Origin of the sequence: Levilinea saccharolytica (assembly GCF_001306035.1) — a bacterium.
Taxonomy (GTDB): domain Bacteria; phylum Chloroflexota; class Anaerolineae; order Anaerolineales; family Anaerolineaceae; genus Levilinea; species Levilinea saccharolytica.
This window is the reverse complement of sequence record NZ_LGCM01000045.1, coordinates 115,048-160,531: the sequence shown is the minus strand read 5'-3', so window position 1 is coordinate 160,531 and position 45,484 is coordinate 115,048. Positions and strand designations below refer to the sequence as shown.

37 protein-coding genes (1 of these 37 cut by a window edge) are annotated in these 45,484 nt (G+C 63.7%); 25 read left to right on the top strand and 12 right to left on the bottom strand.

Annotated features, from left to right (window positions below; genetic code table 11):
• Window positions 1–176: 176 nt before the first annotated feature.
• Both ADN01_RS13525 and ADN01_RS13520 read left to right on the top strand, forming a co-directional pair.
• Entirely contained in the window at window positions 177–821 is a 645-nt protein-coding gene (locus tag ADN01_RS13525) for a hypothetical protein (RefSeq protein ID WP_075071199.1), read from the top strand.
• Window positions 822–902: 81 nt separating this feature from the next.
• Window positions 903–1,361 carry a ClbS/DfsB family four-helix bundle protein gene (locus ADN01_RS13520; RefSeq protein WP_062417406.1) on the top strand — a complete coding sequence of 153 codons (459 nt, stop codon included), beginning with the start codon at window positions 903–905 and terminating at the stop codon, window positions 1,359–1,361.
• 105 nt (window positions 1,362–1,466) lie between these two features.
• Here ADN01_RS13520 and glyS read toward each other — a convergent pair whose 3' ends face one another.
• Window positions 1,467–4,469: a glycine--tRNA ligase subunit beta gene (glyS, locus tag ADN01_RS13515; protein WP_062417405.1), complete on the bottom strand. Its 3,003-nt coding sequence runs from the start codon at window positions 4,467–4,469 to the stop codon at window positions 1,467–1,469.
• Window positions 4,470–5,600: 1,131 nt separating this feature from the next.
• On the opposite strand from glyS, the gene ADN01_RS13510 reads away from it, so the two are divergent.
• The 9 genes from ADN01_RS13510 (at window position 5,601) to ADN01_RS13465 (ending at window position 20,790) form a co-directional block, all read left to right on the top strand.
• Complete coding sequence (locus ADN01_RS13510; RefSeq protein ID WP_160318427.1) at window positions 5,601–8,471, top strand: immune inhibitor A domain-containing protein; 2,871 nt, start codon at window positions 5,601–5,603, stop codon at window positions 8,469–8,471.
• 199 nt (window positions 8,472–8,670) lie between these two features.
• Window positions 8,671–9,510, top strand: a complete 840-nt coding sequence (locus ADN01_RS18835; protein ID WP_082389734.1) for an SH3 domain-containing protein — start codon at window positions 8,671–8,673, stop codon at window positions 9,508–9,510.
• Window positions 9,511–10,277: 767 nt separating this feature from the next.
• Entirely contained in the window at window positions 10,278–11,315 is a 1,038-nt protein-coding gene (locus ADN01_RS13495; protein ID WP_062417403.1) for a LacI family DNA-binding transcriptional regulator, read from the top strand.
• A 99-nt stretch (window positions 11,316–11,414) separates the two neighbouring features.
• The gene (locus ADN01_RS13490) at window positions 11,415–13,946 is read left to right on the top strand and encodes an ABC transporter substrate-binding protein (RefSeq protein ID WP_075071198.1); all 2,532 of its coding nucleotides are present in this window, start codon (window positions 11,415–11,417) and stop codon (window positions 13,944–13,946) included.
• Between the two features lie 152 nt (window positions 13,947–14,098).
• Window positions 14,099–15,013 (top strand): carbohydrate ABC transporter permease, encoded by a 915-nt coding sequence (locus tag ADN01_RS13485; RefSeq protein WP_201778683.1) that lies wholly within the window; start codon window positions 14,099–14,101, stop codon window positions 15,011–15,013.
• Window positions 15,010–16,224, top strand: coding sequence for a carbohydrate ABC transporter permease (locus tag ADN01_RS13480; protein ID WP_062417400.1), 1,215 nt, complete (start codon window positions 15,010–15,012; stop codon window positions 16,222–16,224). The genes ADN01_RS13485 and ADN01_RS13480 overlap by 4 nt, the downstream gene beginning before the upstream one ends.
• Before the next feature lie 118 nt (window positions 16,225–16,342).
• On the top strand, window positions 16,343–17,953 hold the full coding sequence (gene treS, locus ADN01_RS13475; protein WP_062417399.1) for a maltose alpha-D-glucosyltransferase: 1,611 nt from the start codon (window positions 16,343–16,345) through the stop codon (window positions 17,951–17,953).
• A gap of 132 nt (window positions 17,954–18,085) precedes the next feature.
• Entirely contained in the window at window positions 18,086–19,984 is a 1,899-nt protein-coding gene (locus ADN01_RS13470) for a CASTOR/POLLUX-related putative ion channel (RefSeq protein ID WP_062417398.1), read from the top strand.
• A gap of 38 nt (window positions 19,985–20,022) precedes the next feature.
• Window positions 20,023–20,790 carry a nucleoside phosphorylase gene (locus tag ADN01_RS13465; protein ID WP_062417397.1) on the top strand — a complete coding sequence of 256 codons (768 nt, stop codon included), beginning with the start codon at window positions 20,023–20,025 and terminating at the stop codon, window positions 20,788–20,790.
• A gap of 69 nt (window positions 20,791–20,859) precedes the next feature.
• Here ADN01_RS13465 and lipA read toward each other — a convergent pair whose 3' ends face one another.
• Window positions 20,860–21,816, bottom strand: coding sequence for a lipoyl synthase (lipA, locus tag ADN01_RS13460; protein ID WP_062417396.1), 957 nt, complete (start codon window positions 21,814–21,816; stop codon window positions 20,860–20,862).
• A gap of 118 nt (window positions 21,817–21,934) precedes the next feature.
• On the opposite strand from lipA, the gene rsmI reads away from it, so the two are divergent.
• Both rsmI and ADN01_RS13450 read left to right on the top strand, forming a co-directional pair.
• Complete coding sequence (gene rsmI, locus ADN01_RS13455; protein WP_075071191.1) at window positions 21,935–22,690, top strand: 16S rRNA (cytidine(1402)-2'-O)-methyltransferase; 756 nt, start codon at window positions 21,935–21,937, stop codon at window positions 22,688–22,690.
• Between the two features lie 7 nt (window positions 22,691–22,697).
• The gene (locus tag ADN01_RS13450; protein WP_062417395.1) at window positions 22,698–23,420 is read left to right on the top strand and encodes an RsmE family RNA methyltransferase; all 723 of its coding nucleotides are present in this window, start codon (window positions 22,698–22,700) and stop codon (window positions 23,418–23,420) included.
• Window positions 23,421–23,427: 7 nt separating this feature from the next.
• Here ADN01_RS13450 and ADN01_RS13445 read toward each other — a convergent pair whose 3' ends face one another.
• The 9 genes from ADN01_RS13445 to ADN01_RS13405 form a co-directional block, all read right to left on the bottom strand.
• Entirely contained in the window at window positions 23,428–25,869 is a 2,442-nt protein-coding gene (locus ADN01_RS13445) for a DNA translocase FtsK (protein WP_062417394.1), read from the bottom strand.
• A gap of 10 nt (window positions 25,870–25,879) precedes the next feature.
• Complete coding sequence (locus tag ADN01_RS13440; RefSeq protein WP_062417393.1) at window positions 25,880–26,980, bottom strand: site-specific DNA-methyltransferase; 1,101 nt, start codon at window positions 26,978–26,980, stop codon at window positions 25,880–25,882.
• 72 nt (window positions 26,981–27,052) lie between these two features.
• Complete coding sequence (locus ADN01_RS13435) at window positions 27,053–27,577, bottom strand: NUDIX hydrolase (protein ID WP_075071192.1); 525 nt, start codon at window positions 27,575–27,577, stop codon at window positions 27,053–27,055.
• Window positions 27,578–27,580: 3 nt separating this feature from the next.
• The gene (locus ADN01_RS13430; RefSeq protein ID WP_062417391.1) at window positions 27,581–28,555 is read right to left on the bottom strand and encodes an anti-sigma factor family protein; all 975 of its coding nucleotides are present in this window, start codon (window positions 28,553–28,555) and stop codon (window positions 27,581–27,583) included.
• Window positions 28,552–29,214 carry an RNA polymerase sigma factor gene (locus tag ADN01_RS13425; protein WP_201778684.1) on the bottom strand — a complete coding sequence of 221 codons (663 nt, stop codon included), beginning with the start codon at window positions 29,212–29,214 and terminating at the stop codon, window positions 28,552–28,554. Before ADN01_RS13425 ends, ADN01_RS13430 begins: the two co-directional genes overlap by 4 nt.
• On the bottom strand, window positions 29,166–29,561 hold the full coding sequence (locus ADN01_RS13420) for a DUF3054 domain-containing protein (protein ID WP_082142651.1): 396 nt from the start codon (window positions 29,559–29,561) through the stop codon (window positions 29,166–29,168). Before ADN01_RS13420 ends, ADN01_RS13425 begins: the two co-directional genes overlap by 49 nt.
• Window positions 29,562–29,596: 35 nt before the next feature.
• Window positions 29,597–30,292 carry an aspartate/glutamate racemase family protein gene (locus ADN01_RS13415; protein ID WP_062417388.1) on the bottom strand — a complete coding sequence of 232 codons (696 nt, stop codon included), beginning with the start codon at window positions 30,290–30,292 and terminating at the stop codon, window positions 29,597–29,599.
• Between the two features lie 17 nt (window positions 30,293–30,309).
• Window positions 30,310–33,111 carry a molybdopterin-dependent oxidoreductase gene (locus ADN01_RS13410; RefSeq protein WP_062417387.1) on the bottom strand — a complete coding sequence of 934 codons (2,802 nt, stop codon included), beginning with the start codon at window positions 33,109–33,111 and terminating at the stop codon, window positions 30,310–30,312.
• A gap of 108 nt (window positions 33,112–33,219) precedes the next feature.
• The gene (locus tag ADN01_RS13405) at window positions 33,220–34,587 is read right to left on the bottom strand and encodes a cryptochrome/photolyase family protein (protein WP_062417386.1); all 1,368 of its coding nucleotides are present in this window, start codon (window positions 34,585–34,587) and stop codon (window positions 33,220–33,222) included.
• 393 nt (window positions 34,588–34,980) lie between these two features.
• On the opposite strand from ADN01_RS13405, the gene menC reads away from it, so the two are divergent.
• The 3 genes from menC to ADN01_RS13390 are packed head-to-tail and all read left to right on the top strand — an operon-like array spanning window position 34,981 to window position 38,037.
• On the top strand, window positions 34,981–36,087 hold the full coding sequence (gene menC / locus ADN01_RS13400) for an o-succinylbenzoate synthase (protein ID WP_062417385.1): 1,107 nt from the start codon (window positions 34,981–34,983) through the stop codon (window positions 36,085–36,087).
• Window positions 36,084–36,920, top strand: a complete 837-nt coding sequence (locus ADN01_RS13395) for a GNAT family N-acetyltransferase (RefSeq protein WP_062417384.1) — start codon at window positions 36,084–36,086, stop codon at window positions 36,918–36,920. The genes menC and ADN01_RS13395 overlap by 4 nt, the downstream gene beginning before the upstream one ends.
• The gene (locus ADN01_RS13390) at window positions 36,901–38,037 is read left to right on the top strand and encodes a M20 family metallopeptidase (RefSeq protein WP_062417383.1); all 1,137 of its coding nucleotides are present in this window, start codon (window positions 36,901–36,903) and stop codon (window positions 38,035–38,037) included. The genes ADN01_RS13395 and ADN01_RS13390 overlap by 20 nt, the downstream gene beginning before the upstream one ends.
• 104 nt (window positions 38,038–38,141) lie before the next feature.
• On the opposite strand, the gene ADN01_RS13385 is transcribed toward ADN01_RS13390, so the two are convergent.
• On the bottom strand, window positions 38,142–39,296 hold the full coding sequence (locus tag ADN01_RS13385; RefSeq protein WP_075071193.1) for a DUF3048 domain-containing protein: 1,155 nt from the start codon (window positions 39,294–39,296) through the stop codon (window positions 38,142–38,144).
• Window positions 39,297–39,390: 94 nt separating this feature from the next.
• On the opposite strand from ADN01_RS13385, the gene ADN01_RS13380 reads away from it, so the two are divergent.
• The 9 genes from ADN01_RS13380 to ADN01_RS13340 all read left to right on the top strand — a co-directional run.
• Window positions 39,391–40,212 carry a DUF2085 domain-containing protein gene (locus ADN01_RS13380; protein WP_062417379.1) on the top strand — a complete coding sequence of 274 codons (822 nt, stop codon included), beginning with the start codon at window positions 39,391–39,393 and terminating at the stop codon, window positions 40,210–40,212.
• A gap of 21 nt (window positions 40,213–40,233) precedes the next feature.
• On the top strand, window positions 40,234–40,803 hold the full coding sequence (locus ADN01_RS13375) for a DUF4126 domain-containing protein (protein ID WP_062417378.1): 570 nt from the start codon (window positions 40,234–40,236) through the stop codon (window positions 40,801–40,803).
• A 33-nt stretch (window positions 40,804–40,836) separates the two neighbouring features.
• Window positions 40,837–41,202, top strand: coding sequence for a DUF4190 domain-containing protein (locus tag ADN01_RS13370; RefSeq protein ID WP_062417377.1), 366 nt, complete (start codon window positions 40,837–40,839; stop codon window positions 41,200–41,202).
• An 8-nt stretch (window positions 41,203–41,210) separates the two neighbouring features.
• Window positions 41,211–41,624: a hypothetical protein gene (locus tag ADN01_RS13365; RefSeq protein ID WP_062417376.1), complete on the top strand. Its 414-nt coding sequence runs from the start codon at window positions 41,211–41,213 to the stop codon at window positions 41,622–41,624.
• Between the two features lie 87 nt (window positions 41,625–41,711).
• The gene (locus ADN01_RS13360) at window positions 41,712–42,896 is read left to right on the top strand and encodes a DegT/DnrJ/EryC1/StrS family aminotransferase (RefSeq protein ID WP_062417375.1); all 1,185 of its coding nucleotides are present in this window, start codon (window positions 41,712–41,714) and stop codon (window positions 42,894–42,896) included.
• Window positions 42,897–42,907: 11 nt separating this feature from the next.
• Window positions 42,908–43,810 (top strand): PH domain-containing protein, encoded by a 903-nt coding sequence (locus tag ADN01_RS13355; RefSeq protein WP_062417374.1) that lies wholly within the window; start codon window positions 42,908–42,910, stop codon window positions 43,808–43,810.
• 129 nt (window positions 43,811–43,939) lie between these two features.
• The gene (locus tag ADN01_RS13350) at window positions 43,940–44,437 is read left to right on the top strand and encodes a hypothetical protein (protein ID WP_062417373.1); all 498 of its coding nucleotides are present in this window, start codon (window positions 43,940–43,942) and stop codon (window positions 44,435–44,437) included.
• A gap of 103 nt (window positions 44,438–44,540) precedes the next feature.
• Window positions 44,541–45,371 (top strand): DUF92 domain-containing protein, encoded by an 831-nt coding sequence (locus tag ADN01_RS13345; protein ID WP_062417372.1) that lies wholly within the window; start codon window positions 44,541–44,543, stop codon window positions 45,369–45,371.
• Window positions 45,372–45,395: 24 nt separating this feature from the next.
• Window positions 45,396–45,484: the 5' portion of an MFS transporter gene (locus ADN01_RS13340; RefSeq protein ID WP_062417371.1), read on the top strand. It continues 1,156 nt past the right edge of the window; 89 of the gene's 1,245 nt are visible here — the first part of the coding sequence; it begins with the start codon at window positions 45,396–45,398; its stop codon lies beyond the right edge, outside the window.

Below are 45,484 nucleotides of genomic sequence, written 5' to 3'. Positions count from 1 at the left end.
GCCCAGGGCGCACACCACGATGATGCCGATGCCAAAGCCTCGTCGGTTCATGTTCTGAAAGTTAGCCACCCGGCTGAAAACGTTGTCCGCGGTGGGGGTCACCGTCAACGTGGCGGTGAGCGACGGTTCAGCCCCGCCCCACTCCCCCACCGCCCCCGCCCCTGCCGGAAGCCGCTGTGCAGAGCGCCGAAAAGCTCTATCAGTTGGGCAACCGCCCGGCTGCCATCCGCGATATCGTCAGCCGCAGCCACAAACTGACCCCCGAGCAATTGGACCGCCTGATGGCCCCCTATGAGACCCGCGAAACCCAGCGCCGCTCCCGCGCCTCGCGCAGCCTGATCATCGGCCTGGTAGCGGTGGTGCTGGTGTTGGCCTGCGTCATCGGCGGCTCGTTCGTCCTGCGCAGCCTGCTGGCCGTCCCGGGGCAAATCACTGATGCCGTCGAAGGCACCGCGCCCGCCAATACCCTGCCGCGCGAAAGCCTGCCTCCCCAATTGCAGACCCTGGTGCCCTCCGGCACCGAGTTGCTCCTGCCGCCCACCCCCGCCGTGCAGACTCTGCCCACCGGCGAGGCCCCCGTCTCCAGCGGCTGCCCGCGCACATCCGAAGACGCCGCGGCTCTCTTTGGCGGGCCTGCCCAGCGCTGGACCTCCAACAACAACGGCTGGGTCATCATCGGCACCGACCCCATTTCGGTGTATGTGCCGGAGAAAATGACCGCCGGGTATGTGGTGGTCGGCACCAGTATGGAAATGCGCTCCATCGCCGGGCCGGCTCGTCTGGAAAATGTGTACATGGTGGCCATCAACTGCACCTATTAAATCGTTCAACCCTTGCAGCACCAGTTGATTTACGCCGGTGCTTCGCCTTCCTGTTTCGATCATCCATGTGAGGACTCACCCATGAAATCACGCTCCGATCTAATCGCCAGTTTGCAGGACTCTCGCCGCCAGATGATGACCCTCCTGGATCAGGTGGACCTGAACCGCAAGGTGTACCCCCTGTGGACCATCCGCGAAATCCTGGCGCACATCTGCGGTTGGGATGACAGCCTGATCGCGATGGCTGCCTCGCTGAAGGCCCAGGATGTGCCCGCCACGCCCGCCATGCGCGGCGTGGATGTGTACAACGCCGAGACCGTGGCCACCCGTGAGGGGTTGGATTACGACCATATCTACCGCGAGTATGTCGAAACTCGCGCCAAGCTGATTGAACTGCTGAAGGAAATTCCTGACGAACTGCTCTTCCAGCCCTCCACCCTGCCCTGGGGTGCGGCGGGCAGCATGGCTGACGCGGTGGAAATTTTCAGCGAGCATGAGATCGAACACGCCGGGGATGTGAAAAAGCTGATGGCGGGGTAGGATGTGCCGCCCGCATTAAAAAGACGTTCCCCTACACCCCAGTAGAAACAAAACCGCCCCGCGAACTTGCACGGGGCGGTTGAAATATCCCAATCCAACCGGTGTCTAGAAGCCTTCCAGAGGCGAAAGGTCCGCCGCCCCCGCGGGCAAAGCCGCCACCCGCTGCAGCAGCCCCAAGCGGTTGGCGCGCACCTGCGGCTCCTCGGCCATCACCAGCACGGCCTCGAAGAAGCGGTTAATCACCGGCATGAGCGGCACAAAGGCCTGCAGCACATCCTCCACCGACCCGGCCCGGCGCGGCGCGGCCTCGGCCGCCTGCAGTGCCTGCCACAGCTCGGTTTCTGCTTCTTCGCAGAAGGCCTGCGGATCAATGCTGAAGCGCTCTTTCTGATCGCGGGTAATGCGCACGCAGCGCGAATAGGTGGGCAGAATGCTGGCCCAATCCGGGCGCTGCACCCAGGCCGTCAGCTCCTTCACCCCGCGCAAACAGCCCGCCGGGTTGCGCTTCTGCTCGGCCAACACCGCGTCCACCACATCAAAGCGGTAGCCCTGCTCCAGCAGCATGCCGCGCAGGCGGGCCACAATGAATTCCAGGCACTCGCCCTGCCCCTGCGGGCTGAGCGGAATGGGCAAAAATTCCGCCGCCAGGCGCAGCCCCTCTTCCAGGTCAAAATCCAGATCCCAATCCATCAGCATCTGCGCCAGCCCCAGGGCCGCGCGCCGCTGGGCAAAGGGGTCCTTGGTGCCGCTGGGGGCCAGCCCAGCCGCAAACAGACCCGCCAGGCTGTCCAGCCGGTCGGCCAACCCCACCACCAGCCCCGGCAGGCCGCGCGGCGAAGCGTCGCCCGTGAAGCGCGGCAGGTAATGTTCGTAAATGGCCTGGGCCACAGCTTCGGGCTCCTGGTCGTGGCGGGCGTAAAAGCGCCCCATCACCCCTTGCAGCGAGGTCATCTCCACCACCATGTGCGAAACCAGATCGGCCTTGCACAGGGCCGCGGCGCGCTGGGCAGCGGCGGCGTCGGCAGGCTGCAGATGCAGCTGCCCGGCCAGGCGTTCCACGATGCGCCCGATACGCTCGCTCTTGTCGAACATGGAGCCCAGTTTAAACTGGAAGGTGAGCGTCTTCAGGCGCGGGCGCAGATCTTCCAGACGGCCTTTCAAATCTTCTTCGATGAAGAAATGCGCGTCCGCAAAGCGCGCGCGGATCACCTGGGCGTTGCCGTCGGCCACCACATCCACATGCTGACCGTCCCCATTGCGCACTGCGATGAAATAGGGCAGCAGGCTGCCGTCCGCCTTGCGCACCGGGAAGTAGCGCTGATGCTTCTTCATCACCGAAACCAAGACCTCCTGCGGCAGGCTGAGGTGCGATTCTTCAAACGAACCGCGCAGAGCCGTGGGAGCTTCCACCAGGGCGGTGACCTCGTCCAACAAGTCTTCGTCCACCTGTTCCACCCCGCCCGCCTCGCGCATCAGCTGCCCCACCTGCGCAGCGATGGCCGCCCGGCGCTCCGCCGGGTCTAAGAGAATGCCCTGGGCCGCCAAAACCGGCAGATAGGCCTGCGGATTGGCAATTTCCATCTCGGCGGGAGTGTGGAAGCGCAGCCCGCGCGTCACCCGGCCGCTTTGCAGCCCGGCGTAGGTGAAGGGAACCACGCTGCCGCCCAGCAAAGCCAGCAGCCAGCGCAGCGGGCGCGAAAAGGCCACATTGCTGGCGTTCCAGCGCATGACCTTATCAAAGCGAATATCGGCCACCAGTTTGGGCAGCGCCTCGGCCAGCACCTCCAGGGCCGGGCGGCCGGGTTCAAACACGCGCGCCACAGCGTAAGTTCCGCCGTCCATCTCGCGCACTTCCAGCGCCGACACATCCAGCCCCTTGCCGCGCGCAAAACCGGCCGCGGCGGGGGTGGGCTGTCCCTGCGCGTCAAAGGCGCGGCTGGCGGGCGGGCCTTTATGCACCACCTCGCGGTCGGGCTGGCGTTCGGCCACCTGCGCCGCCATCACCACCAGGCGGCGGGGCGTGCCCCACACCTTGACCTCACCGTGAGTCAGGCGCAGATCGTCCAAAAGGGCCGGCACGCGCGCGCGCAGCTGCTCTAAAGCCCCGTGCAGATCCGCCGCGGGCAGTTCTTCGCTGCCGATCTCCAGCAGGAAATCCGCCGGGCCAGCCGGGTGCGCCTGGGGGGCGGCCGCCGCCGGGGCGGACGGCTGCGTTTGGGCGGCGGGCTCATCCACCAGCCAGGGATATCCCATGCTTTGCCGTTGGGCGGCGTAGGCCTCGGCCACACGCCGCGCCAGGTCGCGCATGCGCGAGAAGAAGGCCTGGCGTTCGGTCACGCCGATGGCCCCGCGCGTATCCAGGATGTTAAATGTGTGCGAGCATTTTAAGACGTAATCGTGGGCCGGCAGCACCAGACCCTGCGCCAGGGCCTGTTCACATTCGGCCTCGAACAGGGCGAACATCTGCCGCAGGCGTTCCACGTCGGCCACTTCGAAGTAATACTGGCTGTGTTCGCGTTCCCCCTGCAAATGCACATCCCCATAGGTGCGCTGCCCGTTCCAGCGGATGTCGCGGAAGTTGCGCACGTTTTGCAGGGCCATGGCGATGCGTTCCAACCCGTAGGTGATCTCCACCGCCACCGGGTCCACGGGCATGCCGCCCGCCTGCTGGAAATAAGTGAACTGGGTGATCTCCTGGCCGTCCAGCCAGACTTCCCAGCCCAGGCCCCAGGCGCCCAAAGCGGGGGATTCCCAGTTGTCTTCCACAAAACGGATGTCGTGCTGACGCGGGTCAATCCCCAGGGCCTCCAGGGATTTGAGGTACAGTTCCTGGGGGTTGCCCGGATCGGGCTTCAGGATCACCTGAAATTGGGTGTGCTGCTGCAGGCGGTTGGGGTTTTCGCCGTAGCGCCCGTCATCCGGCCGCACCGAAGGTTCCACATAGGCCACGTTCCACGGCTCCGGGCCGATGACGCGCAGGTAGGTGGCGGGGTTATAAGTTCCGGCGCCCACCTGGGTGTAATACGGCTGCCAGATTAAACAGCCCTGCGCGTTCCAGTACTGCTGCAGGGTGAGGATGATCGATTGAAAATCGAGAGGTTGAGACATGGCCGAGGCTCCTGGGGCTAAAGATCGGCTTTGATTATACCAGAGCATTGGGTGCAGGGGCGGGCAGCGGCGGTAGGGTGCATTCAGCTTCATCGAATGCACCGCTTAGACAGGGATTCGTTTAATTGCTTTCTTGGCGTTCTTTGCGCCTTGGCGGTGAAGAAACGTGTCTTTGAACCGCGGAGACGCCAAGGACGCAAAGGTGGGTGGGGTTCGTTGCCTCGTTTTCTTGGCGTTCTTTGCGCCTTGGCGGTGAAACGTGTCTTTGAACCGCGGAGGCGCCAAGGACGCAAAGGTGGGTGGGGTTCGTTGCCTCGTTTTCTTGGCACCCTTTGCGCCTTGGCGGTGAAACGTGTCTTTGAACCGCAGAGACGCCAAGGACGCAAAGGTGGGTGGGGTTCGTTGCCTCGTTTTCTTGGCACCCTTTGCGCCTTGGCGGTGAAACGTGTCTTTGAACCGCGGAGGCGCCAAGGACGCAAAGCAGAACTGGGGGAAAACGCTCGGTTCATCGAACGCACCTTTTGATTTTGCCCTGCTGGTGCGTCGGGGACGCCACCCTACCGGTTCCACCCCGAAAGGTAGAGATCGCCGCGCCCTCGAAGTGCGAGGGCACGCCGCTTCGCGGCTCGCGATGACATGGTTGGCGTAGAGATCGCCGCGCCCTCGAAGTGCGAGGCACGGGCAAAAAACGCCGCCCAAGCCGCCGGTTTTCGGTTGCCGCGGTGACAGGTTTAGCAGGGGTGCGAACGTGCCCGTACGACCACCATCGTCCCCCCTTTCAGCACCTGTTCCGCGGGCATCAAAAGTATTGCTTTTTTAGATTTTCGGTGCTAAGATTAATTCACATTAATCTGTTCGTAATCCATCTGTCCTCATATTTAACGGTAATTTCATAACGCCGCGAGCCTAACACGAGAAACAGCAACGCAAGCGCTGGTTATAGAAGCTCAGGCACAGCCCGCCTTTGGGTTGTGATCCTCTTGCTTTCAAATGGGGGATGCAAGCATGGGTAGCATGCTATTTACTAAGAGGAGGTGACCCTGGTAATAAGCGTAATCCGCACAGATGTTCCGTTGTAGACAGGCTTCTCGACCGAGAACCACGAACCTTATTTACCCAATGGAGGGAAACATGCTTCGTAAGTTGTTTTATGTCGTTATGATCGCAGCGCTGGTCATTGGCCTGCCTGCCGTCATGCCCGAACCTGCGGCCGTCAAGGCCATCGGCGCGCAAGAAATCGCCGGCATTCACCTGGTTCCGCCCCGCGGCGATCAGATGAAGCAAATCATCGAAAAAGAAGAAGCTCGCGTTGGTGGTGACACTGACAAAGCCAAAGAGAATGTCATCAAGGCCTTCTCCAAAAAATCGGACACCTGGGTCAACCCCGAGATGGCCGAGCGCGCCCTGCAGTACGAAGCCGGCGTGAACAGCCAGATCGACTCCCAGGGCGGCATCCTCAAAGGCAAAGTCCAAAAAGTCTCCGTCAAAATCCTGGCCATGGCTGTGCAATTCACCGATGAGAATGAACAAATTGATGTGGAACGCGCGATAGACCACGACAATGACCCCGACACCCCTAAAATATGCGTGAGGTTCGATGAAATCCACTCCGGCCCCCAGCAGGGCGAAATCGAAGAGCCCGTCGGCCCGGATGATGTGGAAGAAGGCATGCCCTACGACAACAACACCGTGTGGTACACCCCCGCTCAGACCGCCAGCATGAAGTTCTACGAAAGCATGATCTTCGGCTACAAGGGCGCTGGTCGTGTCCGCATGGACCTGATTGACCCCCGCGACGGCAAGCCCGGCATCAACCTGAAGGGCGTCACTGTTCAGGATTACTACGACAAAGTCGCTGGCAAGGGCAACGTCAAACTCTCCGGTAAGGTCGTGGGCTGGATCCAATCCGACCACTCCGAAGCCTTCTACGGCGCCGACAACTGCGCTGAGGAACACGCGGGCGGCACCTGGGCGGATCTGGATGACAACCCCGATACCCCCAAGACGCGCGTCTATCCCGCCCACCTGGTCAAGGAAAGCGTTGAGAAATACAACGCCACCTTCGCCACCCCCGCGGCTGCCTGGAAGTTCTGGAAGCAATATGACGCCAACAAAGACGGCCTGGTGGACACCTTCTGGATGATCCATGCCGGTATGGGCCAGGAAGCTGGCGGCGGCGCCCAGGGCGACGACTCCATCTGGTCGCACTCCTCGGATGTGCGCTATTACCTGCCCGAAGCTCTCTACGCCTACGAAGATGATCCCGCCAACCCCAATGACTGGTCCATCCAGGTTGGCCCCTACACCTTCCAGCCCGAAAACGCTGAAGTGGGCGTCTTCTCGGAAGAGTTCGGCCACAACGTCTTTGGCCTCCCCGATCTGTACGTGACCGACGGCGCCCAGGGCTCCATCGCTTTCTGGAGCATCATGGAATCGGGCGCCTGGGGTGGTTGGCTGGGCGGTACCCAGCCTTTGGGTATGCCCCTGTGGTTCCGCATGATCGCGGACTGCGGCGGCGTGGCCTGCAACTGGGACAAACCCCTCTTCAACCGGATGTATGCGGATCCTGAAGAGAAAACCACCATCGCTGCTCTCGAAGGCGCCCCGCGCGGTGCCATCAAGGGCGCGCGTATTAACCTGCCCCGCATGTGGGAGACCATCCCCAACCCGGTCGGCACCGGCATCGCCATTCATTCTGGCGCTGGCCGCGATATGACCGACGTGACCATGGATTTCACCTTTGACGTACCGGCCGCCCCCGCCACCAACATCCTCACCATCCCCAGCAATTACGACATCGAAGAGGATTGGGACTACGGCTATGTCATGATCAAAGACAACAGCGACCCGGCCAACCCGTTCGTCTCTTTGAACGACCTGGACGGCATCCTCACCGACAGCAACCCCAACGGCAACCTCGACCCCGGGGCCTACGGCCTGACCGGCTCGGGCAGGGCTGACCTGCAATTTGACCTGGCGGCGTATGCGGGCAAGAACGTGACCCTGCGCCTGCGCTACGAAACCGATGCGGCTGTTTCGCAGAACGGTTGGTTCGTGGACGACATCATGCTCGACACCGAAGTCCTGGCCGACTTCGACACCGTCGGCACGCTGGATGAGTGGACCAACTCCGATCCGGGTTGGATGACAGTCCCCACCACCAAATCCTACAGCCAGTATTACCTGGTGGAACTGCGCAACAACGGCCGCTATGACGGCAGCGCCCGCACGGCCTATGTCACGACCCATGAAGAGACCATGATCGACCCCGACGGCGACGGCACCTATGACACCCCCGCTGACATCTGGATGGTGGACCGCGTGCCCTACAACATCCCTGCGGCGCTGATCTACTACCGCAACACCAAGTACGGCAGCACCTACGCCCAGCGCGGTTATTACGGCGACCTGCCCTCCTACGGCCCCAAATACCAGCTGCTGCTGGTGGACGTGAACGAAGAAGCCGTGCGCGCCTTTGACCCGGCTGCGCCTGTGCAGAACTTCGACAGCTGGCTCTTCTCCTTCAACGCCCGCGTGGGTTCCTATGACGCCGGCCTGACCATGCAGCCGGTGGAAGGCTTTGAAATCAGCCGAGCGAAGTATATTGCAGACTACGATGAAAATGGTAAGCCGATATACGCGTATGTGGAGAATTTGGAGTATCCTGGCAAGCCCGCCACGACCGTCTTCGACGACCGCCAGGGCTACTACCCCGGCTTCTTTTATGCCGACGGCCGCTGGTATTTAAGCAACCGCGACGGCTCCGCGGTGATCCCCGCGGTGGATATGTACTCCACCCGCGTCACCGACTTCGACGGCAATCCCTTGACAGCGAAGTACGGCTCGACGCTTCTATCGATACTGCCGCATTACTTCGGCAGCGGCAACCCCGGCGACGAAGGTCAGCAGTACGGTGTGATGATCGAGCTGTTGGGCGTCAACAAGCCCGGCAACAAGGCCATCATCAAGATGTGGAACTCCACCTACGGGATGGAGAACTAGTCTTCGCTTGAGCTTTGTACAGTAAGGCAGCGGCGGCCAGGCATCTGGCCGCCGCTTTTTTGTGCCCGCGCCCCATCCATTTTTGCGGTTTCAAGCTGCATTCCACGGGGAAAATGCCGCTGCGGGGCCGCGCTGGGCCTCAAGCTCTTGTATAATGGAATCGTGCAATTCTGATCTCAGCCCGCCGGGAAGACCCTTCATGAAACCTGCCTGGATCCTCATCGCCATCTGTCTATGCGCCTGTCTGGCGGCCTGCGGCCCCGACCCCCAGTCTCTGCCCGCCACCGAAACAGCCATCGCGGCGCGCATCTACGCCACCCTGACCGCCTCGGCCCCCACCATCACCCCCGAGGCCACCATCACCCCGCCCCCGCCGCCCAGCCCCACCCCCACCTCCAGCCCCACGCCGCTGCCCCAGGGACAGGTGCAGGCCAGCGTGCTCAATCTGCGCGCCGGGCCGGGCACGCAGTATGAATCCCTGCTCAGCTTGCAGCGCGGCATGTTGGTGGACCTGGCCGGGCAGTATAACCAGTGTGAGTGGATCAAAATCCGCGTGGAGGGACAGCAGGAAGGCTGGGTGAAGGGGGGCGACGGTTTCCTCACCTTCCCGCTGGCCTGCGCCAACCTGCCCTCCGGCACTTTCCGCCCCCTCAACGGCAGCCTGCTGGCTGATACGCGCACCCGCCCGGGCATGGGTTTTTTGTCACTGCAAAACCAGACCTCAGCCGATGCCCTGGTGTTCCTCAATGAGGATTCGGGAACGCCCCAACTGGCCTTTTATGTGCGCAGCATGGAGACCTTTGACCTGAGCGGCATCCCTAACGGCAGCTATCAGGTGTTTGTAGCCCGCGGGACGGAGTGGAATGGGGATGCGCGCGCCTTTGAGCGCCTGGAAGAGACCCTGCGCATGCAGGAGAAGCTGGTGTTCAAGAGCGCGGCCGGGCAGGCCAGCCTGTGGACGCTGATCCTGCGCACCCTGGCGGGCAGCACCGAAAACGCCCTGCCCATTTCGCCTGCCGAGTTCCCGCCCCTGCCGTAAGGATGTCATCGCGAGGCCCCGCCGTTTGGGGCCGTGGCGATCTCTTCTCGGAATGGGACGAGGGCACGCCCTCGAAGGACGAGGGTACGCCCTCGAAGTACGAGGGCACGGGCAAACCGCGCCCGTGCCCCTACACGTGCAATTCCGGTTTAGGTTTTCCCATCTGCGAAATCTGCGCAATCTGCGTCATCTGCGGAAAAATTCGTAGCGAGGGCACGGGCACACCTCGCCCGTGCCCCTACACGTGCGATTCCGGGTTAGGTTTTTCCCATCTGCGCAATCTGCGTCATCTGCGGATCATTCTTTCTGCGTCTTCCGCGGATCATTCCCGCCCGTGCCCCTACACACGCGGTTCCAGGTTAGGTTTTCCCATCTGCGAAATCTGCGCAATCTGCGGATAAGGGTTCGTTCCGGTTTTTTGGTTTTTATCTGCGAAATCTGCGTCATCTGCGGATACATTATGAGGGCACGCCCTCGAAGCGCGAGGGCACGGGCACACCGCGCCCGTGCCCCTACATGTGCAATTCCGGTTTAGGTTTTCTCATTTGTGTAATCTGCGCAATCTGCGGATAAATTCGTAGTGCGAGGGCACGGGCAAACCGCGCCCGTGCCCCTACACGTGCAATTCCGGTTTAGGTTTTTCCCATCTGCGCAATCTGCGCAATTTGCGGATAAATGACGACTCAAAACTCCCTCTTGACTCTCGCTTTAAAACTTGCTATATTATTAACACGCGTTACTAACGCGCGTTATCCAGGAGCCTATCCATGACCGCAGCCAAACGCATCACCAGCAAAGACGTTGCCCAACGGGCCGGGGTCTCTCGCACCACCGTCTCCTTTGTGCTAAACAACGTGGACGGCGTGCAAATCAGCCCCGAAACCCGCCAGCGCGTCCTGCAGGCCGCCGCCGAATTGAATTACATCCCCGACGCCTCCGCCCAATCCCTGGCCTCCGGCCGCGCCCACGCCCTGGGCCTGGTCATGTCGCGCCACCCCCGCCAGATCGCCTCCGATGCCTTCCTCTCGCAGATGCTCGACAATCTCGTGCGTGAGGCCAACCGCTGCGGCATGCGCATCTTGCTGGAGGTGCTGGACGAAAACAGCCCCGCGGAGCGCTTCCTGAACCTGATCCGCTCCAAGCGCATGGACGGCATCCTCTATTCCGGGCCGCGCTTCGACGACACCGCCCTGGAGATCATCCACAAACACAAATTCCCCACCGTGCTCATGGGCCAATTCCCCGGCGCGCCCTTCTGCTGGGTCGACGTGGACAGCCGCGCCGCCGCCAAACGCGCCACCGAGCACCTTATCCGCCTGGGTCACCAGCGCGTGGGCTGCATCACCAACGCCATGCCCACCTACACCGCCTCCATGCAGCGCCTATCGGGTTATCAAGACGCCCTCAGCGAAGCGGGCATCCCCCTCAACGACCGCCTGGTGCGCTTTGGCGATTTCGACCTCGAATCCGGCTATCACCAGATGACCAGCCTGCTGCAGGAAGCCGAACGCCCCACCGCCGTTTTCGTGGCCAGCGACGTGCTGGCTGCCGGAGCGCTGGCCGCCGCCCGTCAGGCCGGGCTGAATATCCCCCGCGATCTGGCCCTGGTCGGCTTTGATGATATCCCCCTGGCGCGCTACCTGGATCCGCCCCTCACCACCGTGCACCTGCCGGTCACCGCGCTGGTGAGCGCGGCCACCGAAATGCTCTTTCAGTTGATTGAAGGCCAACAGCCCGAACCGGCCAATATGCTGTTGGACACCCATCTGGTCATTCGCCGCTCCTGCGGTCTGAACGCTCAATAAAACTTTAGTCGCAGCCAATTTTAGCTTCACCGCAACAGCGTCCGATTGATGCAACCGGTCGTCCGGATTTACGTTCTCTATTTCAAGGAGGAACCCCCCATGAGTAAGCGTTTTGTTTCCTGGCTGAGCCTGGTGATGGTATTGGCGATCGCCCTGGGCGCATGCACGCCTGCCGCCACCCCGGCCCCCACTCAGCCCCCGGCTGAGCCGCCCGCCGCCCAGCCCCCCGCCGCCCCGTCTGCCCCTGCGGTTGACTGCATGGGCGCCAAGGCTGGCGACAAAGTCACCGTCATGTACCAGTGGTCCGGCGGTGAAGAAGAAAAAATCAACACCATCTTCAAGCCCCTGGTAGACGCCTGCGGCATTGAGATCGTGGCCGAATCCACCCGCGACGCGGCTGTGCTGGACACCAAAGCCAAGTCCACCCCGCCGGATGTCCTCTTCTGGCCCTCCACCGCCCCCCTCAATCTCTACGGCGCGCAGCTGAAAGACCTGGCCTCCCTGGGCGCTTCTGCGGACAACTACGCCAAGTTCTGGCAGGACCTGGGCTCCATGGACGGCAAATGGCTGGCCGTGCCCGTCAAGGCCGACATCAAGTCCATCGTCTGGTACTCCCCCGTCCAGTTTGAAGCCTTCGGCTACACGCCTCCCGCTACCTTTGAAGAGCTTGAAGCCCTGGTGGAGAAAATGATCGCTGACGGCAACATCCCCTGGTCGATGGGCATGGAATCCGGCGCAGCCACCGGTTGGACCGGCTCCGACTTCATCCAGGACATCCTCCTCGCCCAGCAAGGCCCGCAGTACGTCATGGATCTCATCTCCGGCAAGGTCGCCTATAACGACGCCGGGGTGGTCAAGGCCTACGAAACCTACGCCAAATGGGCCGCTTCCGACAAGCACACCGTCGGCGGCGCCACCGGCACTGTCTCTACCCCCTTCCTGGATGCCATCTACAAGGTCTTCGCCGATCCCGCCGAGGCCATGATGGTCAAGCAGTCCGGTTTCGCCGGCGGTGAGGTGGCCAAGAAGTTCCCCACCCTTGAATACGGCACCGACTACGATTTCTTCCCCTTCCCCGGCGCCAAGGGTATGCAGGGCGGGGCCGACTACATGATGGCCTTCTCGGACTCCCCGGCTGCTAAGGCTCTGGTGGGCTACCTCACCGGTGCCGCGGGCGCTGAGACCTGGGCCTCTGTCGGCTTTGACCTCTCCCCCAACAAGCTGGCCGACGGCAAGTACACCGACGCCCAACTCACCAAGAAGGCCGCTGCCCTCTCCGCCGCCGCGGGTTTCACCCCCGACCTGGGCGACACCATCCCCGCTCCCTTCGGTGAAGCCGAATGGAAGGCCATCATCGCCGTCGTGCAGGGTACCGCCGCCGCTGAGGCGCTGGCCCCCGCCGCCGCCGCGCAGATGGAAGCCCTGGGCGCCAAGCCCGCCGCCGCCGTGATTGACTGCATGGGCGCCAAGGCTGGCGACAAAGTCACCGTCCTGTACCAGTGGTCTGGCGGTGAAGAAGAAAAAATCAACACCATCTTCAAGCCCCTGGTGGATGCCTGCGGCATTGAGATCGTGGCTGAATCCACCCGCGACGCGGCTGTGCTGGACACCAAAGCCAAGTCCACCCCGCCGGATGTCCTCTTCTGGCCCTCCACCGCCCCCCTCAACCTCTACGGGGCGCAGCTGAAAGACCTGGCCTCCCTGGGCGCTTCTGCGGATAACTACGCCAAGTTCTGGCAGGACCTGGGCTCCATGGACGGCAAATGGCTGGCCGTGCCCGTCAAGGCCGACATCAAGTCCATCGTCTGGTACTCCCCCGTCCAGTTTGAAGCCTTCGGCTACACGCCTCCCGCCACCTTCGAAGAGCTTGAAGCCCTGGTGGAGAAAATGATCGCCGACGGCAACATCCCCTGGTCGATGGGCATGGAATCCGGCGCCGCCACCGGTTGGACTGGCTCCGACTTCATCCAGGATATCCTCCTCGCCCAGCAAGGCCCGCAGTACGTCATGGATCTCATCTCCGGCAAGGTCGCCTATAACGACGCCGGGGTGGTCAAGGCTTACGAAACCTACGCCAAATGGGCCGCTTCCGACAAGCACACCGTCGGCGGCGCCACCGGCACTGTCTCCACTCCCTTCCTGGATGCCATCTACAAGGTCTTCGCCGATCCCGCCGAGGCCATGATGGTCAAGCAGTCCGGTTTCGCCGGTGGTGAGGTGGCCAAGAAGTTCCCCACCCTCGAATACGGCACCGACTATGATTTCTTCCCCTTCCCCGGCGCCAAGGGCATGCAGGGTGGGGCCGACTACATGATGGCCTTCTCGGACTCACCCGCTGCCAAGGCTCTGGTGGGCTACCTCACCGGTGCCGCCGGTGCCGAGACCTGGGCCTCTGTCGGCTTTGACCTCTCCCCCAACAAGCTGGCCGACGGCAAATACACCGACGCCCAGCTCACCAAGAAGGCCGCTGCCCTCTCCGCCGCCGCGGGTTTCACCCCTGACCTGGGCGACACCATCCCTGCTCCCTTCGGTGAAGCCGAATGGAAGGCCATCATCGCCGTCGTGCAGGGTACCGCCGCCGCTGAGGCGCTGGCCCCTGCCGCCGCCGCGCAGGCCGAAGCCTTGAAATAAACTGTTTTCAGGGGATGGGGCGTTTCCGCCCCATCCCCTCCCCCCGTTCGACTCCAAACCCACTTCACCCCTGTTTCACCCCGCCATACCGCCGCATCGCGAGCGAATGAACCCTTTCAAGCTGCCCCCGCGGGCCGCGAAGGAGAAACCGAATGAACACTCCAACGATCATGAAACAAAGCCGCTGGGTTCCGTGGCTGTACCTGGCCCCGGCTTTGTTGGTCATGGCGGTGTTTGTGCTGTACCCCATGTTCAACACCTTTGTCTTGAGTTTCATGGACAAAACCGGCACGCAGTCGGCTGCGGTGAGCTGCGTCGCGGGTCAGCCCTGCTGGGGCTCCTTTGAAAATTACCGCTACGCCCTCACCAACCCTGAAATGCTGCAAGCCCTGCGCAATAATGCCTTGTGGCTGCTGCTGATGGTTCCCGGCACGGTCATCACCGGCCTGCTGTTCGCCGTGCTGGCCGACCGGGTGCGCTATGAGGCCCTGGCCAAAGCCATCATCTTTATGCCCATGGCCATCTCCTTTGTGGGCGCGGGCATCATCTGGCGCTTCGTGTACTACATCGAAACCGGCTCCGGCCAACAGATCGGCCTGCTCAACGCCGTGCTGGTGGCCTTTGGCGGCCAGCCGGTGGCCTGGCTGAGCAACCCCGCCTTTAACAATTTTGCCCTGATGATCGTGGGCGTATGGCTGTGGGCGGGCTTTTGCATGACGATCCTCTCCGCGGCCTTAAAATCGGTGCCCGCTGAAATCTTAGAGGCAGCCCGCGTGGACGGTGCGCGCGAAGTGGAAGTCTTTTTCCAAATCATGCTGCCCATCATCATGCCCACCATCCTGGTGGTCACCACCACCATGGTCATCAACGTCCTCAAGATCTTCGATATCGTTTTCGTGCTCACCGGCGGCAATTTTGGCACCGAAGTCATCGCCAACCGTATGTTCAAGTTGATTGTCACCGACACCGGCCGCTCCATGGCCATCGCCGTGCTGCTGGTGCTGCTCACCATCCCGGTGCTGATCTTCAACGTCAACCGCTTCCGCCAGCAGGAGGCTTCGCGATGAAACCCTTCCAGCGGCTTAACCGCATTTTCAACCATCTGCCGGTGCATCTGGCTCTGATTTTGATGTGCGTGGCGTGGGTACTGCCTACGATGGGCCTGTTTGTCACCTCCTTTCGCAACAGCGAAGACGTGCGCACCACCGGTTGGTGGACGGCCCTGGCCGCCCGCCAGACCCCCGGCGAGCCGGAATACACCACCTACTGCGCCTCCTGCCACGGGGCCGACGGCAAAGCCCTGCCCGCCGCCGATTTGAGCGACCCGACTTTGATCGAAAAATATCCGCGCTCCAACCGCCTGTTGGCCATGCTGCGCAAAGAAATCAACGGCCAGCCGCATCTAACCGACCCCGCCCTGCCCGAAAACCCTAACGAGGCCCTGGAAAAGCTCTCCCCCATCCTGACCTATATGCAGGACTTCTCCGGCAGCAGTCAGGACCAGTCGCGCTTCACCCTGCGCAACTATGCTGACGCGCTGGTGGGCTATAAAGGCACGCAAAACTACCTCACCGATTGTGAACAGGGGGTCGAAAGCGCCCTGAGCAAGTTCAAATGCACCGCCGCCGACCTGCTTAACCCCGAAGGCATGGGGCGTGCCTTTGTGAACTCGCTGCTGGTGGCCGTGCCCTCCACCCTGCTGCCCATTCTGCTGGCGGCCTTCGCGGCCTACGCCTTCGCCTGGATGGATTTCAAGGGCCGCATGTGGCTGTTTGCCCTGCTGGTGGGGCTGCAAATCGTCCCCCTGCAAATGACCCTGGTGCCCATCGCGCGCATGTACGTCAGCCTGGGCATGGAAGGCAGCTTCATCGGGATCTGGCTTTTCCACACCGGTTTCGGTCTGCCCTACGCCATCTATCTGCTGCGCAACTATCTCAGCGGTCTGCCCAAAGAGGTGTTTGAATCCGTCTATCTGGACGGGGCCAACCATTGGACCGCCTTCTGGCAGCTGGCCATTCCTTTGGCCACCCCCGCCATCGCCTCGCTGGCCATCTTCCAATTCCTGTGGATTTGGAACGACTTCCTGGTGGCCAAGATCTTCCTGTCCAATAACCCCGTGCTCACCGTACAGATCACCAATTTGATTGACCCGCGCGGCGGCAACTGGCATATCCTCACCGGCGCGGCCTTCTTGTCCTTCCTGGTTCCTATGATCGTTTTCTTCGGCTTCCAGCGCTACTTTGTGCGCGGGATGCTGGCCGGCTCGGTAAAGGGCTAGGCCCACTCTACGACTGCCGTCCGTTTGGGCGGCCCCCCGCCGACAGCCTCATCGACCCACAGCCAGTCACCCGGCTGGCTGTGGGCGGGCTGCGCGCGGCAGAAAGGAATTTGTTTCCATGTCTCAAGCCTGGTATAAAAACGCCGTCTTTTATCAAATTTACACCCGCGCCTTCGCCGACAGTTCGGGCAACGGCTACGGCGACCTGCGCGGCGTGATTCAGCACCTCGACCACCTGCAAGCCCTGGGCGTGGACTGCATCTGGCTCATGCCCATCTACCCCTCGCCGCGCAAAGATGACGGTTATGATATCTCCGATTTTTACAGCATTGACCCCCAATACGGCACGCTGGACGACCTGAAAGAGCTGGTGGCCCAGGTGCACGCGCGCGGCATGCACATCATCATGGACCTGGTGCTCAACCACACCTCCGACCAACACGCCTGGTTCCAGAGCGCCCGTTCCGACCCAGCCTCCCCCTACCGCGAATATTACGTGTGGAGCGACACCGATCAGAAATACAGCGACGCCCGCATCATCTTCCTGGACACCGAAAAATCCAACTGGACTTGGGATGAGCAGGCCGGGCAGTATTATTGGCATCGCTTCTACAGTTCACAACCTGACTTAAACTATGACAGCCCGCGCGTGCAGGAAGAAATGCTCAACGTGGTGCGCTTTTGGCTGGAGCTGGGCATTGACGGCTTCCGCGCCGACGCCGTGCCCTACCTCTTCGAACGCGAGGGCAGCAACTGTGAGAATTTGCCCGAAACGCATCAGTACCTCAAACGCCTGCGCGCCTTTATTGACCAGCACTTCCCCCAGGCCATCCTGCTGTGCGAGGCCAACCAGTGGCCCGAAGACGTGCGCCCCTATTTCGGCGACGGCGACGAATTTCACATGGGCTTCCATTTCCCCGTCATGCCGCGCATTTTCATGTCCCTGCGCCAGGGCCGCCGCGACTCGCTGGAATGGATCCTCGACCGCACCCCGCCCATCCCCGAAAACTGCCAGTGGTGCACCTTCCTGCGCAACCACGATGAACTCACCCTGGAAATGGTCACCGAGGAAGAACGCCAGTGGATGTGGCAGGAATACGCTCCCGACCCGCGCATGCGCCTGAACCTGGGCATCCGCCGCCGCCTGGCCCCCCTGCTGGGAAACGACCGCCGCAAAATTGAGCTGGCCTACTCGCTGCTCTTCACCCTCCCCGGCTCGCCCATCGTATACTATGGGGATGAAATCGGCATGGGCGACAACATCTGGCTCTTCGACCGCAACGGCGTGCGCACCCCCATGCAGTGGACCTCTGGCCTCAATGCCGGTTTTTCCAGCGCGCCCGCCGATAAGCTGTACGCCCCCATCATCGCTGAACCGCCCTTCGCCCCTGCCCAGGTGAACCTGGCGGATCAGCGCAGCGATCCCGGCTCGCTGTATAACCTGGTGCGACGCCTCATCCAGGTGCGCAAGCGCACCCCCTCCCTCTCCTGCACCCATTTCGAATGGCTGCGCGCGCTGCCGCCCGCGGTAGCCGCCTACCGCCGCTGCGCCCAGGGTGAAATTGCCCTGATCCTCAACAACCTTTCGGATCAGCCGGTACAGTTTTCTCTGACTGCCGACCTGCCCGCAGGGTCGCTGTGTACCGATCTGATCACCGGCGCGGCTTTCCCCGCACCCTCCGAATGGGTTCTCTCCCCGCACCAATACCGCTGGCTGCGCCTTCACTAATCTTCACCGCAGCCTACCCAACAGAAAGCCCGGCCTTGCTCACCGGGCTTTCTCTTTATTTACCGAGTTGCTTTAAAGCCCAAAAGCGCGTACACTATCCAGATCATTTTGCCTTGAAAGGATCCCCTCACCATGCCCCGAAAAATTACCTTCCGCGAACGGTTTCAGTACTGGCAGGACAACCTCTTCTCCCGCGGCACCGCTGCCCTGATTGGGGCATTGTTCGTCCTTTCCTTCTTGATCATCGCCGTCGGCGCGGCGGCCGTCGTTTTGGGCGGGGACCTCACCTCGCCCCCCGGCGGTGAACGCCTCAGCCTGGGCGAAGCCATGTGGGAAGCCCTCATGCGCACCCTGGACGCCGGAACCATGGGCGGCGATCAGGGCTGGGGCTTTCGCCTGGTGATGCTCTTTGTCACCATCGGCGGCGTGTTCGTCATCTCCAGCCTCATCGGCGTGCTCTCAGCCGGGGTCGAAGAGCGCCTGGCGCAGCTGCGCAAGGGCCGCTCACGCGTGTTGGAAAGCAACCACACCGTCATCCTGGGCTGGTCGGAGCAGGTCTTCACCATCCTGTCGGAACTGGCAATTGCTAACCAAAACCAGAAACGCCCCTGCATCGTCGTCATGGGCGACGAGGATAAAGTCGTCATGGAAGAGGAGATCGCCGCCAAGGTGGCAGACCTGGGCAGCACTCGCCTGGTGTGCCGCAGCGGCAGCCCCATGGAAATGTCGGATCTGCGCATCGCCAACATCAACCAGGCCAAAGCCATCATTGTCGTTTCGCCCAACACCCCCGAAGCCGATGCCGAGGTGATTAAAACCGTCCTGGCCATCACCAACCACCCCGACCGCCGCCCAGAGAAATACAATATCGTCGCTGAAATTCACGATGTTAAAAATATGGACGCCGCCCGCGTGGTGGGCAAAGATGAAGTCGAATGGGTGCTGGTTGGCGACCTGATCGCGCGCATCATCGCCCAAACCAGCCGCCAATCGGGCCTGTCGGTGGTCTACACCGAACTGCTCGATTTTGGCGGGGATGAAATTTACTTCACCCGCCAGCCCAGCCTGACCGGCAAAACCTACGGTGAGGTGCTCAACGCCTTTGAAAAAAACGCCGTCCTGGGCTTGCAGCGCCCCGGTCAACTGGCCCGCCTGAACCCGCCTATGGATACGGTCTTGAGCACGGAGGATGAGCTGATCGTCATTGCTGAGGATGACGACAAAATTGCCCTGGACGGCCGCGCCCAGCCAGACACGAGCCGCATTCTGCAAACCCCCCACAGCCCCCAGGCCCCCGAACACAACCTGATCCTGGGCTGGAACTTGCGCGGGCGCTCCATCCTCACCGAGCTGGATGCGTATGTGGCCCCCGGCTCCGTCGTTCACGTGGTGGCCGACCGCGAGGATTTTGGCGACCTGGAATGGCTCCACGACCAGATGCACAACCAGAAAATCATCTTCCGTTCCGGCGATACCACCGACCGGCGCGTGCTGGAAAGCCTGGGTTTGGATCAGGTGCAGCACATCATCTTACTATGCTATTCCGACACCCTCGAACCGCAGCAGGCCGACGCCCGCACCCTCATCTCTCTGCTGCACCTGCGCGATCTGGCCGACCGCCAGGGCTACACCTATTCCATCGTCTCCGAAATGCTCGACATCCGCAACCGCAACCTGGCGGATGTGACCCGTGCGGACGACTTCATCGTCAGCGATAAGCTCGTCAGCCTGATGCTGGCCCAGGTGAGCGAAAACGCCAATCTCAACGCAGTCTTTGCCGACATTTTTGACCCCGAAGGGGCCGAGATTTACCTCAAGCCCGCTAGCGATTACGTTGCGGCGGGTCAGGGGGTGCAGTTTGCCACCCTGATCGAAGCCGCCCGCCAGCGCGGGGAAACGGCCATCGGCTACCGCCTGGCGGCGCAGTCGAAGGACGCTTCGCAGATGTACGGCGTTCACCTGAACCCGGTAAAATCCCAAACCGTCACCCTGACCGCCGCCGACCGGCTGATCGTCCTGGCCGAATCCTAGGCCGTTTCGCCTATCCCTTGTCCCTCTCAGGAGTTGCCATGACCGCCACACCCCCGCTGTTTGAACCCAACTTGCAGCCCGAGGCGATTCTCTCACCCCAAGCGCCCACCATCGAAAACGGCGGCTCGCCGCGCTATGTGCTGTGTTTTTTCCATGATGTGCTGTCCCGCCTGCACCAAAACGGCCTGCTGCGCCCAGTGGGCTATGTGGCCTCTGAAATCGGCCGCAACCCCATCTACGAGCTGCAGCAGCCCGGCGAGCGCGTGCTGGTGGTGCACCCCGGCGTGGGCGCGCCCCTGGCTGTCGGCTTCCTGGAAGAACTCATCGCCGCCGGGGGGCAGAAGTTCATCGTCTGCGGCGGCTGCGGCGTCATTGACCGCGATATCGCCGCCGGGCATCTGGTGATCCTTACCAGCGCCGTGCGCGACGAGGGCACGTCCTACCACTACCTGCCGCACTCGCGCGAGGCCTTCCCTGCCCCCGCCGCGGTGGCTGCCCTGCAAAGCGTGGTGGAAGGGCGCGGTCTGGATTACAGACTGGGCAAGGCCTGGACCACCGACGCCATTTACCGCGAAACCATCCAACGGCGTGAGCAGCGTCTGGCGGACGGCTGCTGTGTGGTGGAGATGGAAGCCTCGGCTTTGTTTGCGGCGGCCGCCTTCCGCCAGGTGACATTGGGGCAAATTGTCTACGGCGGCGACCTGGTCGTTCCCGACGGTTGGGATAAACGCGCCTGGCACGAGCGTGCCGACGACCGCGAGCTGCTTTTCTGGCTGGCGGTCGAGGCGGTGTTGGCGATCCCGTAATATCCCCCCGAATCAAAAAAACGGCCTGCCGTACACGGCAGGCCGTTTCATGTACGCAATCCGAAATCCCTAGGCTGCCGCCTGCATGGCCGCATCGCCGTACAGCTTGCGGTGCACCACGCTCAGCGCGCGCACCTGCTCGGCGGCATGGTAAGACGACCGCACCAGCGGGGCGCTCTCTACCCAGCGGAAGCCGATCTCCAGCCCGTAGCGCTTGATCTCCGCAAACTCCTCCAGGGTGTAATAGCGCGCAATCGCCAGGTGCTGGCGCGAAGGCTGCAAATACTGGCCGATGGTCAAAATATCCACCCCCCAGGAGCGCAGATCGCGCATCACTTCCTTCACCTCGTCCATCGTCTCGCCCAACCCCACCATCATGCCCGATTTGGTCAGCACCTCGGGATCCATGCGCTTGGCGTTGGTCAGGGTGGCCTGAGACCATTCGTAACGGTCCTGCGGCTGCACCTGCTTAAACAGGCGCGGAACCGTCTCCACATTGTGGTTCAAAATCTCCGGCCGGGCCTGCATGACGATATCCAGGGCGGAAGGGCTGCCCTTGAAATCCGGAATCAGCACCTCAATGGAGCAGCCGGGCTGCAGGGCGCGGATGCGGCGGATGACCATCGCAAAAATCGGCGCGCCGCCGTCTTTGCGCTCATCGCGGTTCACGCTGGTGATCACGGCATGGCGCAGGCCCATGGCCTTCACCGCCTGCCCCACCCGCTCCGGCTCCAGCCAGTCCATGGCCTGCGGCTGGCCGTGCTTAATATCGCAGAAACCGCACGAGCGCGTGCAGATATCACCCATAATTAAAAACGTGGCTGTGCCGCTGCCCCAGCACTCACCCATATTTGGGCAGCCCGCTTCTTCACACACCGTGTGCAGCGCCTTGCGCCGCATCAAGGATTGAAGCCATTCATACGTTTCACCCGACGGCGCGCGCACTTTGATCCAATCCGGGCGGCGCAGAGGGGTGGTATCCAATTTTTGTGGATCCACACGATCACGAGTAGGGTTTGCAGGCATGGTGACCTCCTGGGGGTGATTATAAAGGTAAACGGGAAGAATTTCAAATTACCCCAGTCAGCCCCGCCCGTAATCCGTGATATACTGCAAGCAATCCCACCCTGTGAGGCGCACACGTATGCTCTATCTGGTGGCAACCCCCATCGGCAATTTAGGCGATATCACCCTGCGCGCGCTGGAAGTCCTGCGCACGGTGGACCTGGTGGTCAGCGAAGACACCCGCACCACCGGTTTCCTGCTCAAGCACTTTGAGATCAAAAAGCCCCAGATGGCCTTCCACGAATACAACGAAATCCGCGCCCTGCCGCGCATTTTGGACACCCTGCGCAGCGGCCAATCCGTGGCGGTGGTCACAGACGCGGGCAGCCCGGCGGTCAGCGACCCTGGGTTCGTGCTGGTGCGCAGCGTGCTGGCCGAGGGTCTGCCCGTCACGGCCATCCCCGGCCCCACCGCGGTCATCCCTGCCCTGGTGCTCTCCGGCCTGCCCGTGCACAGCTTCACCTTTCGCGGTTTCCCCCCGCGCAAAAGCGGCGCCCGCCGCCGTTTTTTGGCCGTGGATTTAACCTCCCCGCACACCCTCATCTTTTACGAATCACCCCACCGCCTAGTGAGCTTTTTGGAAGACGCCCAGGCCGTGTTCGGCGACCGGCGCGCCGCCCTGGCCAACGACCTGACCAAAATGTTCGAGGCCGTTTTCCGCGGGCGGCTGAGCGAATGTATCGCCCACCTGCAGGCCGTCCCGCCCCGCGGCGAATACACCGTGGTCATCGAAGGCGCCGCGGCTGAGCCCGAAGCCGAAGGTGAGGACGGGGCCGAACCTGCCCCCAAACCGGGCAAGCGCAACAAATACCCGCGCCAACCGGCCGAGGACTGAGACCCCCATGCACCGCTTTTTCCTGCCGCCCGAAGCCTTCCAGGCCGATACCGTGCATTTCCCCCCCGAAACCGCCCATCAGATCCGGCGGGTGCTGCGCCTGGGGGCCGGGGCCGAGGTGTTGGCCCTGGATAACCAGGGCTGGCAGTACCGCGTGCAGTTAACCGGGGACGACCTGGGGCAGGTGCTCAGCCGCCAGGCAGCCGCGGGCGAACCCGCCCTGCACCTGACCCTTTACCTGGCCCTCACCCAGCGCGAAAAATTTGAATGGGCGCTGCAAAAATGCACCGAAGCCGGGGTTTCGGCCTTTGTGCCCTTTGTCTCCACCCGCTCCCTGGTGCAGGACGCCCAGGACGCGCACAAAAAGCTGCCGCGCTGGCAAAAGATCGTGCAGGAAGCCGCCGAGCAAAGCGGCCGCGGGCGCATTCCCCCCGTGGCGGCCCCCCTGCCCTGGGCTGGCGCCCTGAAAAGCGCCCAGGCAGCCAGCCTGCGCTGGATCGCCTGGGAGGAGGAACAGCAAACCGGCCTACGCGCAGCCCTGCGCGGCCTGTCCCCCGCCCCCGGCCAGACCGCCGCCGTGTTCATCGGCCCCGAGGGGGGCTTTACCCCCGCCGAGGTGGAGCAGGCGCGCCAAAGCGGCTGCCAGCCGCTCAGCCTGGGGCCGCGCATCCTGCGTATGGAAACCGCCGCCCTGGCGGCGGCGGTCTTGTTGGTGTACGAATTGGGCTGAGGCAGCCTCAGGCGCCGTCGTCCTCCGGCGGCGCGGTGGGGCCGTAATCCAACACCTCGCGCACCTGGGTGTTGGGCTGCACCGGGCCCACAATCCCTTTTTCTTCCATCGCGTCAATCAAACGCGCCGCGCGGGTGTAGCCGATGCGCATGCGCCGCTGGAGCATGGTGATGGAGGCCCGCCCCTCGCGCCGCACCAGATCCACCGCGTCCTTCATCAAAGGATCGCCGCCCTCTTCCATATCCTCCCACAGCGCTCCCTGATGCAGCGGTACGCCCGCCGGAATCCATTCGCCGGAGGACATGGGCTGCGGCGTCCCCGAAGTTGAACCCAAACGCGCCGACTCATCCCGCCAATAATCCACCACCCGCTGAATTTCCACATCGGAAACATACACACCCTGCAGGCGCACCGGCGCCGAGGCGTCGGGGGCCTGGAAGAGCATATCCCCGCGCCCCAACAGGCGCTCAGCCCCAGGTTGATCCAAAATGACGCGGCTGTCAATGCCCGAAGCCACCATAAAGGCCACCCGCGCCGGGAAATTGGCCTTGATCAGGCCGGTCACCACGTCCACCGAAGGGCGCTGCGTGGCCAAAATCAGGTGAATGCCGGTGGCGCGCGCCAGCTGCGCCAGGCGGGTGATGGTGCGCTCGGTTTCGTCCGGCGAAAGCATCATCAAATCGGCCAGCTCGTCAATCACCACCACCAGATAGGGCAGCTTTTCGGCAGGGAAGCGGGTGTTAAATTCCTGAATATTGCGCACGCCGCTGCGCGAAAACTTGTGGTAGCGGCTGTCCATCTCGCGCATCATCCACTGCAGCGCGCCGATGACCCGATCGGCCTCCACCACCACCGGAGCCAGCAGGTGGGGGATGCCGTTGTAGCCGGTCAGCTCCACCCGTTTGGGGTCCACCAGCACCAGGCGCAGATCCGAAGGGGTGTTGTTCAGCAGAAAACCGGCCAAAATGGCGTTCACGCACACCGATTTGCCCGAACCGGTGGTGCCCGCGATGAGCAGGTGCGGCATGGCCGACAGGTCGTAGGCCGCCGGGTGCCCGGCCACATCCTTGCCCAGGGCAAAGCGCAGGCCGGAGCGCAGGCGTTGGAAACGTTCCGATTCGATCACCTCGCGCAGGCTCACGCGGCTGATTTCCAAATTGGGCACTTCGATGCCCACATAGCTGCGCCCGGGCACGGGGGCCTGAATACGGATGCGCGGGGCGGCCAAAGCCAGGGCCAAATCATCCGCCAGGCTGGCGATCTTGCCCACGCGCACACGCGTGCGGCCGGTGCGCGTCTCCACAAAATCTGGCTCCACCCCAAACTGGGTCACGGTGGGGCCGGGGTTGACCTCCACCACATGGCAGGGGGCGCCAAAGGAAGCCAGGGTCTCTTCAATCAGCCGCGCCCGCTCCTGGTTGCTGGTGTTCTGCACCGCCGCCGGGGTGGGCGGGTCTAAAATGTCCTCCACTGCGGGCAGAGTCCAGGCGATGGACACCGCCGGAACTGGCGCCGCCGCGGGGCGCGCACCTTCTGCTGTCTGGGATGCCTCGCTCACCGCCCCCGCCGGGGTGGGCTCTGCCGCCGCTGGAAGCGGGCTTTGACCCGCGGGCGCGGGACGGACGCCGCCGCTGCGCTGGGGCAGGGGCGCGTATTCGGGCGGCAGGGGCGTATATACGGGGGGTTCCCCCGCGGGCGTGCTGGCCGCCGTTGAGCGGCTTTCGGCCTCCGGCGCGGGCTGCCGCACCCGTTCCCACAGGGGCCGCAGCCAACCGAGCAGCTCCGGAACAGTCACATCCAGCGCCAGGGCCAGTCCCAAAATGAGCCAGGCGATGAGGGCCACCACCGCCCCCGGCCCGCCCAGGGTGGATACCAGCAGCCGCTCCAGCGCGCCGCCCACATACCCACCGCCGCGGCCCGCGCTGGCCAGTTCCCAGCCGCCGCCAAACAGCAGATGCAGCCAGGTCAGCAGATTCAGGAAGAGCAAAATCAACCCCAGGCTGCGCTCCCCCGAAAGCACCGGCAGGCGCTCCACGTTGCGGAACACCAGCCACAGTCCAAAGCCCACCAGCAGCACCGGCAGCACCAAAGCCCCCCAACCCGCCGCCTTGTATAAGAAAGTCACCCACCAGCCGGTCAGCAGGCCGTTTTCCGAAGAGAGCAGGGCCAGCAGGCTGAGCAGCCCCACCAGGGCCAGCGCGCCCCCCAAAATATCCAGCTTGCGCTCGGCGGAAAGCCCCTGGAACTGCCAGGAGGGCAGCCGGGGCGCAGGGGGGGGTGAAGAAGAGCGGCGTCCGCTGCGGCGTGAAAGCAGCCCCGCGGATTTGCTTTGCCGGGCGGGTTTAGCCGCGCTGCGCGGGCGCACGGCAGGCTTGGCCGCGCCTTTGGAGACCGGTTTGGCCATGGATTTGGGGGCCGCTTTGCGCGGCGTGGGTTTACTGGGAGACACCGCTTCCTCCTTAGGCTGCGCCGTGAGAATCCGCCAGCAGGCGCTGACGCAGTTCATCAATCACGCACAGGCGTTGGTTTTCATCTTCGTAATACCAGGCCAGCCAGCCGTTGGCGGGCGCGCCGCCCGAAAGCTGCGAGGCCAGGCCGTGGATCGAGGCGCACAGCCCGTCCAGCATCAGCCGCCCGTCCGCGCGCACCTGAGCCGCCTGAGCGCGCTCGCCGCGGTAATACAGGCTCTGCCCCGGCTGCAGCAGCCCGGCCTCCAACAGCCGTCCAAAGGGCAGCCGCCGGGTTTTGGCCGGGGCGCGCCCTTCCAGCGCGTACACTGCGTCCTCTTCGCTCAACGGCTGCACCTGCGCCAGCCGTTCTTCGGCCACGCGGATGTATTCCGCCTCGCGCTCAATGCCAATCCAATGGCGGCGCAGTTTTTTGGCCACCGCGCCGGTGGTGCCGCTGCCGAAAAATGGATCCAACACCACATCCCCCGGGCAGCTGGCGGCGGTGAGCACGCGGTAGAGCAGCGCCTCGGGCTTCTGGGTGGAGTGAGCTTTCTGCCCGTTGTGGCGGATGCGCTCCGGGCCGTTGCAAATCGGCAGCAGCCAGTCGCTGCGCATTTGCAGATCGTCATTGAGGGCTTTCAGCGCGTGGTGGTTAAAGGTGTAGCGCGCCCCTTTGAATTTGCTCACCCACAGCAGGGTCTCATGCGCGTTGGTAAAGCGCACCCCGCGAAAATTGGGCATGGGGTTGGTCTTGATCCAGATGACATCGTTGAGGAACCAGAAGCCCAGGTCCTGCAGCAAGGCCCCAATGCGGAAGATATTGTGATACGAGCCGATGACCCACAGCGTGCCCGTGTCTTTCAGCACGCGGCGGCAGGCGGCGATCCACTGGCGGCAGAAGGCGTCATACGCCTCCAGGGAATCATAATGATCCCAATCGTCATCCACCGCGTCCACGCGGGTCTGATTGGGCCGCCAGAGTTCCTTCTGAAGCTGCAAATTGTAGGGGGGATCTGCAAAGATCAAATCTACCGATTTTTCCGGCAGACGTTCGAGGATCTCAACGCAGTCACCCTGCAAAATCTGGTCTAGGGGAAGGTTTGCACACATGCCAGGGCCGCACCGGAACGAGAAGGATTCTCAGAACAAACGTACAACCCTATTGTAACATAAGCAGCCCATTTACAGCTCGGGCGGAGCGGGGCGGCCTTCGTCCTCAGCCCCCAGGCCCAGTACGTGCCGGGTGGCGTAAAAAGCCAGCGGCGGCAGCCCCCCGCGAGGGAAAAAGGCGGCGCTGTCAGCGTCGTCCCCCGCCGCCAGGGTTCCCCCCTGCACCTCCGCGCGGTAAATGATGAAAATATCCGCCCCGCGGCGGTGTTCACGCCCAGCCAAAACCGTCACCAGGCCGGTGACGCGCACGCGCAGGCCGGTTTCTTCCCAACATTCGCGCTCCGCCGCCCGCTGGGGGTCTTCATGCGCGTTGACAAAGCCCGCGGGCAGGCTCCACAGGCCGCGCAGAGGTTCGTTAACGCGCCGCACCAGCAGCACGCCCGCCTCCCCTTCCACCAGCACGCCCACCGCCACTTTGGGGTCCGCAAAATGAATATAGCCGCAGGCCGGGCACACCGGGCGCAGCTCCCCAAAGCGCATTTCCTGCGTTAACGGGGCAGCACAATACGGGCAAAAACGAAAGGGGTCGTCTTGCATCGGTTAACGGCGCCGAACCTGCCAGGCGGCCAGGCCCAGCCCCACCCCCAGAGTCAGCAGACTCAGGGGCAAAACCCACGGCTGCGCAGTGGGGTAGGCGCTCTCCTGGCTTTCGCGGTTCTCACTGGGCGCAGCATAGGCCTCTGCCGCAGCGCTGCTTTGGGGAACCAGCATCTGGCCCTGTTCCTCCGGCGCGGGCAGCCCCAGGATCAGATCCCCACTTTGAAGGGGCACTTCCGTGGGGGCTTCCATCGGCACGGTAGGGGCTTCCTTGGCAGACGGCGGCTCAGCGGGCACCTCCGTGGGGGCTGGTTCCGCGGCAGCCGTTGCTCCCTCAGGCTCAGCGGGCAGCTCCGTGGGGACTGCGTCCGCGGCGGTCATTTCGCCCTCTGGTGCAGCTGGCGCGGCCAACTCGGCGGGGGCGGGCACAGGCATTGCATCTTCCATCTCCGTGCCGCCGCCGCGGCCCATCGTGTCACCACCACCGCCGCCCATGCCAAAGCCCGGAACCCCCTGGAAACCCCAGGTGATGATCATGGGCGTGGGTTCAGCGGCCATTTCCGCGCCCGCCTCAGCCGGGGCCGAGGCAGCATCCATACTTTCCATCATCATCGGCGCGGGGGCCGCCGCGGGGGCGGCCATCAAGTTAGGGGCCGAGAGGGGCAGCAGGCGCAGCCCCATCAGCACCACCGCCGACAGGGTGGCGATGACCGATGAGAAGCTGAGCACCGGGAACCAGCGCGAAACGCGCCGAGCTTCCGCCGCCATAGCGCGCGTCAGGGTGAAATTGTGGGGAACGGGGTGAGGGCGCAGCGCGCGCAGCATGGCGCGCGTGTGTTTTAAGTCTTCCAACCCTTGCCGCAGCTCTGCTGACAGCGACAGGCGGGCTTCCAGCTTTCGCGCGGCCTCAGCTCCCAGCTGGCCGTCCAGATATTCAGAAAGTTGTGCCCAGTCTTGGGGGGTAAGTGTTGGTTTCATGCGCGTCCCTCAAGTACCTGACGAAACTGGGGCGGCAAAAGTTCCCAGAAGCCCTGCAGGCAGTCGCGCAGCCGCACCCGCCCGCGAGCCAGGCGGCTCTTGACCGTCCCCAGGGGCGTGCGCACCGCCTCCGAAACCTCCAGATAGTCCAAACCCTGCACATCCACCAGCACCACCACAGCGCGGAATTCATCCGGCAGCCCCTGCAGGCAGTGTTGGATGGCTTTTTCCAGTTCGCCCTGCGCCACCTGATCCTCCGGCGAAGGGCCGTCATCCGCCAGCCAGGCCGGGGATTCGATTTCTTCTTCGCCGTCGTCCGAAAGCGGCTCCAGAGGGGTGGTGGGCCGCCGCTTGCGCCGCCGCAGCTCGTCGTAGCAGGCGTTGGTGACCATGCGCATGACCCACGCGCGGAAGGACCCCCCGCGGAAGCTGCTCAGGCTGCGGTACGCGGCAATAAAAGCGGTCTGGGTCACATCCTCGGCCGCGGCGTCGTCGCTCAGGATGCGCAGGGCCACGTTATAGGCCAACCCCTGATATTGCAGCACCAGTTGGTTAAAGGCGTCCAAGTCGCCCGCGCAGGCCTGTTGAACCAGGCTGTGTTCATCTGTGTTCATGCGCGTCCCTTCGGTTTGAACAGCCACATCGCTAGAATTCGCCATAAGCCCATTCCCAACGCCGTTGTGCCCGAAAGCACCAGCGCGAACACCGGTATCACCGGCGCGCTCCCCAGCCATAATCCGCGCAAGACGGCGGCCAGGGGGCCCGCGGCGATGCCAGCCAAGACGGCGCGCCAGGCCGTGCTTTTCCAGGTGACCCACCCCGGTTGGTACAGGCCGCCCAGGAAGGCCGTCAGCCCCCAGGCTGCCAGCAGCGGCACGACCATCGCCAGCAGGCGCCCGCCCGCCGGGTTGGATTGGTGGGTGGCAAAACCCGCCAAAGACACCCCCAGCAGCACCAGGGCGTCGCCCACCGCCGTCCACAGCACAGCGCGAATTGTCCACTTCATGGGTCTATTGTAATATGATTTTGGCCGCTTGGGGGTCAGGCCGTCAAGGCCCAATCCACAGCCGCCTCGGCATGGATGCGCGTGGTGGGGAAGAGCGGCAGAGGGCTGTCTTCGGGACGCACCAACAGCTCAATTTCCGTGCAGCCCAAGAGTATCCCCTGCGCCCCCGCCGCGGCCAGGTCCGCGATGATCTCGCGGTAGGCGGCGCGCGATTCTTCGCGGATTTGACCCAGGCACAGTTCATCATAAATCACGCGGTGAACGGTTTCGCGTTGGGCCGGGGGCGGGGTGAGCACGGTAAGCTGGTGCAGCTGTTCCAGGCGGCCGCGGTAGAAATCCTCTTCCATGGTGAAGCGCGTGCCCAGCAGCCCAATGCGCTGAACGCCGGCAGCTTTCACCCGTTCGGCGGTGGCGTCCGCGATGTGCAGGAAGGGAATCTGGATGGCAGCCTGGATGTCGTCTACCAACTTGTGCATGGTATTGGTGCACAGAATGACCACATCCGCCCCGGCGCGCTCCAGGCTGGCCGCCGCCTCTGCCATGCGCTGCCCGCTTTCTTCCCAGCGGCCTTCGCGCTGCAAAACCTCGATCTCGGCAAAATCCACCGAGGTCAGGATGCAGCGGGCCGAATGCAGGCCGCCCAGGCGGGCGTGTACGGTCTGATTGAGGATGCGGTAATATTCCAACGAAGATTCCCAGCTCATGCCGCCGATCATTCCGATGGTTTTCATCCTGCCTCCTGAGGGGATTAAAGGGTTGGGTCAGCGGCGGCGCGCAGAGCCGCCAGCAGTTTCTCGGGGGTCACAGGCAGCTCCGTCATCCACACCCCCACCGCGTCGTGAATGGCGTTCACCACCGCCGGAGCAGTGGGTGAGATGGTCAATTCGCCCATACCCTTGGCCCCAAACGGCCCCAGCACATGCGGGTCTTCAATGATGATGGGTTCAATTTCGGGCAGGTCGCGAAAACGCAGCAGCCCCAGGTCTTTGAATTTCAGCGTTTTCGGCAGGCCGTTTTCCACCACAAAGGATTCGCTCAGGGCGTAGCCCAGGCCCTGCACAATGGCCCCTTCGATCTGGCCAATGACGTTGCGGCGCGAGATGGTGCGGCCCACATCGTGGGCGGCGATCACTTTGAGCACGCGTACCGCGCCGGTTTCGGGCTGCACGGCCACCAGAGCGGCCTGCACGCCGTAATCGTAGGCAAAATGCAGCGGCGGGCGCTTTTCGGTGGGCTGAGCGGGTGAATAGCCAGGTTGGTCGGCGGTGGTGGGGGGGTCGTAGGTGATGCGCGCCTCAAAGCGCGGGCCGCTGGCAGCCAGGGTTTGCAGGTCAATCAGGCGGCGCCCGCTGGAAAGCTGCACAAAGGCCCGTTCGCGCAGGGCCAGGTCCTCCACCGGCACGCCAAATTCTTCCGAGACAGTTTTCCAGAGCTGTTCGCGCACGGCCTCGGCAGCCCGCAAAGCCGCATTGCCGGAGATGAAGGTCTGGCGCGAGGCTGTGGTGACCCCGCCGGGCGGGTCGTAGCGCGTGTCGGCGGTGTGGACGGCCACATCCTGGGTGGGAATGCCCAATGCGCGCGCCGTGATCATGACAATGGCGTCGTTGATGCCCTGACCCATGTCGGTGGCCCCGTGGCGCACCAAAAAACGCCCATCCGCCTCCAGAGACACGCTGGCCCCGGCGGAATCGGGCAGATTCTGCCCCAGGCCCACGTTTTTGTAGGCAGCAGCCACGCCCACCCCCAGTTTTTCCCCCGGCAGCAGTTGCGGGGGCGGGGTTTTGGCCAGGGCCTCGCGCACGGCCAGCAAACAGGCCTTGATGCTCACACCGACTTCGTGGGTGAGGATGTCGCCGGTGATGGTGGCCTGCCCCACTTCCAGGGCGTTGCGCAGGCGAAATTCGATGGGGTCCAGGCCCAGCGCGTCAGCCAGCTTCTGCATTTGAATTTCAGAAGCGAAGGCCACCTGGGGGCTGCCAAAACCGCGAAAGGCCCCGGCGACGGCGTTGTTGGTGTGCACGGCCAGCGAATCCACCTGAGCGTGGGGAACGACATACGGCCCGCAGGAAAATACGCAGGCACGGAAGAGCACCGCCTCGCCTACCGAGGCGTAGGGGCCGGTATCGCCGACAATATAGGCTTCGGCGGCGGTCAGCTTGCCGCTGCGGTCGGCGCCGGTGCGGTAGCGCATGCGCAGGGCGTGGCGCTTGGTGCTGACCGCCAGGGACTCGGCCCGCGTCCACTGCACTTTCACCGGCCGACCGGTGTGATAGGCCCCCAGGGCGGCGTGGATCTGTCCGGCGATGTCCTCTTTGCCGCCAAAACCGCCGCCCATGAACTGGTGGGCGATGCGCACGCGCTCTTCGGGCAGGCCCAGGGCGGCGGCCACCTGATGCCGGTCTTCCATCGGGCCTTGTGTGCCGCAGTACAGGGTGAGGCTCCCGTCGCTTTCGGGCACGGCGGTGCTGCATTCGATTTCCATATAAGCGTGTTCCACAAAGGGCACGCTGTACTCACCTTCCACGATCACATCCGCAGCGGCGAAACCCTCCGCCACATCCCCTTTGCGCGTGCGGTGGTGGGCCAGCACGTTAGCCTCTTCCGGGTGGGCCAGCCGCAGACGTTCATGCAGAACGGGGGCGTCCGCAGCCAGGGCCTGCTGGGGGCTGGTGAGCACTGGCAGCGGCTCCAGGGCAAAATCCACCGCGGCGGCTGCGGCAGCGGCCTGCTCGGGACTTTCGGCCACAACCACCGCCAACACGTCCCCCACATGACGCACTTCGTCGCCGGGGCTGAGGAAAATGGGCTGATCAAAAACAAAAATGCCGAAGGCATTCGCCCCCGGCACTTCTTTGCGGGTCAAAATCTTCGCCACCCCGGGCATGCTCTCGGCCTGCGACACATCCAGGCGGGTGAGGCGGGCGTGGGCAGCTCCGGCGCGCACAGCCTGGGCATAGAGCATATTGGGGAAGCGCAGGTCGGCCGTGTAGGGCATTTTGCCGGTCAGGCGGGCCAACAGGCGCTCTTCGGCGGCGGTGTCAGCGGGGGTCCAGGTGCTGGGCTGGTCGCCGCGCAGAATGGCCGCCGCCCGCTGCACAGAGCGGTCCATGCGGTTGAGTCCGGCGCAGCGGCAGATGACAGTCGAGAGGGCGCGCTCGATCTCTTTTTCGGTGGGGTTCAGGTTCTCGTCCAGCAAAGCCTTGGCCGAAAGCAGGGCGCCGGGGGCGCAGTAACCGCATTGAAAAATGCCGTCCTGCACCACGGTTTGCAGCAGAGGGTGAGGAATCTGCTCTGGGCTTATCTGCAGGGCCTCGATGGTTTCCACCCGCGCCCCAGACAGGTTTTTGATGGGCGTCAGGCAGGCGCGGCGCGCCTTGCCGTTGACAATGAGCGTGCAGGCCCCGCAGGTGCCCTCGCTGTCACAAGACCATTTGGTTCCGGTGAGGCCCAACACATCGCGCAGGTAGCGCAGCAAAGACCAGTTCCAATAGCGTTCGGGGATTTCGAGAGGCTGCTGATTGACCGTCAGGGAAAGGGTGGGGTCTGCCATTCGTCCTCACATAAGGTTAAGGGTCTTCCAGCGGATAAGGGGCGCAAAAAATTATACCTGAGAAACAGGCAGATGAATATCCAGACATCTAGTACACTGGGCGCGGAGTTAAGTCGGGCGGTAGAGGCGCAAGGCGCGTTCGCGGGCAGCGGCATGATCCACGATGGGCGGGGGGTAATTGGCGGCGCGGCGCTCGCCAGGGGTCAAATGGTTGGGGTCGTGCAGGCCCGCCAGCGAGGCGCGGGCCAGTTCCGGCAGCCAGCGGCGGATATACACGCCCTGGGGGTCAAATTTGGCGCTCTGCAGGCTGGGGTTAAAAATGCGGAAATACGGGGCGGCGTCCGTGCCCGTTCCCGCGGCCCACTGCCAGCCGCCGTTGTTGGCGGCCGGGTCGCCGTCCACCAGGTTGCGCATGAACCATCGCTCGCCTGCCTGCCAGTTGATCAGCAGGTCTTTGGTGAGGAAGGAGGCCACGATCATGCGGGCACGGTTGTGCATCCAGCCGGTGGCAGCCAACTGGCGCATGGCGGCGTCCACCACCGGGTAACCCGTGCGGCCTTGCTGCCAGGCTTCCAGCTCAGCAGGGGCGTTTCGCCAGGGCACGCCGCGCAAGCCGGGGTTGAAAGCCGTTTGCATCACAAAGGGGAAGGCGTAAAGAATGGCGTGATAAAACTCGCGCCAGATCAGCTCGTTCAGCCAGGTTTCGGCCCCGCGGCGGGCCTGGGGGTGGGGAGCCAGCCGGGCGGACTCCAGGGCAGCCCAGGCGGCCTTGCGCGCCGAGAGCATGCCGAAGCGCAGGTAGGGCGAAAGGGCAGAGGTGCCCTCCAGATCCATGCGGTCGCGCGTATCAGCATAAGCGGCGATGCGCTCGTCCAGAAAAGCTCCCAGTCGGCGGTTGGCTTCGGCCTCGCCCGCGGGAAAATCCGCTGGGGCGGGGGTGGTGGGGATGGGTAAGGAGGTGAGCGCATCCGGCACGGCGGGCAAGCGCGCCGGAGCAGGCTGGGGCGCGCCGGGGAAGGGCAGGGCTTTCCAGGCTTTACTGTAGGGAGTGAAAACTGTGTAAGGGGAGCCGTCGGCCTTGCGCACCTGCCCGGCGGGGAACACTGTGGCGCCGGTGACCAGGCGCAGGGTGAGGGCCGCGGCCGCCTGGGCGTCGCGGCGGCGGGCGTAGGGGCTGATGTCCTCTTCAGCATACACGGCGCTGGCCCCGCTTTCGGCGCTCAGATGGGCCAGAACTTCCACAGGCGGGCCTTCACGCACCACCAGGCGGCTGCCGCGGTCGCGTAAGTCAGCATCCAGGGCGCGCAGACCGGCAAAGAGGAAGGCCTGACGTTTTTCAGCGGGGCGCGCCATCAGAGTGGGGTCGAGAATGAACACCGGCACAACCCGGCGGTCGCCGTTGAGCGCCAACCGCAAGGCGGGGTTATCTTCCAGGCGCAGATCGCGCCGCAGCCACCAAAGGACAGTATCGGTCATGGGTGCCTCCCAATGCAGTGTAAGAGCCGCGTCCGCGAGCAAACCCGCGGGGGTGGGAATGTGGGCTGTTTAAAAGAAGACCGCCCAAGGTGGGCGGCCTTCCGTTTGGCTGCGGCATCAGTTGGCTAAACAGAAGCCAGGAGGGATGCCGCAGCGCTGGGTTGATAACTACTATCCATTGTTGACATCACCTCCTGTTCGTAAAGATGGCATGCGTGCGGGGGTGTAAAGGCGTGCCCCATTGATAGTAGTATCCCTGATCCGATGCGAAAAGTCAAGTTAACAAAACCTCATGGTTCAGGATGTATAGGGTTTGCCCCCCGCTCCAATCTCCGCTACAATCAAGATGACACCGCTGCGCCGGTGAATTTGTGAACCACAGGATAGCCCCTCATGAAAATCGAACGAGCCGAAATTCGCATTGTCAAATTGCAGCTGCTGCACCCCTTTGAAACCTCCTTTGGCGTGGAAACGGACAAATACGTGCCGCTGCTGCGCCTGTTTGGCGAGGGCTTGGAGGGGCTGGCCGAAGGGGTCATGGATCCCCAGCCCATGTTCCGCGAGGAGTTCATCCCCGGCGCGCTGGCCCTGCTGCGCGAAGTCTTTTTGCCGCGCATTTTGGGGGTGGATTTGCAGCACCCCCAGGAGGTGATGGAGCGTCTGGCGCCGTTTCGGGGCAACCGCATGACCAAGGCCATGCTGGAGATGGGCGTTTGGGACCTGTGGGCCAAGCAGTTGGGCCTGCCGCTCTACCGGCTGTTGGGGGGCACGCGCACGCAAATTCCCGTGGGGGTCAGCCTGGGCATTCAGCCCTCGGCAGAGGCCACCCGCGACCTGGCCGGGGCGCATTTGGCCCAGGGCTACAAGCGCGTCAAGCTCAAAATCAAGCCGGGCTGGGATGTGCATGTGGTGGCGGCGGTGCGCGAGGCTTTTCCGCAGGCCGATTTGACCGTGGACGCCAATTCGGCTTACACCCTCAGCGACCTGCCCACCCTGCGCGCCCTGGATGCCTTTGACCTGGATTACATGGAACAGCCCCTGGCCTATGACGATCTGCACGACCACGCCAAACTGCAGGCCCAAATCCGCACCCCGCTGTGCCTGGATGAATCCATTTTAAGCGCGGCGGATGCGCGCAAGGCCCTCGAATCCGGCGCGGGGCGGGTGATTAACATTAAAGTTGGGCGGGTGGGCGGCCTGTTGGAGGCGCGGCGCGTACACGACGTGGCCGCGGCCTTTGGCGCGCCGGTGTGGTGCGGCGGCATGTTGGAAAGCGGGGTGGGGCGGGCCCACAATATCCACCTGGCCACCCTGGAAAACTTCCGCAAGCCCGGCGACACCAGCTCCAGCAGCCGCTACTGGAAGCGCGACCTGGTCAACGAAGCCCTGGAGACCCAAAACGGGATGATGCCCGTTCCTGCTGGCCCCGGCATTGGCGTGACCCTGGACATGGCCTATGTCGATCAGCTCACCCTGTCGCGCGAGGAATTCCGCCCATGAGAGAGCTGGACACCTCACGGGGCAAATTGACCCTGCGCGAGCTGGCCGGGGCGCGTGAGATGGTGGAGGCCGAACAGGTGCAGTTGGCCGTGTGGGGGGCCGATACCTACCCGGAGTGCAAAGAGGTGCTCATCGCCGTCCAATTCAGCGGGGGGCTGGTGGCGGGGGCTTTTGCGCCGGACGGGCGCATGGTGGGCTTCAGCTTCAGCCTGCCCACGCGTGAGCCGGAGGTGCAGCATTCTCACCGCCTGGCGGTGCTGCCCGAATGGCGCGGCCAGGGCATTGGTGCGGCCCTCAAATGGTTCCAGCGCGATTGGTGCCTGGAGCGCGGCGTGACCCTGGTGCAGTGGACGGTGGACCCGCTGCGGGCGGAGAACGCCGAGCTGAACATCCGCCACCTGGGGGCCTCCAGCCGCGAATATCTGGTGGATTATTACGGCACCATGCAGGGCATTGACAGCGGTGCGCCCACCGACCGGCTGCTGGTGGATTGGCCCTTGGCCAGCCCGCGGACGGCAGCCCTGGCCCTGGGCACCCCGCCGGATGCGGGCTTTGCGGACGCCGAGCCGGTGAACGTGGTGGCCGACGGTCAGCCCACTGCGCTTTATCTGGGCTTGACTGCGCCGCGGCTGCTGCTGCGCCTGCCAGAGCGCTTCACCCGCCTGGCCGACAACGACCCTCAGCTCGCCCTGGAATGGCGCCTGCACAGCCGCCAGCTCTTTCTGCATTATTTTGAGCGCGGCTACGCCCTTACCGGCTTCACCCGTGTGGGCGGCCCGGCCTATTTATTGGAAAAACAAGAGGAGAGACATCATGTCACACCTGCCCATTGAGTTCTTTGCCCGCCGTGAGGCGGAAATGTTGGCGCTGCTGGGCGAGCTGGTGAACTGCGAATCGCCCTCCACCGAGAAACCCGCCGTGGACGCCCTGGGACGGCGGCTGGCGGAGATTTTGGGCGGCCTGCCCGGCACGGTGGAAACCTTTCCACAGACGCAAAGCGGAAACCATCTGCTCTACCGCTGGGGCGGGGATGATCGCCCGCTGCTGATCCTTTGCCACATGGACACCGTGTTTGACCTGGGCACCACCGCGCAAAGGCCCTTCCGCGTGGAGGGAGAGCGGGCCTATGGGCCAGGCGTGCTGGATATGAAGGCCGGCATCGCCATGGCCGTCACCGCGCTGCGCGCGCTGCACGAAACCCCCGGCGGGCCGGGCCTGCCCGTGCAGCTGCTGATCAACTCCGATGAAGAAATCGGCAGCACGTCATCGCGGGCGCTGATTGAAAAACTGGCTGCACAGGCGCGGGCCGTGCTGGTGCTGGAACCGGCCACCCCCAGCGGAGCCATCAAGACCTCGCGCAAGGGGGTCGGCGACCTGAGGATCGAGACCCAGGGGACGGCAGCGCACGCCGGGGCAGCCCACGCCGAGGGGCGCAACGCCATCGAAGAGCTGGCCCACCACATCCTGGCCGCCCAGGCCCTCACGGATTACAGCCGGGGCACCACCGTGAACGTGGGGGTCATCCGCGGGGGCACGCGCAGCAACGTGGTCCCCGATGCGGCTGAGGCCGAGGTGGATTTCCGTGTGACGCAGATGGAAGAGGCCCTCCGCCTGGAGGAATGGGCGCGCAGCCGCACCCCCCAGGTGGTGGGAACCGGAGTGCGCGTGCGCTACGAGCTGAACCGCCCGCCCATGCCGCGCGACACCTTGATGGAAGTCTGCTACGCCAAAGCCTTCGCCCTGGCGGTGCAGCTGGGCTTTTTCCTGAACGAAGAAGCCGTGGGGGGCGCTTCGGACGCCAATTTTGTCGCCCCGCTGGGCGTGCCCGTCTTGGACGGTCTGGGGGCGGTGGGCGACGGCGCCCATTCGGACCGCGAATTCATTATGGTTCCGTCCCTGGCCGAACGCACCGCCCTCGTGGCCGCCCTCATCCAGAGCTGGCAGGAATAACCCGCGGGAAAAATCAAAAAAATCCGAGGGTCTGCGCGTGCAGGCCCTCGGTTGGGTTTAACCTGGGTTTTATTGCATCCGCCAGGGATCAGCGCAAAGCGAGGCTACGGCACCGGTTGGAAAGTGAAAACCCAGTCAGCGCCCTCCTGGCGCACGGCGCTGTCATCCTCCAACAGCGAGAACCAGGTCTGGCCGGGTTTCATGGGCACGGGCTGTCCGCTCTCATCCACCAGACGCAGCACATCTTCCGCCGCGTCACGCTGCCAGCGCACGCGGAAGAGCTGGCCGTCGCGGGCCAGGTCCGCCGGGCCGCTGCCCAGCAGTTCGGCCTGATACACCTCGGCCCCGGCCTTAACGCGCTCATACGGCACCCACAGCACGACCACATTCTCCGCGCCGATCGGCTGACCGTTGGCGCGGTCCACGGCGGCGGTGTACACCGGCTTGTCGCGGTTCAGGTCGTCCTGAGCGTCGGCGAAACGCAAATAGCGCCCGCTGGCGGGGTCGTAATCCCAACGGTTGTACATGCCGCCCGAAAAGCGCACAAACACGCGCTCGGCTTTTTCACCCCCCGCGGGCGGCGCGGCGCTGAAGACCATGCCGTTCAGCTCCTGCGGGCTGTCATCCATGCCGTAGCGCTGGTAAACCTCCGGCAGCAGGCTGAGGTTCACCAGCAGGCTGTTGCGGCCGGTGGGATCGTAACGGAAGAGGGCCGGGGCGGTGTTGGGGCCTTCGCGGATCAGGCGCTCCTGAAAATCAGATTCCAACAGCAGGTCAAACAGCTCATCGTACGCGCCGCCAAAGATCAGAAAGGATTTGTACATCTGCACCAGGGGGATATCAATATGGCGGGCGGAACGGATGGGACCCACGGCGGTGGGCTGCTGGCCGTAAAAGAGGGCCGCAAAGCGCGTGTCGCCGTATTCTATGTAGTATTCAAACACCAGATCGGCCTGCGAAAGGCCCCACTGCGGGCGGTCTTCGCGCGGCACATTCTGCACCTTCACCAGCACCGGGCGGCGCAGCAGCAGCTCTGGCGCGGCCGGGGGCAGGCCGGTGAGGGGGTTCAGCGCTGGGCCGCTGGGCGAGGGCGCAGCCGTGGGGCCCAGGGTGGGGCTGGGCAAAGCGGGGTTGGCGGCGGGTGCGGCGGGCTGGCCGGGGGCGGCGGTGGGGGCAAGAGCGGCGGGCGCGGGGGCACAAGCCCCCAGCAGCAGAGCAGCCGCCAGCATGGTTTTGGCAAAAGTCTGCAGAGGGTTCAAGCGGATCTCCTTTACTGAAGGGGATCATACCCGATTTTGTGGCGCGTGCCAATGCACTTGCGCGCAGGCCCATTCACCTCTATAATGAACCATAATGGAAGAAACGCCAACCCAGCCCCAGCGCCGCACATTCCCATTCCTACGCTACCTCCCGTTTGCGGCGGCCCTTTTGGTTTTGGGGGTGTGGCTGGCGCTGACTCCGCCCGGTTTGCTGGGCAAGGCCGATGCGGTGGGGTATGCCGTCTGCCACCGCATTCCGCAGCGCTCCTTTTTCCTCGACGACCGCCCCGTGCCCCTGTGCGCGCGCTGTTCCGGCATGTACCTGGGCGCGCTGGTGGGCATGATCTACCAGTTCCGGCTGGGAAAACGCGGCGGCATGCCGCCCTGGCGGGTGGTGGCCGTGTTGGGGCTGTTCGTGGCGGCCTTCGGCGTGGACGGGCTGAACTCGTATGTGCAGTTCTTTCCGAACATACCGCAGGTGTACGAGTCGCACAACCTGCTGCGGCTGCTGACCGGTTCGGGCATGGGGTTGGGCATGGCAGCGCTGCTGGTGCCGCTGGTCAACCAGAACCTGTGGGTAGACTGGGACCCGCGCCCGGCATTGACCGGCTGGCGCGACATGGCCGTTCTGACGGCGGCGGTGCTGGTGGTGGACGCGGCGGTGTGGAGCGAGAATCCGATCTTGCTGTACCCGCTGGCGCTGCTCTCGGCGCTAACGGTGGTGATCATCTTGACCCTGATTTACAGTGTGATGTGGACGTTGGTCTTGAAGAAAGAAAACGCCTACACCCGTTGGGGTCAGGCGGCGGGTCTGTTGGCGGCGGGCTTTTTCGTGGCCATGCTGCAAACCGGCGTGCTGGATTACGCCCGCTACTGGCTGACGGGCAGCTGGAACGGGTTCTTTTCCGGCCTGTAAGGGCTGGGGAGGTAGAAGAAGATGGAAGTTTTGGGCATTTTCACCGCTTTTGGCTTATCGGCCAGCGCCGGGCTGAATGCCTACATCCCGCTGCTCATCGTGGCTTTGTTGGCGCGTTTTACCAACTTGATCACCCTGCGCGCTCCGTGGGATACCCTCAGCAGTTGGTGGATCATCGGCATTCTGGTGGTCCTGTCGTTGGTAGAATTTTTTGCGGATAAATTTCCGGCGGTCAATCACATCAACGACGCCATTCAGACCTTCGTGCGCCCGGCGGCGGGGGCGGTGGCCTTTGCGGCCAGCGCCAACGTCATCACCGACATCCACCCCATCCTGGCGATGGGCATGGGCTTGCTGGTGGCGGGCGGCGTACATGCGGTCAAGGCCGGGGCGGTCCGTCCAGCGGTCACCGCAGCCACGGGCGGCGCGGGCAATGTGCCCGTGAGCATTTTGGAAGACCTGACCTCCACCCTGATCTCCATCCTGGCGGTGGTCATCCCAGTGGTGATCGCCTGCCTGTTGGTGCTGTTGACGGCCGGTGTCATCTGGTGGTTCTGGCGGCGCAGTAACCGTACTGCGGCCGCGCATTAATCAATCATCTTAATCAGAGAGGGAGGTGCACGGATGTCACAGGTTCCATATCCGCCCCCAAACGCCCAATATCCCCCGCCCGTGGCGGTGACCACCAGCAGTTCGGCCATCATCAGCCTGATCTGCGGCATTTTGGGCTGGCTGGGTGTGTTCGGCCTGGGAGGGCTGTTGGCGGTCATTTTTGGCCATGTGGCCAAAGGGGAGATCAAAAAATCCTACGGCCGGGTGAGCGGTGACGGCATGGCCACCATTGGCCTGGTTTTGGGCTACGCCAATATCATTCTAGCGCTGATTGGTCTGTGCCTGGGCGTGCTGATCTTCGCCGGGGCCATCTCTGCGCCCCTGTGCATGCTGCCCTTCATGAACGAGATCAACAGCAGTTTTTACTACGTCCCCTAGGAGGAGCCGTGAGCGAGTATAAAGACCCCCGTGATACCGACCCGCCTGTGCCGCCGGAAACGCCCTCCAACAGCAGCCCGACGGTCTTCGCTCCCAAAGTAGAGAAAGCAGCACCGGACGCGGCGGATTCTGCCCCCAAACCCCAATGGGAAGAGCCGCTGCCGCCCGAAGAAGTCCCCCCGGTTTCATCCGATACCCCAAAGGAGAAGGCAAAAATGAATGATTATACTCCCCCCGCTGTTCCGCCCGTTGAAGAGAAGAAAAGCAACAAGACCCTGTGGATCATCTTGATTGTGGTCCTGGTGCTGCTGTGCTGCTGCTGCGTGGTTGTGCCCCTGGTGGTGTTCAGCACGGGCATGATGGATTTCGATCAGCTCATGAACGAATTCAGCCGCGTCGCCCCGCTGTTGGCGTTGATCTAATCCGCTGTCATTCAGAAGATAAAGCCAGGGTCGGGGTCATGCCCGGCCTTTGCTTTTAAGCGCCAAAAAAGGTGTAAAATCAGCCTCATGGACTATCAAGCTCCCCCACGCATTCCCATGTCGTCCCCGGATCTGACCGAGAGCGAACGCCAGGCGGTGCTGAGCGTTTTGCAGACCCCCAATTTAAGCATGGGGCCGCAGATTCGGGCCTTTGAAGAGGCGTTTCGGCGCTTCACGGGCAGCCGCCACGCCCTGGCGGTGAATTCCGGCACGGCCGGGCTGCATCTGTGTGTGCTGGCCTGCGGGGTGGGCGCCGGAGACCGCGTGCTGACCACGCCCTTCTCCTTTGTGGCCTCTACCAACGCGCTGCTCTATGAACGGGCCGTGCCCGTGTTTGTGGATGTGGACCCCGTGACCGGCAACATGGACGTCGAACAGACCGCCCAGGCTGCCCAGGATTTACAGGCGGGCGGGGCGGCGGCCCAGCGCTGGCTGCCGCGCACCGGGGCCGAAGCGCCCGGGGCTTTGAAAAGCCTGCTGGCGGTGGACGTGTTTGGTCAGCCCGCCGATTACGACGCCCTGCGCGGCATCAGCGCCCGCCACGGCCTGAGCCTGATCGAAGATTCCTGCGAAGCCCTGGGGGCCGAGTATAAGGGCCGTCCGGCGGGGACGCTGGGCGACTGCGGGGTGTTTGCCTTTTACCCCAACAAGCAAATCACCACCGGCGAGGGCGGCCTGGTGATCACCGACGACGAGCGCATGAGCACGCTGATGCAGGCCCTGCGCAACCAGGGGCGCGCCCCCGGCGACACCTGGCTGGAACACACCTACCTGGGTTACAACTACCGCCTGGATGAACTCTCGGCGGCCCTGGGCGCGGCCCAGATGGCGCGCATTGACGAGCTGCTCACCTCCCGCCAACAGGTGGCGGATTGGTACGCTGAGCGTCTGGCCGAGATCCCTGGCGTGGAAGCCCCCGTGCTGATCCCTTCCACCACGCGGGTGAGCTGGTTTGTGTATGTCATCCGTCTGGCGCGGGGCGCCGATCGGGCAGCCCTGGCCGAACGGCTGGGGGCGCGCGGCGTACCGGTGCGGCCCTATTTCTCTCCCATCCATTTGCAGCCCTACATGATGGAACGTTTCGGCTACCGCCGCGGCGACTTCCCGGTGACAGAAGACCTGGGCGAGCGCGGTCTGGCCCTGCCGTTTTCCGGCAAGATGAGCGAAGAACAGGTAGACGCCGTCTGCCGCACGTTGGCGAGCTGTCTGTAGGCAAAGCGAGTATGTCCGAAGCACAGATTTTCACCCCCGTTCGCCGCCAGGGCCTGCTGCTGCATTTTGGCCTGGCCCTGCTGCTGTTGGGGGTGAGCGCGGGCAGCCTGTACTTTGCCACCCAGGCTGCCGTGGGGGCCTATTTTGTGCTGCTGCTGCTCCTCTCGGTGCTGCTGCTGCCCCCGGCGGTTCTAGCGGCCTACCGCGGCTACGCCCTGCTGCGGGCCAGCTACACGTTGGAGCGCGACGGGCTGAAGCTGCGTTGGGGGCTGCGCGGCGAGGATATTCCCCTGCCGGAAGTTGAATGGGTGCTTTCCGCGGCGGATTTGGGCTATGCCCTGCCGCTGCCGGGGCTATCGCTGCCGGGGGGCATCTTGGGGCGGCGCATGGTGGAGGGCCTGGGGCTGGTGGAGTACCTGGCCGGGGACGCCGAAACGCTCATCCTGGTGGCCACCCGCCAGCAGGTGTACGTCATCTCTCCGGCAGACCCGCGCGAATTCCTCAGCGCCTTTCAGCGGGTGATGGAAATGGGCAGCCTCTCGCCCATCGAGCCGCTTTCCGCTCGTCCGGCGGCCTTTGTGCAGAACGTGTGGGGCGAGCCCTTTGCGCGCGTTCTGCTGGCCGCGGGGCTGGGGGTGATGGTGGTGATGTTCATCACCGCGGGGGTACTCATCCCTGGGCATGGGCCGGTGGCTTTGGGCTACGACGCTCGCGGCCTGCCCCTGCAAGCCGGGCCGCCGGAACGAGCGCTGCTGCTGCCGGTCTTGGGCGCGCTGACCTACGGCTTTAATTTACTCCTGGGTTTGTTTTTCTTTCGCCTGCCCGAAAATCGCCCGGTAGCCTACCTGCTGTGGATCAGCAGTGTGGCGGCGGGGATTTTGCTCTTCGCGGCGGTGCTGATTCTGCTGCTGTAACCTTCCCCTGGTGACTCATGCCCTCCTTCAGCGCGTGTTTTTTCAGCGCTGTGCTATACTGATTCTGAAGTGTCCAGCCTGCCTTGCCGCCCGCGGACGGGCAGGGTTTAGTCAACAGGGAGGTTGTGGATGTCTGCACCCTATCGTATTGTCAGCCCTGCTGTTACCGCCCGAAGAGAAGCCGCCGCCCGGCGGCACGACCGCCCCGGGTCAGCGGCGGCCGCGGCGCCCGTCACGGCTGCGGCTCCGGCCGCCAGCACCAAAGAGCAGTTCGAATTTTTCCTGGAAAAGCTCACCAAGCTGCTGCCCGGCGAAGCCATCAGCCTCTACCTGGTGGGCAGCGGCCTGATCCCCAGCGAGCAAAAGGTGGGCCTGCTGGTGTGGTCGGTCATTTGCCTCGTCGGCGTGGTGCTGCTGCGCATTTTCGGCACACGAGACCCCAAGAAAAAACTGGCGGTGGATTGGTGGCATGTGGTCATCTCCGCCGTGTCCTTCATCATCTGGGTCTACACCCTGGGCGGCCCCTTCGCCGCCTACGGCGTGCATATTTCCTGGATCGGTTCGCTGGCGGTGCTGGCCTGGACCTTCTTCCTGCCGATTTTCTACAACGGCCCCGCCAACGGCTGACCGATTGTGAACCGACCGACTCCCCCGGCCCAAAACGCCAGGGGAGTTTTTTCATCTCTGACGCTCCGGCCTGTTATAATCGGGCCCGAAAGGTGACACGCCCATGAAGATCAACGCGATACAACTGGTCATCGGTTTGGCAGCCGCCGTGGTCATCGCCCTGGCGGCCTACCGCGCGCGCAGCCTCAGCCGTTCGGGGGCGCTGGCCGCGGCCGTTTTGGGCACGGTGGTGTTTGGCCTGGGTGGTTTGGGCTGGGCGGTGCTGCTGGTGGGCTTTTTTGTGTCTTCCAGCGGGCTGTCGCGCTTCGCGGGCCGCCGCAAGGAAGCCCTCAACGAGAAATTTTCGAAAGGTTCCCAGCGCGATTACGCCCAGGTGGCCGCCAACGGGGGCATCGCCGGTCTGTTCGTGATCCTGCATGTGCTCTTTCCACAGGCGCTTTGGCCGTGGGCCGGTTTTGCCGGGGCGCTGGCCGCCGCTAACGCGGACACCTGGGCCACCGAATTGGGCGTGTTGAGCCGCAGCGCGCCGCGGCTGATCACCACCGGCCAGCGCGTGGAGCGCGGCACCTCCGGCGGCATCAGCGCGGCTGGCACGCTGGCGGCCGGCAGCGGGGCCTTGTTCATCGCCCTGCTGGCGGTGCTGTTTTGGCCTGGGGGTCTTTTGGCCCTGGGCTGGGAGCAGATCGCCGCGGCCCTGGCGGCCGTGACCCTAGCGGGTCTGGCCGGCAGCCTGGTGGATTCGCTCCTGGGCGCCACCCTGCAGGCCATTTATCACTGCCCGGCCTGCGGCAAAGAGACCGAGCGCCATCCCCTGCACCTGTGCGGCACGCCCACCACCCGCCTGCGCGGCCTGAGCTGGCTGGGCAACGACTGGGTCAACACCCTGTGCACCCTCAGCGGGGCGCTGGCCGCTGCCCTGTGGTTTGTCTTTTAAGATCCCATTTTTGGACACATCCTCTTGATAAAACGCACCGCAGCCTACCCCCTGTTCTTAATCTACAGCGGTCTGACCGCTTTCGGTTTTTCAATGGCCTTCACCGTCGCCAG

What these genes read in the sequence shown, in the direction of transcription:
- ADN01_RS13465 (WP_062417397.1), top strand. Translation starts at nt 20,023, where the DNA reads ATGACCGCCACACCCCCGCTGTTTGAACCCAACTTGCAGCCCGAGGCG.
- ADN01_RS18835 (WP_082389734.1), top strand. Translation starts at nt 8,671, where the DNA reads ATGAAACCTGCCTGGATCCTCATCGCCATCTGTCTATGCGCCTGTCTG.
- ADN01_RS13370 (WP_062417377.1), top strand. Translation starts at nt 40,837, where the DNA reads ATGTCACAGGTTCCATATCCGCCCCCAAACGCCCAATATCCCCCGCCC.
- ADN01_RS13390 (WP_062417383.1), top strand. Translation starts at nt 36,901, where the DNA reads ATGTCACACCTGCCCATTGAGTTCTTTGCCCGCCGTGAGGCGGAAATG.
- ADN01_RS13350 (WP_062417373.1), top strand. Translation starts at nt 43,940, where the DNA reads ATGTCTGCACCCTATCGTATTGTCAGCCCTGCTGTTACCGCCCGAAGA.
- ADN01_RS13450 (WP_062417395.1), top strand. Translation starts at nt 22,698, where the DNA reads ATGCACCGCTTTTTCCTGCCGCCCGAAGCCTTCCAGGCCGATACCGTG.
- ADN01_RS13360 (WP_062417375.1), top strand. Translation starts at nt 41,712, where the DNA reads ATGGACTATCAAGCTCCCCCACGCATTCCCATGTCGTCCCCGGATCTG.
- ADN01_RS13430 (WP_062417391.1), bottom strand. Translation starts at nt 28,555, where the DNA reads ATGAAACCAACACTTACCCCCCAAGACTGGGCACAACTTTCTGAATAT.
- ADN01_RS13415 (WP_062417388.1), bottom strand. Translation starts at nt 30,292, where the DNA reads ATGAAAACCATCGGAATGATCGGCGGCATGAGCTGGGAATCTTCGTTG.
- menC (WP_062417385.1), top strand. Translation starts at nt 34,981, where the DNA reads ATGAAAATCGAACGAGCCGAAATTCGCATTGTCAAATTGCAGCTGCTG.
- ADN01_RS13485 (WP_201778683.1), top strand. Translation starts at nt 14,099, where the DNA reads ATGAACACTCCAACGATCATGAAACAAAGCCGCTGGGTTCCGTGGCTG.
- ADN01_RS13470 (WP_062417398.1), top strand. Translation starts at nt 18,086, where the DNA reads ATGCCCCGAAAAATTACCTTCCGCGAACGGTTTCAGTACTGGCAGGAC.
- ADN01_RS13520 (WP_062417406.1), top strand. Translation starts at nt 903, where the DNA reads ATGAAATCACGCTCCGATCTAATCGCCAGTTTGCAGGACTCTCGCCGC.
- ADN01_RS13510 (WP_160318427.1), top strand. Translation starts at nt 5,601, where the DNA reads ATGCTTCGTAAGTTGTTTTATGTCGTTATGATCGCAGCGCTGGTCATT.
- ADN01_RS13405 (WP_062417386.1), bottom strand. Translation starts at nt 34,587, where the DNA reads ATGACCGATACTGTCCTTTGGTGGCTGCGGCGCGATCTGCGCCTGGAA.
- ADN01_RS13440 (WP_062417393.1), bottom strand. Translation starts at nt 26,980, where the DNA reads ATGTGTGCAAACCTTCCCCTAGACCAGATTTTGCAGGGTGACTGCGTT.
- rsmI (WP_075071191.1), top strand. Translation starts at nt 21,935, where the DNA reads ATGCTCTATCTGGTGGCAACCCCCATCGGCAATTTAGGCGATATCACC.
- ADN01_RS13480 (WP_062417400.1), top strand. Translation starts at nt 15,010, where the DNA reads ATGAAACCCTTCCAGCGGCTTAACCGCATTTTCAACCATCTGCCGGTG.
- ADN01_RS13420 (WP_082142651.1), bottom strand. Translation starts at nt 29,561, where the DNA reads ATGAAGTGGACAATTCGCGCTGTGCTGTGGACGGCGGTGGGCGACGCC.
- ADN01_RS13410 (WP_062417387.1), bottom strand. Translation starts at nt 33,111, where the DNA reads ATGGCAGACCCCACCCTTTCCCTGACGGTCAATCAGCAGCCTCTCGAA.
- ADN01_RS13380 (WP_062417379.1), top strand. Translation starts at nt 39,391, where the DNA reads ATGGAAGAAACGCCAACCCAGCCCCAGCGCCGCACATTCCCATTCCTA.
- ADN01_RS13375 (WP_062417378.1), top strand. Translation starts at nt 40,234, where the DNA reads ATGGAAGTTTTGGGCATTTTCACCGCTTTTGGCTTATCGGCCAGCGCC.
- ADN01_RS13395 (WP_062417384.1), top strand. Translation starts at nt 36,084, where the DNA reads ATGAGAGAGCTGGACACCTCACGGGGCAAATTGACCCTGCGCGAGCTG.
- ADN01_RS13435 (WP_075071192.1), bottom strand. Translation starts at nt 27,577, where the DNA reads ATGCAAGACGACCCCTTTCGTTTTTGCCCGTATTGTGCTGCCCCGTTA.
- ADN01_RS13495 (WP_062417403.1), top strand. Translation starts at nt 10,278, where the DNA reads ATGACCGCAGCCAAACGCATCACCAGCAAAGACGTTGCCCAACGGGCC.
- glyS (WP_062417405.1), bottom strand. Translation starts at nt 4,469, where the DNA reads ATGTCTCAACCTCTCGATTTTCAATCGATCATCCTCACCCTGCAGCAG.
- ADN01_RS13355 (WP_062417374.1), top strand. Translation starts at nt 42,908, where the DNA reads ATGTCCGAAGCACAGATTTTCACCCCCGTTCGCCGCCAGGGCCTGCTG.
- ADN01_RS13425 (WP_201778684.1), bottom strand. Translation starts at nt 29,214, where the DNA reads ATGGCGAATTCTAGCGATGTGGCTGTTCAAACCGAAGGGACGCGCATG.
- lipA (WP_062417396.1), bottom strand. Translation starts at nt 21,816, where the DNA reads ATGCCTGCAAACCCTACTCGTGATCGTGTGGATCCACAAAAATTGGAT.
- ADN01_RS13490 (WP_075071198.1), top strand. Translation starts at nt 11,415, where the DNA reads ATGAGTAAGCGTTTTGTTTCCTGGCTGAGCCTGGTGATGGTATTGGCG.
- treS (WP_062417399.1), top strand. Translation starts at nt 16,343, where the DNA reads ATGTCTCAAGCCTGGTATAAAAACGCCGTCTTTTATCAAATTTACACC.
- ADN01_RS13345 (WP_062417372.1), top strand. Translation starts at nt 44,541, where the DNA reads ATGAAGATCAACGCGATACAACTGGTCATCGGTTTGGCAGCCGCCGTG.